Annotated in this window: 31 protein-coding genes and 4 pseudogenes (1 of these 35 only partly in view); 30 read left to right on the forward strand and 5 right to left on the reverse strand. The window is 41.8% G+C overall.

Annotation, left to right across the window (positions count from 1 at the left end):
* The 6 genes from AC787_RS24380 to AC787_RS24405 all read left to right on the forward strand — a co-directional run.
* Positions 1–174: the 3' end of a carbohydrate ABC transporter permease gene (locus tag AC787_RS24380; protein ID WP_054027567.1), read on the forward strand. The gene continues 717 nt to the left of window position 1, outside the view; 174 of the gene's 891 nt are visible here — the last part of the coding sequence; its start codon lies beyond the left edge, outside the window; its stop codon occupies positions 172–174.
* Positions 171–1,007: a carbohydrate ABC transporter permease gene (locus tag AC787_RS24385; RefSeq protein ID WP_063847668.1), complete on the forward strand. Its 837-nt coding sequence runs from the start codon at positions 171–173 to the stop codon at positions 1,005–1,007. The genes AC787_RS24380 and AC787_RS24385 overlap by 4 nt, the downstream gene beginning before the upstream one ends.
* Before the next feature lie 174 nt (positions 1,008–1,181).
* Positions 1,182–6,185, forward strand: a complete 5,004-nt coding sequence (locus AC787_RS24390) for a glycoside hydrolase family 2 (RefSeq protein WP_054027568.1) — start codon at positions 1,182–1,184, stop codon at positions 6,183–6,185.
* A gap of 293 nt (positions 6,186–6,478) precedes the next feature.
* Positions 6,479–11,233, forward strand: coding sequence for a discoidin domain-containing protein (locus AC787_RS24395; protein WP_054027569.1), 4,755 nt, complete (start codon positions 6,479–6,481; stop codon positions 11,231–11,233).
* Positions 11,234–11,350: 117 nt separating this feature from the next.
* Positions 11,351–17,269: an endo-alpha-N-acetylgalactosaminidase family protein gene (locus tag AC787_RS24400; RefSeq protein ID WP_054027570.1), complete on the forward strand. Its 5,919-nt coding sequence runs from the start codon at positions 11,351–11,353 to the stop codon at positions 17,267–17,269.
* A gap of 337 nt (positions 17,270–17,606) precedes the next feature.
* Entirely contained in the window at positions 17,607–19,361 is a 1,755-nt protein-coding gene (locus AC787_RS24405) for a glycoside hydrolase family 35 protein (protein WP_054027571.1), read from the forward strand.
* Here AC787_RS24405 and AC787_RS35435 read toward each other — a convergent pair whose 3' ends face one another.
* The 3 genes and pseudogenes from AC787_RS35435 to AC787_RS33390 form a co-directional block, all read right to left on the reverse strand.
* Complete coding sequence (locus tag AC787_RS35435) at positions 19,362–19,631, reverse strand: IS3 family transposase (protein ID WP_054027572.1); 270 nt, start codon at positions 19,629–19,631, stop codon at positions 19,362–19,364. It abuts the gene before it with no gap.
* A 179-nt stretch (positions 19,632–19,810) separates the two neighbouring features.
* Positions 19,811–20,359 carry a tyrosine-type recombinase/integrase gene (locus AC787_RS24415; RefSeq protein WP_235561107.1) on the reverse strand — a complete coding sequence of 183 codons (549 nt, stop codon included), beginning with the start codon at positions 20,357–20,359 and terminating at the stop codon, positions 19,811–19,813.
* Between the two features lie 88 nt (positions 20,360–20,447).
* A pseudogene (locus tag AC787_RS33390) lies at positions 20,448–21,167 on the reverse strand (Tn3 family transposase).
* On the opposite strand from AC787_RS33390, the pseudogene AC787_RS33845 reads away from it, so the two are divergent.
* From AC787_RS33845 to AC787_RS24465, 10 genes and pseudogenes are all read left to right on the forward strand, one after another.
* Positions 21,146–21,313 (forward strand): annotated as a pseudogene (locus tag AC787_RS33845) (peroxiredoxin); the annotation flags it as partial. The pseudogenes AC787_RS33390 and AC787_RS33845 overlap by 22 nt on opposite strands.
* 127 nt (positions 21,314–21,440) lie before the next feature.
* Positions 21,441–22,208, forward strand: coding sequence for an ABC transporter ATP-binding protein (locus AC787_RS24425; protein ID WP_054027574.1), 768 nt, complete (start codon positions 21,441–21,443; stop codon positions 22,206–22,208).
* The gene (locus AC787_RS24430) at positions 22,195–24,138 is read left to right on the forward strand and encodes an ABC transporter permease (protein ID WP_054027575.1); all 1,944 of its coding nucleotides are present in this window, start codon (positions 22,195–22,197) and stop codon (positions 24,136–24,138) included. Before AC787_RS24425 ends, AC787_RS24430 begins: the two co-directional genes overlap by 14 nt.
* A 31-nt stretch (positions 24,139–24,169) precedes the next feature.
* Entirely contained in the window at positions 24,170–24,538 is a 369-nt protein-coding gene (locus tag AC787_RS24435; protein WP_082361094.1) for a YxeA family protein, read from the forward strand.
* 70 nt (positions 24,539–24,608) lie between these two features.
* A complete protein-coding gene (locus AC787_RS24440; protein WP_054027577.1) occupies positions 24,609–25,319 on the forward strand; it encodes a response regulator transcription factor in 711 nt (236 codons plus the stop codon).
* Complete coding sequence (locus tag AC787_RS24445; RefSeq protein WP_054027578.1) at positions 25,319–26,740, forward strand: sensor histidine kinase; 1,422 nt, start codon at positions 25,319–25,321, stop codon at positions 26,738–26,740. Before AC787_RS24440 ends, AC787_RS24445 begins: the two co-directional genes overlap by 1 nt.
* Position 26,741: 1 nt before the next feature.
* A complete protein-coding gene (locus AC787_RS24450) occupies positions 26,742–27,755 on the forward strand; it encodes a DUF418 domain-containing protein (RefSeq protein WP_054027579.1) in 1,014 nt (337 codons plus the stop codon).
* A gap of 132 nt (positions 27,756–27,887) precedes the next feature.
* Positions 27,888–28,256: pseudogene (locus AC787_RS24455) on the forward strand (aldo/keto reductase); the annotation flags it as partial.
* Positions 28,257–28,592: 336 nt separating this feature from the next.
* A pseudogene (locus tag AC787_RS24460) lies at positions 28,593–28,979 on the forward strand (manganese catalase family protein); the annotation flags it as partial.
* Positions 28,980–29,056: 77 nt separating this feature from the next.
* Positions 29,057–29,422 carry a hypothetical protein gene (locus AC787_RS24465; protein ID WP_054027580.1) on the forward strand — a complete coding sequence of 122 codons (366 nt, stop codon included), beginning with the start codon at positions 29,057–29,059 and terminating at the stop codon, positions 29,420–29,422.
* A gap of 110 nt (positions 29,423–29,532) precedes the next feature.
* Here the strand turns inward: AC787_RS24465 and AC787_RS24470 are convergent, their stop codons facing one another.
* Entirely contained in the window at positions 29,533–30,288 is a 756-nt protein-coding gene (locus AC787_RS24470; protein WP_054027581.1) for a response regulator transcription factor, read from the reverse strand.
* Positions 30,285–32,012, reverse strand: coding sequence for a sensor histidine kinase (locus AC787_RS24475; protein ID WP_054027582.1), 1,728 nt, complete (start codon positions 32,010–32,012; stop codon positions 30,285–30,287). The genes AC787_RS24470 and AC787_RS24475 overlap by 4 nt, the downstream gene beginning before the upstream one ends.
* Positions 32,013–32,238: 226 nt before the next feature.
* On the opposite strand from AC787_RS24475, the gene AC787_RS24480 reads away from it, so the two are divergent.
* From AC787_RS24480 to AC787_RS24545, 14 genes are all read left to right on the forward strand, one after another.
* Positions 32,239–33,327, forward strand: coding sequence for a BMP family lipoprotein (locus AC787_RS24480; RefSeq protein ID WP_054027583.1), 1,089 nt, complete (start codon positions 32,239–32,241; stop codon positions 33,325–33,327).
* Positions 33,328–33,445: 118 nt separating this feature from the next.
* Positions 33,446–33,592 (forward strand): hypothetical protein, encoded by a 147-nt coding sequence (locus AC787_RS35440; RefSeq protein ID WP_414731004.1) that lies wholly within the window; start codon positions 33,446–33,448, stop codon positions 33,590–33,592.
* Positions 33,532–33,798, forward strand: coding sequence for a PfkB family carbohydrate kinase (locus tag AC787_RS24490; RefSeq protein WP_082361097.1), 267 nt, complete (start codon positions 33,532–33,534; stop codon positions 33,796–33,798). The genes AC787_RS35440 and AC787_RS24490 overlap by 61 nt, the downstream gene beginning before the upstream one ends.
* Positions 33,799–33,867: 69 nt before the next feature.
* Positions 33,868–34,317: a hypothetical protein gene (locus tag AC787_RS24495; protein WP_054027586.1), complete on the forward strand. Its 450-nt coding sequence runs from the start codon at positions 33,868–33,870 to the stop codon at positions 34,315–34,317.
* Positions 34,314–34,394: a helix-turn-helix transcriptional regulator gene (locus AC787_RS33850; RefSeq protein WP_152970775.1), complete on the forward strand. Its 81-nt coding sequence runs from the start codon at positions 34,314–34,316 to the stop codon at positions 34,392–34,394. The genes AC787_RS24495 and AC787_RS33850 overlap by 4 nt, the downstream gene beginning before the upstream one ends.
* A gap of 685 nt (positions 34,395–35,079) precedes the next feature.
* Positions 35,080–41,514, forward strand: coding sequence for an endo-beta-N-acetylglucosaminidase (locus tag AC787_RS24510; RefSeq protein ID WP_054027589.1), 6,435 nt, complete (start codon positions 35,080–35,082; stop codon positions 41,512–41,514).
* Between the two features lie 188 nt (positions 41,515–41,702).
* Positions 41,703–42,146: an ABC transporter substrate-binding protein gene (locus tag AC787_RS24515; protein WP_414731005.1), complete on the forward strand. Its 444-nt coding sequence runs from the start codon at positions 41,703–41,705 to the stop codon at positions 42,144–42,146.
* Between the two features lie 136 nt (positions 42,147–42,282).
* Positions 42,283–43,113 carry an ROK family protein gene (locus tag AC787_RS24520; protein WP_054027591.1) on the forward strand — a complete coding sequence of 277 codons (831 nt, stop codon included), beginning with the start codon at positions 42,283–42,285 and terminating at the stop codon, positions 43,111–43,113.
* Positions 43,114–43,472: 359 nt separating this feature from the next.
* The gene (locus AC787_RS24525; protein WP_054027592.1) at positions 43,473–45,251 is read left to right on the forward strand and encodes a sensor histidine kinase; all 1,779 of its coding nucleotides are present in this window, start codon (positions 43,473–43,475) and stop codon (positions 45,249–45,251) included.
* Positions 45,252–45,386: 135 nt separating this feature from the next.
* A complete protein-coding gene (locus tag AC787_RS24530) occupies positions 45,387–46,676 on the forward strand; it encodes an ABC transporter substrate-binding protein (RefSeq protein ID WP_152970741.1) in 1,290 nt (429 codons plus the stop codon).
* Between the two features lie 61 nt (positions 46,677–46,737).
* Positions 46,738–48,372 (forward strand): response regulator, encoded by a 1,635-nt coding sequence (locus AC787_RS24535; RefSeq protein WP_054027594.1) that lies wholly within the window; start codon positions 46,738–46,740, stop codon positions 48,370–48,372.
* Positions 48,373–48,464: 92 nt separating this feature from the next.
* Entirely contained in the window at positions 48,465–48,590 is a 126-nt protein-coding gene (locus AC787_RS35115; protein ID WP_268760205.1) for a hypothetical protein, read from the forward strand.
* Positions 48,591–48,795: 205 nt separating this feature from the next.
* Positions 48,796–53,748 carry a discoidin domain-containing protein gene (locus AC787_RS24540; RefSeq protein ID WP_054027595.1) on the forward strand — a complete coding sequence of 1,651 codons (4,953 nt, stop codon included), beginning with the start codon at positions 48,796–48,798 and terminating at the stop codon, positions 53,746–53,748.
* A gap of 481 nt (positions 53,749–54,229) precedes the next feature.
* The coding region (locus AC787_RS24545; protein WP_414730996.1) for a sugar-binding domain-containing protein at positions 54,230–54,900 on the forward strand (671 nt) is incomplete at its 3' end.

A 54,900-nucleotide genomic window follows, 5' to 3' on the forward strand; every position in this document is an offset into this window, starting at 1 on the left:
GGCGGCCCGGGTCATGCGAGTAGTACATTCACATTATATACCTTGGAGACAGCCTTTAAATTTAACAACTTCGGTATGGCTTCAGCGATGGGGATTACGATGTTAGTTCTCATTATTGTCCTGAATGGTGTACAGAAAAGGCTGTTCAACTTGAAGGGAGTTGATGAGGAATGACGCCTCGATTAGGAAGTATAGTGAAGAAGGTCCCTGTGTATCTCATGCTAATTGCGATTTGTCTGATAATCTTCATCCCCTTACTCATCACGTTATTCGCTTCCTTTAAAACTTCGATGGAGATAGGCTCTGAATTTTCGCTAAAGCCGCCTACAAGATTTGATTTTGATAACTTCCAAGTTGTATTGGAGAAAGGGAAGTTTCTACAGGGATTCGGTAATTCGATGTTCCTGGTTGCAGTCAGTGTTGTCATTAATTCTTTATTAGGAACAATGACAGCCTATGCGATAAATCGATTTGATTTTCGCTTGAAGAAGATCATTCTCGGTCTCTTTGTAGCCGGTATGATCATGCCCAGTATGATTACTGAAATTTCACGGTTTACAGTCATTAAAAATCTTGGACTTTATGATACGATTTGGGCTCCAATTGTGATTTATGCAGCAGCGAATTTGATTCAACTCTACATTTTCACACAGTTCATCAAGGGTATTCCCAAAGAATTGGATGAGAGTGCAATGCTGGATGGATGCTCATACTTTAAAGTTTTCTTTAAAATGATCTTCCCACTTCTGCTGCCGGCAACGGCAACACTAGCTATTATTAAAGCGGTTGATGTGATGAACGATATGTATGTTCCGTATTTGTACATGCCTTCAAGTAGTCTTAGAACGTTGACGACGACCTTGATGTATTTCAGCAGTTCCAAGTTTGGAAGTTGGGATTATCTCAGTTCTGCAATTATCTTGGTCATGCTGCCGACACTCTTGATTTACCTTGTATTTTCAAAGTATATTTTCAAAGGGATCGTTGCAGGTGCAGTGAAAAGTTAAGAAGGATAACAGTTGGGCAGCAAACAAAAACGGATACCGTCTCAAAGGATGGTATCCGTTTCTACTTAACACAGGGCAAAATGCATGGCTAATCACCCATCGAAAAAGCATTAACTTATCTGCAGCAGCATCTTCATTCCTGAAGCTTATATAATAATTTGACAGAGGTGTACGATGAAGAAAATAACTTTATGGCTTGTAATCTTCTCATTTATATTAGGAACGGAATATTCAAATCCAGTTGTATATGCACAGAGCGATAATACAGTTCAGACCACTGAGAACACCAATGGTAGAACAGTATTGAATTTTAATAGCGACTGGGGATTCTACAGAGGTGAATTAGCAGGTCCAGAGGCAATAGATTATGATGATCAAGCATTTGCCAATATTACGATTCCACACACCATGAGACTAGAGAAGAAGCATGCTAATGGTGGAAAAGCAGTATATCAAGGAATAGGTTGGTACAGACGTTATTTTACGGTTGACGAGATGTACAAAGGAAATACAATCAATATTGACTTTGAAGGTGTAATGACAGACAGTGAAATCTATTTAAATGGGGAAAAAATTTATACGCGTAATGGTGGTTATGTCGGATTCTCTGTAGATATTACAGATAAAGTGAAATTTGGTGAAACTAATGTTTTAGCCGTAAAGGTATCTAGCAATGATAGTCCAGATACACCGCCAGGAAAGCCAGTAGCCAATCTCGATTTCCATTACTACGGTGGGATCTACAGAGATGTAACCATGATAATTACAAACAATTTACATATCTCGGATACATTACAGGCTAATAAAACAGCTAGTGGTGGAGTTTTTGTGACTTATCCAGAAGTGAGAAAAACTTCTGCAAAGGTGAATGTAAAAACGCATGTCGTAAACAAGAATAATACATCAGCAGATACGAAGGTTGTAAGTAAGATTGTGGACAAGGGAGGAAATATCGTTGCTCAGGGTGAAGCTGATGCTGCAAGTATACCAGCAGATGGAGATAAGCAGTTTAATCAGGATGTAACGATAACTAATCCAAATTTATGGCATCCAGATACACCTTATCTTTATTCTTTAGTTAGTGAAGTATACAATGGGTCAACTTTAGTTGATTCTGTAACTACAAAGATAGGGATCAGAACAATAGAGTACAAGGCAGATGGTTTCTATATCAATGGGGAAAGATTATTTTTACGCGGAGCAAACCGTCATCAGGCATACCAGAATATTGGAGATGCAGCCCCTAACTCGATGCAGTATCGTGATGCAATGCAAATCAAGGAAAATGGATTTAATGCTGTTCGTGCTACGCATTATCCCAATGATCCGGCCTTTTTAGATGCAGCTGATGAATTAGGGTTATTAGTTATTGAATGTCAGCCTGGCTGGCAGAACTTCACAAAAAGTCAAAAATTCTATGATCTCACATTGAGAGATACACGGGAAATGATCCGACGTGACAGAAATAGACCGTCCGTCATCCTATGGGAAACATCACTTAATGAGACGGGCTATTCAGCAGCTTGGGCAAAAGAGGTTACTGAGATTGCTCATGCAGAATATCCTGGCAATCAGATGTATACAGCAGCAGACCATGGACTTCAGGGATCTTTTTATGATGTGAACTACAAAGTCGTGGATACGAATTGGGAAGAAGACCCAAGCAAATGGACTGATTTTGATCCCAACAAGCCATTTTTCACTCGTGAATGGGGTGATTTTGAAGAATCTAGCAAGGCGCTGAGAAAAGAAGGCGAAGACGCTATGATGACTCAGATTTTGACGCGTCAGAGATATTTAAATGGAGATGGTTACTCTGACTGGGGTGGCCTAGATGCAAATGACAGAATAGGTGGATACTTCTTATGGAGCTGGAATGACTACGCACGCGGATCAACAACGAAGACATTGGGAAGTGGAACAGTAGATATCGACAGATACGAAAAATATGACTACTACTGGTTCCAGTCCATGCAATCGGCTAGAAATTCTGTTCATGGACCAATGGTGTTTATAGCAAGCACATATTCTCCAACATCAAGCCTAAATATTAACGTATTCAGTAACTGCGATAGTGTGAAGCTCTATCAGAATAATGAATTGGTTAAAGAGATTACAAGGGAAGAGGCCCTGAAATCTGTTCCGAACATAGCTAAAAAAGGCGGCAGCCCAATATTTATATTTACTTTAGATCAGTTTGCAGCTGGAGAGCTTAGAGCAGAAGCTATTTTAGATGGAAATGTTGTGAAAACGCATACCGTTAATACACCAGGTCAAGCTGCTGGAATAGAAATTGAAGTACGTGACAGAGGAATCATGCCCGTAGCAGATGGTTCGGATTTAATCCCCGTATACTTCAAAGTCGTTGATGCAAATGGAACTGTCGTACCAAACTACGACGGTAAGATTAAAATTTCTGTATCAGGTGAAGGGGGACTCGTTGGAAAAAATATTGAAAGAATTAGTATTGAAGAACAAAGTGTTGAAGGTGGTATAGGTTTTGCATTTGTAAGAACTGCTGACGTCAGTGGAATTATAAACATTCATGCTGCAGCAGAAGGATTAAATGCAGGAGTAAAAACCGTTAGTACAGTACCCTATGAAGGTCAGTTTGTCCCTGACGGTCAGCATACACCATGGATTGGTGGCGTTGACAAGCTAGAAACCACAGAACAGACATATAAAAATATTGCAGTTGGTAAACCTGTTACAAGTTCTTCTGAACAATCAGGTAACTTTGCAAAGCATGCAGTAGATAATGACGAAGGTACAAGATGGTGTGCAAATGGATCATCCTTACCGCAGTGGATACAGGTTGATTTACAAAATAGCAGCACTTTGGCTGGTTTTCAGGTGATGTGGGAGAGTAGTACAAATGTTTATAAGTATTATATTGAAGTATCAGAAGATGGGACAAACTGGAAAAAAATTATTGATAATACATTAAACACGACGCCTAATGGATCTGAAGAAACAAAGCTTGTTGAAACAAAAGGAAGATATGTAAGATTAACTATTGTAGATCGTATAACAAATGGAGCTTGGGCATCTTTATTTGAGTTTAAGATCATACCTTCAGAAAATGAAGAACCAGGTGACATGATTACAGATGCGAAAATTGAATCCATTACATCATCTTCAGAAAGTGAAGCTGAGAGGGGGACGGATAAGCTTAGAGATGGTGTAACTACGATAGGAACAGGTTGGTTATCCAAGGAATTAACTCTTCCTCAGTCCGTGACAGTAAAATTCAATAAACCTCAATCCATCCTTGGAAGCCGTATTTTCTGGGAAAAGGACAGTAACTGGTACACGTATGATTTAGAAGTATCTACGGATGGTGAAACATGGCAAAAGGCACTCGATAATCGTTACGTAGGTGGACAGCATTTCACACCAGAAAGATTTGCTAAGCCGTATGACAACATGAATTATGTTCGCGTAACGATTAAGGACATCACTGCTGGCGGCGGGTTCAGAGTAGGTATGGCGGAAATGATATTATATGGACGGGATTATGAAGAACCAGAGTTGAAAGATTTTGACTATGCAAGTGATCTGGAATGGGCTTCAGCACACAGTGATTATAATGATGTTCTTAAGGATGAGCCACAGTATGGTGGTTCCTACCTAGAATTAAACACGGCAGCAGGAGTTCAGACCTTTACGAAAGGATTATCATCAGATACAAATTCAGAAGTTGTTTATCATGTAGATGGACGTGGGTATACAAGATTTCAAGCCTATGTAGGAATTGACAAGAAAGCTCCTAAAATGGGTGGGGAAGCTATATTTAAAGTATTTAAAGATGATGAGTTAATCTATACAAGCCCAGTAAAGATGAGAGATGACAACTGTGAATTTATTGATCTTGACATCACTGAAGCTAAGCAGATTAAGCTTGTTGCTGAATGGAATAATAATCCTGACAATCCTGAAGCAAGGTATAATACTCATGTTGACTGGGCAGATGCAAAATTCATCTATGACGTAACCGTACCAACGAAGGCAGGAACCATTGCAGGAACAGTGACAACTGGGCAAGACACTCCTGTAGAAGGTGCTAAAGTAAGTCTGACGGTAAGTGGATCTGTATACACTGCCACAACGTCATTAGAAGGAATCTATTTTATTGCGAATGTACCAGTTGGTACAGACTATACTGTAAAAGCTAGCAAGAATGGCTATACAGAGCAAAGTAAAAATGGTGATGTAATAGCAGATAAAACAACAACACTTGATTTTAACTTAGAAACAGCGGCAACAACAGATACAACTGCACCAACATGGTCAAAAGATGCTAAATTATCAGCTTCAAATGTTGGCAAAACGAGCCTTAAGCTTACATGGACAGCGGCTAGTGATGATACTGCTGTAACCGGCTACAAGGTTTACAAAGATGGTCATGTACTGGCTACATTAGCAGGAGATATGGTTAGCTACAACGTTACAGGTTTATTATCTGACAAGGCCTACACCTTTAAAGTCGAAGCAGGCGATGAAGCAAGAAACTGGAGTGTGGATGGTCCAAGCGTAAGGATAACGACAGAAGCTGACTCTTCGGGTGGTGGCTGGACGCCAACACCAGATCCAACACCAACGCCTAAGCCTATTGAACCAACAGAGCCGGTTGTGCCAATAGTAGAGTTTACGGACATTGTGGATCATTGGGCTAATGCTTCAATTAAAAAATCTGTAGAGCTAGGTTTTGTAAGAGGATATGATGATGGGACTTTCAGACCGAATCGCACTGTAACACGTGGTGAGTTTGCTGTGATGTTAGCTAGAGCACTGAAATTGGAGCCTAATGATACGGAGTTTAGTTTTGATGATAAAGATGAAACACCAGTATGGGCTCAGCCATTCATTCAAGCAATTGCTAAAGCAGGTTACATTTCAGGATACGAAGATGGTACATTCCATGCGAAAAATGAAATAACACGATCTGAATTCGTCGTTATTATTGTTCGTGCATTAGGTCTTGAAGTGGATTCTAATGCAGAACTGACATTTAATGATGCGGAGCAGGTTCCGGCATGGGCTAGACCCTATGTTGCAGCTGCTATGGAAGCAGGTCTGGTTAAAGGGAACGGGGATGGCAAATTCAATCCTAACGGTTCAACAACGAGAGCTGAGGCAATCACATTGATTTTAGGCATGTTAAACAAGCTTAAATAAGTTAGAGAAGAATCGCTATACTTATATTTCAGAAGAATAAATCCCCTTCAAGCACATACTCGAATGAAGCTTTTTGACTTCATGAGGTACGAGTGCGGTGGAGGGGGTTTTTCTTTTGCGCTTACCGTAAAATTTATCATGAAATCCAAATTATCGTCATTAACCTATCCATGGCGGTAGAGTAAGATGTAAACATAAATCATTCGATTTATTCATCGATCTTTATGAAAGCGGTTAAACGATATGTTAGATCATGGTATTCGAGATACTAAACCGAAGGAGGGAGTTTGAAAATGTTCAGTTCCAGACAAAAAGCAATGGTGCTGGTAATTCTAATTGCCATGTTTGTCAATTTTACACCTTATGCGAGGGCTGCAGACAATGGAAATGGTACATACACAAATCCAATAATGTGGGGAGATTATCCGGATAATGACGTAATCAGGGTGGGTGACACCTATTATATGTCATCAACGAGTATGCACCTATTTCCCGGAAGTCCAATCATGAGTTCCAAAGATTTAGTGAATTGGACATATGAGAGTTATGCTGTGAACAGAATGGAAGGAGACATGTACGACCTAAAGAATGGACTGACTGCTTACGACGAAGGTCCATGGGCAACCAGCTTAAGGTACCATAACGGTAAATTCTACTTGATGTACAACATTAATAGAGATGCAGCATACGTGAGTATTGCAAATAACGCAAAGGGTCCTTGGACGATTTACAAGTTAGAAGATGAGCTATACGATCCCGGACTATTTTTTGATGATAATGGAAAGGTATACGTTGTACATGGTCAAGGTCGACTATACCTAAGTGAGTTGAAGACTGTGAATGAAGAAACAGGTGAACTTTCTATTATTTCTAAGAGAGAGCCTGGAGCATCACGAAATGGAAAGATGATCTACGATTATAAGGGTGGTTATTATAATGAAGGATCACATGTATATAAAATTGGAGAATACTATTACATCCTAAGTACGCCGACCTGGGCTAAAGGTTCAAAGAAGGAAATAGCGATCAGAACAAAAGACTTGGCTAATGGTCCTTATGAAGTAAAGGATATCATGACAAGCTTTATGAATTTTACAGGCAATGGTATACACCAAGGTGGTATTGTAGATGTTCCTCAGGGTGAGGGAAAGGAATCAGAATGGTGGTCGGTCATATTCCAGGATCGAGGAAAGCTGGGACGTGTTCCAACATTGCAGCCAGTGTACTGGAAAGATGAATGGCCATATATAGGAGAACTGGATGGAGAAAAAGCGGTTGTTACTTTAAAGAAGCCTAATATACCAGGTTTGGGTACAACGGAGCCAAGGGCACCAGAAACATCAGATGATTTTAGTAGCAGTGAGTTAGGTCTACAATGGCAGTGGAATCACAATCCCGACAATGAAAAGTGGAGTCTTACTGAAAGACCAGGATATATAAGACTTAGAACATCTAGTGTAATAAATTCTTTAGCATATGCAAGAAATACACTTACGCAGAGAATCATTGGTCCGGACAGTATAGGAACTGTACAGATGGATATAAGCCATATGGCTGACGGTGATCAGGCAGGATTATCTGTCATACAAAAAGATTCGAACTTCATTGGAATCAAGAATGAAGATGGACAGAAGAGAATCGTTGTTCAGGACTTATGGACAGAAGAGGCATCTATTGATCTTCCAGAAGGTACAACGAATATCTGGTTTAGAGCTGAAACCCCGAGATTTGAATATCGAACGGAGTTCTCATACAGCCTCGACGGAGTCAACTTTACCAGATTAGGCGGAAGATATGAAATGCGTTATGGGACATACGTGGGTATGAGATTTGGTATTTTCAATTATGCAACAAAAGCCCTTGGCGGATATATTGATGTTGATTCATTTGAACTGACAACGACTGAAAATCAAGGGAATTTATTTCGTGTAGATAAGAAAATTGATGCTGAACGTTATGATGATCAAAACTATGTTACAGATAAAAATCTTACGATTAACGCTAAAACAGAGTGGACAAATGATGATGTAAACAGCGGATACGACCAAAGTATGGCTAATATCAAGAATGGCGATTGGCTGCGTTATGACCAAGTTGATTTTGGTAATGGAGAGGCAAAATGGTTTAACGCAAGAATAGCCAGCAACAAACCTAGCGGCACGATTGAGGTTAAACTGGCTGATGCAGAAGGCAATCCGGCCGAAACGATAGCCATACTACAAATTCCAAATACAAGTGAATTGAATGCGTATGTAAATGCTAAAGCAGAGCTTACAAAAGAAGTTACAGGTAAGCAAAAAATATTCTTAGTGTTTAACGGCGCTGATACGGAAATATGCAAGCTAAACTGGTTTATGTTTGGTTCTGGTGACTATCCGGAGATTGCAACAGCTCCAGCTCATGTTCAAGTGGATTCACCAAACAGCCCAACGATTGATATCGCATGGGATGCTGTATCCGGAGCATTACAGTATGATATCAAAATTGACAATAATATCATAAGCAATGCTACAAGCCCATTTTCAGAAACAGGGTTACTTGCTGGATCCACTCATACAGTACAGGTTAGATCCAAGAACTTTGCTGGTTCCAGTGAATGGAGTGAGGGTGTAAATATATCAATAGTAGCTGATCCTGAAATGATTCCTTTAAGTGGTATGACGGTAACTGCTTCAAGTGAAGAAACGGAAGACGAGGATAATAAAGCAGGAAATGTCATAGATGGAGACATAGATACGATCTGGCATACAAAGTGGAATGGTGGAAATACGCCTCCTCACACCTTGGATTTCAACTTAGGACAAATATATGATGTATATAAGCTTAAATATATTCCAAGACAGTCAGGTGGAGATAACGGTATCGTAACCAAGTACAACATCTACACAAGCATGGATGGTGTTAATTACACCTTGGTCAAGGAAACAGGAATATTTGTAAGCGATTCCACGCCAAATACAGTAACATTCAAACCCACTCCGGCTCATTACCTGAGATTTGAAGTATTGGCTGGTAAAAATGGATTCGGTTCCGCTGCAGAAATGAACATTTACCAAAATGCAGATTCAATACCGGTTGTATCTGACCACAAGATAGCAGCAGCAAACAGCGAACAAGCAGGCTTTGAGGCTTCAAAAGCTAACGATGGTGATATAGCTACTGCATGGAAGGCTGTATATGAAGATCCGATGAGGACTTGGACGGTAGACTTAGAAGACAAGTATGACCTGACAGAGATCGAGCTGGAATGGGCTGCAGAAAACGCAAGCAAATACAAGGTTGAAGTGTCAAGTGATCACAAGGTATGGACTTCTGCAGTTGATAGAACGGCGGATACAGAAACCAGCAAGGTTAAAACGGACAGAGTTTCAAATAAAGAAGTAAGGTATGTCAAGGTAACTTTTACTGAAGGAATTGCTTCGATTGATGAAATAAGAGTTCGCGGTATGAAAAGTGTAATTATACCGGAATCCAACGATGTCGTATTAAACAAACCTGCTACTTCAGATAGCCAGCAGAATAACAATCCAGCATCAGCAGGTAACGATGGGGATGAGTCAACTCGTTGGTGTGTGGCTGATGATAAGAATCCACACTACTGGCAGGTGAATCTGGGAGAAAAATATGATTTAACAGGTTCAAAAGTAATATTTGAAAAAGCCGGTAAGGCGATGATGTATAAGATCGAGGTTTCAAGTGACGCTGCAACTTGGACGACCGTGATTGACCATATGAATAACTCAACCAATACGGAACAAGTCAGAACAGATAACTGGACTGCTAAGGGTGCCCAATATATCAAGGTAACTGTCATGGGATACCCGGATCTATGGGGAGGTTTCCGTGAGTTTAAAGCTTACGGTGCTAAATCACCAGTCGTGGATACAACAGCGCTAGAAGCAGCGATTGCAGCAGCTCAGGTAAAAGTGGATCAAGCAGTAGTTGGTGATCAACCAGGACAATATCCACAAGCAGCAGTAGACGCATTCAAAGCAGCGATTGTAGCAGCACAAGGCATTGTAGAGACAACAACAACTCAAGAAGAAGTGAAAGCAGCGATCGAAGCGCTTCAAGCAGCGGTCAAAGCATTCGATGATGCCAAGGTTCCTGAGGAAGAACCACCAGCAGACGCAACTGCACCAACATGGACAATAGATAAAGTATTGAAGACTTCAAATGTTGGCAGAACTAGCCTTACACTTTCATGGAAAGCAGCAGTGGATGATACGGCTGTAACAAGTTATAAAGTTTACAAGAACGGAAGCGAACTAGTTACATTAGCAGGTGATATCACGAGCTATACAGTCAGCGGCCTTTCATCTGACACGACGTATACCTTTAAAATTGAAGCAGGTGATGCAGCAGAAAACTGGGGCGTAGATGGTCCGAGTGTAACGGTGACGACTGAAGCTAGCTCTCCGGGTGGTGGATGGACACCTTCACCAGATCCAAAGCCTACTCCTACGCCAAAACCAGGAGATGGTAATAAGCCAACGAGTCCTGAACCTCCAAAAGTAAAGCTTACTGATTTTGCGGAACATTGGGCAAAGGCTTCTATTGAAAAATCGGTTGAACTTGGTTTTGTAACTGGCTATGAAGATGGAACTTTCCGTCCGAATGGTACCGTAACACGTGGTGAGTTTTCTACGATGTTAGCAAGAGCGTTGAAATTGGAACTTGGCGATGCTGAGTTTAGTTTTGATGATCAAAAGCAAACACCAGTATGGGCTCAGCCATTCATTCAAGCAATTGCTAAAGCTGGTTACATTACGGGATATGAAGATGGTACATTCCGTGCAAATCATGAAATAACCAGAAGTGAATTAGTAGTTATTACTGTTCGTGCACTGGGTCTTGAAGTAAATCTTAAGGCAATACTGGCGTTTGATGATGCAGATCAGATTCCAGTGTGGGCAAAACCATATGTAGCAACAGCTGCAGAAGCCGGCTTAATTAAAGGGAATGGGGATGGCAAATTTAATCCGAATGCCTCTTCCACGAGAGCTGAAGCAGTCACTTTGATTCTAGCAATGCTAAATGCAAAGTAAGTTTTGTTTTAGATTTCATGGAACTCAAAGGAGGTGATGCTGACTTCATGGCAATTGTATTAAAGATTAATTATAAGAATTTGAAATTAATAGATTAAACCTGAAGGGGGTAAAAAAATGTCACTGTCAAAGGTAATGAAAAACGTAGCAATTGTGGTAGCCTCTGTACAGTTGGCTAGCATTACAATTCCTGTATTTTCAGGAATTGCAGATGCTGCAACTTACGATGGAATCATAGCAACAAATGAAATGAAAGTTGAAGTGGACCAGAATTTCCCAAGGGTAATAAAGTATGAGTTAAATAATAAAGTATTAAATGGTTCAGAAGATGTACTAAACACAATAAAAATTAACGGAATAGACTATGTACCGAAAGTAGATTATACGGAAAGCGAAAATAAAGCCGATTATACATTAACGATTGACGAACTAGATGTAGTAATAAAGTTGTCATTAACTGTTACTGACAATACACTTGACTTTGAGGTAACTGATGTGCAAGAAAATGGTACAGCAAGAATACACACTATTGATATTCCAAACCATAGCTTGGTATCGGTAAGAAGTACAGAAGCGGGTGCCAAATTTGCCGGTTCCAGAATGGAAAACGCTGTTTATAAAAAAGGTGATGTGTATCAAGATGTATCAAGTACTCCTATGGTAGATAGTACACCAAAAAACTATATGTACGCGTTCATTAACAATGATGAATTAGCAGCTGGTGTTTGGTCCAATGCATTTGGTGATACAAATAAAGATGGAGATAATGACAACCACCGTATTGTGAAGCAAACTACAGAGAAAACAGGTTACTCTCGTACAGCTTTGTGGAGTGCTTCATGGGTATATCGTGGAAATGAAATGCCAGAAAATTTAACTGAGCCATTACCACATACGAAGGTAGTTATTACAGAGGACGCAAATGGTGATCGTCAAATAGACTGGCAGGATGGAGCTGTTGCATTCCGTGATATTATGAACAATCCAATTGGCAGCGACAGAATGTCTGAGCTTGTTGTTCAACGTATACCGATGAACTTTGGCAGTCAGGCAACAAACCCATTTTTAAAGACACTAGATGAAACGAAGAAAATATATTTATCAACTGACGGGCTTGGACAGTGGGTGGAATTAAAGGGTTACCAAGCAGAAGGTCATGACTCCGCGCATCCAGATTATGGTGGACATATAGGTGTACGTCAGGGCGGACAGAAGGATATGGATACACTTGTAAGAGAAGCGCAGAAATATAATGCTTTCATGGGTGTACATATTAGTGGTACAGGTGCTCACCCAGAAGCAAAGGCTTTTGATGATAAATTAGTTAATATGAACAAATTTGGTTGGGATTGGCTTGATCCATCATATGACTTTGATGATCCTACATACCGAAGAGAAGTTTATACTGGCAACAGAATGAAACGTTTAGAGATGTTAAAGGAAGATGCACCAACACTTGATTTTATTTATGCAGATGCTTGGTATGAACAGGGCTTTAATGGAAGAAGATTTGCAAGAGAAGTGAATTCTTTTGGATGGACTCTTACTACGGAGTTTCCAAATGTATTAGAAGATGAAGCCGTTTGGAATCACTGGGCAGTTGACTATGATTACGGCGGAAAGAACATCAAGGGATATAGCAGTGATATCGCAAGGTTTGTAAGAAATCACCAGAAGGACGTTTGGATCGCTCGTCACCCAATCCTTGGCGGTACTGAGGCAAATGATGCAGAAGGATGGCAGGGAAGAGTAGATTATGATGAAATGATTGATATTGTATTTAAAAACAATTTACCTACGAAGTATCTGCAAAGCTTCCCTATGACGAAGTATGATGTAAAAGATAATGTGGGACGAGTTGAATTTGAAGGAAATGTTGTTGCCGAAAGGGCATCAGACGGAAAGAGAACATTCACAAAAGATGGTAAGAAACTTCTTGAAGAAGATGTAACCATTCAAAAAGGAACAAGTAACGGTAATGTTTATGATGTTGTAAAATACAACAACCTCAAATATTTGTTGCCATGGTCGCCAAATGCCGATAAGACAGGAAGCGAATTGGCTGGTCCTGAAGAAAAACTCTATCACTATAATGAAAACGGTGGAACAACGACTTGGGATCTGCCAAATAGCTGGAACAATGTATCGACAGTTAAGTTGTACACATTAACGGATACAGGTAAGAAAGATGAAAAAGTCATCAACGTAGTTGATGGCAAAATCACGATCGATGCAGAAGCAAAACAAGCATACGTTGTATACAAAGGTGATGTTTCTGTAACGGCTGAAGTTATGAATTGGGGATTTGGAATGCCTGCAAAGGATCCAAGCTTCAACAGCGGAACATTAGATCACTGGGATGTAAAGAGTGGTGCAGCAACTGTAGAACGTAACCATCGTGGACAGTATGAAGTAGTAATCAAAGAAAATATGGAAGAAACGGTATTAGAGACTCAATTATCGGGATTGCAGCCGGGAACATACTCAGCTTCCATTTATGTTCAGGTAGGGAATACACCAAACAGTACAAACGGTAGTGATTCCAACACGGCAGGATATGCAAATCGTAAAACGACGATTGGTGTTAAAGATTTTGGCGGAGCAGATATAACTAACTATACGGAAAGTTCACCACTTAAAAACTATATCTCAGCTGACTCCAAGCACAGCACCAATATGCAGAGAATGAGGGTCATATTTGATGTAGCAGCCGGACAGGAAACTGCAACATTGTACTTGAAGGTAGCTCCAGGAACAGCGACTGTAACATTTGACGATGTTCGCTCTGTACCTACCCAGAGAGTTGTACCACAATCTCCAGGGGTCGTAGTAGCTGAAGATTTTGAACATGTTGACCAAGGTTTGACTCCATTTGTTATAGCAGATGCTGATGGCGTAAGTGATCCACGTACTCACTTATCCGAATTACACGCTCCATACACTCAAAAAGGGTGGAATGGAAAAGAAGTTGATGATGTATTAAATGGTGAATGGTCTATTAAGTCACATAAGACAGGTGCTGGTCTCATCATGAGAACATTACCACAGACTTTAAGATTTGATAAAGGAATATCTTACGAAGTTTCATTTAAATATGAAAGTCAGTTTGATAAAAAGATAAACTTTGTTGTAGGTAACGGTACGAAGGAATTGATGAATATACCGATGCCACAGGCAACCGTTCCTACACCGTTTACTGTTAAATTTACAGCAAGTACAGAAGATTTTTGGATCGGAACAAGAAATACGGATGGAAGTTCAGCAGGAGACTTTATCCTTGACGATCTAGTGGTTCAGGAAGCAAAGGATGCTACCATTGAACCACCACAAATTAAACCTGTTGACTTAGCAGTAATACCTGTAGATGGTATCACTGCAAGTGCAACTGGCTATGAGCTAAGTGATGCTCCTGAAAATGTACTTGATGGAAACATAGGTTCATTGTGGCACACAGCTTGGGATGGAAGTGATACCTTACCACAATCCATCACGCTCGATTTAGGTAAAGCTTACAATGTAAACCGAGTAGATGTAATGCCAAGACAGGAGAAAAATAGTAAAGGAGAAGCAAGTGGTAATGGTTTTATTTCAAAATATGAATTATATCTTAAATATGAAAATCCAGCAGATAATGGAGACGCAAAATTAGATACTGAAGGGTTTGTAAAAGTTGTTTCAGATGGTGTATGGCAAAAGACAATTGATACAAAGCAAATAGCTATTGATAGTTCAAAGCCAATAACTCATGTTAAGTTAACGGCGTTAGAAGGTATTAATGGTTGGGCGAGTGTAGCTGAGATGAGAGTTGCTCAAGAAGCTCCATCAATAACTGGACCCGCTACCGTTGAAGTTGGCACGACAGTTGGCATGCATCCGGAAATGCCTGCAACCGTAAAGGCAATTATGAGCAACAACACAGAAATGGAATTGCCAATTCAATGGCCAGTAATTGCCCCTTCAAAATATGCTGAAGCAGGAACATTTGAAGTCGTAGGGCACATTAATGGAGTTCAGGATGCAGCTATTACAGCTACTGTAACCGTAACAGCTAGCGGTGAAGTAGATATCGTAGATGCAAAAGTGATGACTGTTTACACGACAGTAGGAACTGCACCTATCATGCCAGAATCGGCTAAGATGATCACTTCAAATGGTACAGTTATTCATCTACCTGCCGCTTGGGATTCAATAGCTGAAGATCGTTACATGAATGTTGGATCTTTTAATGTATTGGGTACCGTAGAAGGTACGAATATTAAAGCTCAGGCGATTGTTATCGTTACAAATTCTGCGGCTACAATCTTTGAAATTCCTAAAGTAAAAGTAAGTACAGTCATTGGCAAAGCACCAATACTTCCAAATATGCTTGAAGTAACATTAAGTGATAATACAAAGAGATTTGTATCTGTTACATGGGATCGTATTTCGGATGAACAACTAAGTATTGAAGGCCAGTTTACTGTAAATGGTACGTTAGAAGGTACGGATAAGAAAGCTGTTGCAGAAATTACAGTAAAAGAAGATCCAAACATTGCATTGAAGAAACCTGCAACTGCAAGCAGTGAACAATCAAGTAATACGGCAATGATGGGGAATGACGGTCTAACATCAACTCGTTGGAGTGTAAGTGATCCAAGTACTGCACATTGGTGGCAGGTTGACCTGGGAGCACAATACGATGTTACGGGTTCAAAGATTTTCTGGGAAACAGCTTCAACTACGATGAAGTATAAACTAGAAGTATCTCCTGATGGCGAGAACTGGACAACAACTGTCGATAAGTGGAACACTCCAGTTACTGAAAATTTTACAGAAGATTCGTGGTCAGCTGAAAATGTTAGATTTATAAAAGTGAATGTATTGGGTATTGACCCAACATGGGCAGGTTTCCGTGAGTTTGAAGCTTACGGTGCGAAATCAACTGTAGATCCAGGTCAAGAATATGCAGTTGAAGTAGTAAATGGTGATGGTAGCGGAAATTATGCTAAAGGAGCGACCGTTACAATTTCAGCATATGGGGCACCAGAAGGCCAAGGATTTGACAAATGGATTACGGATAACATTAACGTTGTATTTGAAGATGCAAGTGCAACAGTTACTACATTTGTAATGCCTGATGAAGCTGTTAAAGTAACAGCAATTTATAAGGACGAAACACCAGCAGACGCAACTGCTCCAACATGGACAGAAGATAAAGCATTGAAGACTTCAAATGTTGGCAGAACTAGCCTTACACTTTCATGGAAAGAAGCAGTGGATGATAAGGGTGTAACTAGCTATAAAGTTTACAAGGACGGAAGTGAACTCGTTACATTAGCAGGCAATATCACGAGCTATACAGTCAGCGGCCTGTCATCTGACACGACGTATTCCTTTAAAGTTGAAGCAGGCGATGCGGCAGGCAATTGGAGCGTGAATGGTCCGAGTGTAACGGTGATGACTGAAGCTAGCTCTTCGGGTGGTGGCTCGACGAAGCCTGAAACGTCACCTGAAACGCCAAAAGTGGTGCTTACGGATATTGCGAATCATTGGGCTAAAGCTGCTGTAGAAAAATCCGTTGAACTTGGTTTTGTTACTGGCTATGAAGACGGAACCTTCCACCCGAATGGTACTGTAACACGCGGTGAGTTTTCAACGATGTTAGCAAGAGCGCTGAAATTGGAGCATGGTGAGACGGAGCTTAGTTTTGCGGATCAAAAGCAAATACCAGCATGGGCTAAACCATTCATTCAAGCACTTGTTAAAGCTGGATTTATTACGGGATACGAAGATGGTACATTTCGTGCAGATAATAAAATATCCAGAAGTGAATTCGTCGTTATTATCGTTCGTGCACTAGGACTTGAAGTTAATCCAAAAGCATCAGTGGCGTTTGATGATGCAGATCAGATTCCAGTATGGGCAAAACCATATGTGGCAACAGCTGCAGAAGCAGGTTTAATAAAGGGTAATGGGGATGGTAAATTTAATCCTAATGCTTCTTGCACTAGAGCTGAAGCCGTCACTTTGATTTTGGCTATGTTAAACGCAAAATAATTTTTATATTAAATTACAGTAAATTTGTTTTGAACTACTTGGGTGAAAGGAAGTCTCTTCGAAGAGGATCGTCAGCTCTAGTGCTGATGATCTTCTTAACTCTATAACTCCAAAGAAGTTCTCAGATATAGGTGATATTTTCTAAAATAAGTATTTTAATAGAGTAATTTCGATAAGAGAGAGCATTGAATGATTTATCCAAGTATATCGAAAATTTCGTAGATGCATTAGATTCCCCAACAAGTTGTTTTTGTTACGTGGGAAGACATTTTCGGCGATAACTTGGATGGTGCTCATCGAGATTATATGAAAAAACAGATAATAGGAGGATTTACACATGTCTATTTTCGTTGTGGAAGGTAATCAATTTGTTATGGATGGCAAACCGATTCGGCTTATTTCTGGTGCAATCCATTATTTCCGTGTCGTTCCCGAATATTGGCGGGATCGTTTGATGAAACTGAAGGCCTGCGGCTTCAACACGGTGGAAACGTATGTACCATGGAACTTGCACGAACCAAAAGAAGGACAATTCAACTTCGAAGGCATCGCCGACATAGTCAATTTTATCAAGACGGCCGGCGAGCTAGGGCTGCATGTCATCGTTAGACCAAGTCCGTACATTTGCGCGGAATGGGAGTTTGGTGGATTACCCGCATGGTTGCTTGCCGATAATGGCATGAGACTGCGTTGTTCCCACCAACCATTCCTTGATAAAATCGACGCTTATTATGACATCCTCATGCCGAAACTTGTTCCACTGCTCTGTACGAACGGCGGGCCGATCATCGCGATGCAAATCGAAAACGAATACGGTAGCTACGGTAACGACACGCAATACCTCGAGTACTTGCGTCAAAGTACAATCAAACGCGGCATCGACGTGCTGTTGTTCACCTCCGACGGACCGGAAGACTTTATGCTGCAAGGCGGCATGGTACCGGGAGTGCTCGAAACCGTAAACTTCGGTTCCCGTCCGAAAGAAGCATTTGCCGAACTGCGCATTTACCAGCCGGAAGGACCAATCATGTGCATGGAATATTGGAACGGCTGGTTTGACCATTGGTTCGAACAGCATCATACTCGCGATGCGGCTGATGTAGCGAAGGTGTTCGATGAAATGCTAGACATGAACGCTTCGGTTAACTTCTACATGTTCCATGGCGGAACGAACTTCGGCTTCTGGAGCGGAGCGAATGATGATGGCACGTATATGCCAACGATTACAAGCTATGATTACGATGTACTGATCAGTGAGTCCGGCGATGTAACAGACAAGTTTTATGCAGTGCGTGAAGTTGTATCTAAGTATGTTGACTTAGGACCGCTGGAATTACCAGAACCTATCAAGAAAAAAGCTTACGGTCAAGTACAAATGACGCAGCAGGCGGTGCTGTTCGATTCCCTAGACAAGTTGTCGACCCCGGTGCAAAGAACGTGCCCGGATCCGATGGAGCTATTGGGACAAAACTACGGCTTCATTATGTACACTTCGCGAATTTCCGGTCCTCGCGGCGAAACGAAGCTGAACCTGCAGGATGTTCACGACCGTGCGCAGATTTTCTTAGACGGTGAGTATAAAGGCGTCGTTGAGCGTTGGAACAAAGATGCGGAGCCCATTGCTTTTAGTGTCCCTCCTGAAGGAGTAACTCTCACAGTGCTCGTCGAAAATATGGGACGATCCAACTATGGTTCATACTTGCGGGATGTGAAAGGGATTACGGAAGGCATCCGGTTCGGTCAACAGTTCCTGTACCACTGGACGATCCATACATTGCCTATGGAAGATTTATCGAACTTGGAGTATAAGTCGGCGTCAGTAAATTTCGACGGCAAACCTGCCTTCTACAAGGGAACGTTTCAGGTTGACGAAGCCGCTGATACCTTTTTGGAACTGAAAGGCTGGAACAAAGGTGTTGCATACATCAATGGCTTCAATCTGGGTCGTTATTGGGAGACGGTTGGTCCACAAAAGACGTTGTATATTCCGGGACCGCTGCTTTGCAAAGGAGAAAACGAACTCGTCTTGTTCGAGTTGCATGGTGTCGAGGAACTGGTCGTTACGCTCCGTGACATTGCGATTCTTGGCTAATCAATCCACTTTTTGAACACACAAGTTAAAAAGTCGGCCATTGTGGTCATAACTCTGGGCAAGTAGACACTTATAAGAAGACATCTTTATTCTACGGCCGTTTCTGGCTTCTATCCGGGAACGGTCGTTTAGATTCTTCTGAAAACGTTCATTGTTATAGAACGAATCATATTCTTGGATAGCCTGTTCCAAATCAGAGATCGATTGCAGGATGGTTAGATAAATCTGTTCCAGATTCGAAAAGAATGATTCGATTTCATGTATTGCCAAAGTAGTACCTACGTTGTGAATGGTTGCCAGCTACTCCAAGCTTCGTGAATTAGCGTTTAAACGGCTTTGAGGGGTAATACCAGCGTAGCTGACACCACCCGCAAACGTATGGATTAAATTGGAAATTTATTTATAACCTCGTTATATTCATTTTGAGCATCGGTAATTGCCAGCTTTGATTATCCTTCCAAAGATTTTCTGCTTTCATGGCCGGAGTAGGGTTGAATCAGCGCGTCATCAATGCCCTGCTTTTTTAGCCAGGTTAATAGAAAGTGACTTAGTTTATGAGGAGAAAGGTTTTGAGATAACTTGGCCTCCTCTGAATATTTAGCCAAAATCTTGCGTATTCCCCTGTCCGTGTACTTTTTCTTCCATGAGGACTCAAACAGATAGGTCGCTTGCTTCTTTTTCATCGAATCAGCGTGCATGCCCAGTAGCTCTTTGAAAGTCTGAGGAAATGGAACAATGCGGTCTTTGCTGCCCTTTCCTTTGTTGATCCGGATTTGACAGTAATGAAAATCGATGTCCGCCAGCTTAATGCTGATTAACTCACTGACCCGGACACCTGTATACATGAGGGTCTTCACGATCATCATGTCCTGAAAATTCTTGGCCTTCCAAACCACTTCATAGTAGCTTTTTAATTCTTCCTCTGTGGGTACGTAAGGCAGCTTTTTATTTGATTTAGGAACCTCAATTTCAAGCTCGCTTCTTAAATGCTGAAACAAACTCTTTAAGTAAGCATGTCCGGTCGTTCTGAGCGAATGTACTTCGCCAGCTCCCGGGCTTTCTTTTTTGCAGATACGCGTTTTTCAATCATGCAAGTTCACCTTCCAATGGAAGTCTTACCTTCATATCCAACCGGAATGTGCCATATGGATTAACGTGAGTATAGATCAAGGGTGTCACCGAATGTAAATCTTCCGGAGTCATTCGATCAAACCATTTCTTCTCCGATAAAACGTTCTGGAACATGATGGTATTAATGTAGACTAAACAATTTTGTAGTAGATGAAGCGACAAAACGGCCATTTCTTGATCTTCTATGCGATTCGTAGCAATTTCTCCACCCTTGCCAAAGAAGATAAACCCGTTGGCCGAGTTCCAGTTTTCCACGACATTTAAACCAGCATTAATCTCTCGGCGTAATTCTTCCGAATGCATATATTCACAGAGGAAGATGGTTTTAACTGCCTTACCCAACTCACCTAGCGCCTGATACGTTGGATGCTTCAAGTTGTTCCAGGTAAACCTTTTCAGAAGGCTTCCGTTTCAGCCGTACCAAGCCGTAAAGCTCTTGCATACTTCATCATTTGGTCATACAGCTGACGGATCAGTTCCCAATTAACGCGTGAGTACATGCTGCAAGTTCGCAAAAGCGTCAGTCATTCCTGGCTCCGGTCGGTATAACTTTTGTGTATGAATATCTTTTAATCGAGGCATGAGTTTGTAACCAAGCAAATAACAAAAGGCGAATGCAACCTCACTCTGTCCATGTGTTCCGTCTTTAGTTGGGCGTTTGGAAGCTGAAAGAATTGTATGGACGCGAGTACATGGGCGTTGAACGTCCTACTTTTGTAATTGATGAAGAAGGTAAGCTGGTTAAGGAATGGCGCAAAGTTAGGATAAAGGGCCATATTCAATCTAAACTTGATTCAGTCATGGCAATGGGCGCTCAATAGGGCGCTTATTTGTTTGATCGGGCTTAAATGTTTAAGGTTGCTGTAAGGTTGAGATTATAATGTTGTAAGGTTCGCCCTTTAGAATAGGTTTCATAGGCAACACGATCTAAAGGAGGCAGCACTGAACATGCAAACAATCTTGCAAGCCAACAACGTACAGAAAAGGTTCGGTACGAGGGATAACATTTATACGGCTTTAAAAGATATCAACTTGGAAATTAATGAGGGTGAATTCGTTGGTGTCATGGGTCCATCGGGTGCGGGGAAATCGACGCTGCTCAACATTTTCTCCACGATCGATACCCCTACTTCTGGAGAAGTGATCATTGCCGGTCAAAATATCGTGACGATGAAAGACGAGCAATTATCAGATTTTCGTCGGCAGAAGCTGGGCTTTATTTTTCAGGATTACAATTTGCTCGATACATTGACAGTGAAGGAAAATATTTTGCTGCCGCTCGCGCTTTCGAAAGTACCTGCGGCTGAGATCGAAAAAAGAGTTGATGAGATTGCGGATATATTCGGTATTCGCGATATATTGAACAAGTATCCATACCATATTTCCGGCGGTCAAAAGCAACGTACTGCAGCATCACGCGCCATTGTTACGAAACCAAGCTTGATCTTGGCGGACGAGCCGACGGGAGCGCTCGATTCCAAATCGGCATCCAGTTTGCTGGAGAGCATGCGCACGCTAAATGAAACTCACGCCTCCACCATTATGATAGTAACGCATGATGCTTATGCAGCGAGTTATTGCAAACGGGTCATTTTTATTAAAGACGGTGAGCTTTATAAGGAGTTGCATAAAAAAGGCCAGTCTCGCAAAGAGTTTTTCCAAAGTATTCTAGAGGTCCTCGGAGCATTAGGGGGTGGGTACCATGACGATCTTTAGTCTGGCCCGCAAGAATATGAAAAACAACTTCATCAACTATTTTCTTTACTTCGGTTCGATGATTTTCAGTATCTTGATTTACTTCGTTTTCGTATCACTCAAGTACGATCAAACGATTCAATCGGCTATGGCAGGTTCGTCTAAAGTTAACTCGGCATTTAGCGGGGCATCCGTCGTACTCATTATTTTCGTAGCCATATTTATCGGGTATTCGAATTCGTTCTTTACGCGAAAGCGAAAAAAAGAGGTTGGACTTTATGCGCTGCTCGGTTTACGAAATAAGCAAATTGGGCGCATGCTCTTTTATGAAAATTTCATTATGGGCTTTTTAGCTCTTGCTGTAGGGATTGGACTTGGTTCCTTGTTGACCAAATGGTTTGTTCAGCTCTTGATGAAGGTGATGGGCTATGATGTGATTGCGAATTTCTCCATTTCGTCGTCAGCGATCATCAATACAGCCATTGTTTTCTTGATTATCGCTTTATTCAATTCCATTCAAGGCTACCTGTTAATTTATCGGTTCAAGCTGATCGAATTGTTCCGTGCTGAAGCAGAAGGGGAGAAGGAACCGAAGACTTCGATACTGATTACCCTACTTTCGATTATTTTGATTGGTTTTGGTTACTGGATTGCGCTGCAAGACATTGGGAAGTCTGAGATTTGGAAAAATCTTGGAATGGGGACAACGGCGCTTGTCATTATGATGACGGTTGTTATTGGCACTTATTTCTTGTTTAGCACGTTAACTGTAACTTTATTGAAATTATCTACGAAAAATAAGAAGCGTTATTGGAAAGGCATTCGCTTAATCGGAACGTCACAATTGCTCTATCGGATCAAAGCAAATGCTCGAACGCTTACGATTATCGCGGTGCTTAGCGCAACAACATTAACAGCTGTTGGCACGGTATATAGCTTGTATTACAACGCACAGAACATGGCCGAACAAATGAATCCCAACAGTTATATGTTTATCGCTGAAAATCCAAATCAAGCCCAAAAAGTACAGGATGTCATTTCGGCTAATCCAAATCATAAGGTGAACTACCACCTCACGGTTCCAGCGATTCAAATCGATGCGGACACGACCAATCTTAAGAGCAATAGCAGAAGCAATCAAAGGACGTATACGTTGATCTCAAGCCAAGATTTCAACAATCTGGCAGCTATCCACAAGAAGAAGGATGTCCTTTCATTGAAAGGTAACGAAACCGTTTCATTAGATCCTTTCTACTCGGAAGGCCAATCTCCTAATTACACGGGTAAGACAATCAAACTGTTGACAGGTCATAAGGGTGAGACTATTACTTTCTCAGGATTCAAACCATACACCCTAATGAACGTTGGAATAACTTATTCGACGCTTGTAGTCAGTGATGAGCTATTTGCAAGTCTTGCCAAAGAAAATAAACCTCTCCAATTAGAGACTTATGGCATAACGAATGCGAAGAAGGCTGGGAAATTGACGACGGATATTCAAAATCTGTTGCCGAATGGCAAGGAGATGCCGAGCTTATCGAGCTTTTATCAAGACTATTCCGAGGGGCTTGAAATGTATGGATTGTTGATTTATATGGCCGGATTCCTTGGTCTTGTTTTCTTGGCGGCAACGGGCAGTATTATTTACTTCAAACAGATAACGGAAGCGAACGCAGACAAAGGGCGTTACCAGATTTTGCACAAAATTGGTGTGAAAAAGAAAGAGATAAGACGTTCAATCGCGAAACAGGTTGCCTTTATATTCGCACTTCCGCTAGTTGCGGGGATTGCACATTGCTCTATTGCTTTAACGGCACTATCGAGCATTCTGCAAAGGAACTTAACAGTTCCTGTCTTGATCTGCATGGGCTTGTATTCGCTAATTTACTTTGCTTACTATATGTTCACCGTACAGTCTTATTACAAGATTGTCGTAACACAATCCAAATAAAAAATAACTTATAATTAAAGGAGAATTTATCATGAAAAAATCAATTGCTGTATTTACTATTATTGCTGTGCTTGTTGTTGGGTCCATTGTCTTCCTTAGAAACGGTAACATTAACCGGATCGGTGCCGATCAATACTATGTTCAAGTTCAAGAAGGCAAACAAGTGGAAGGAAAAACTGCCGACGGACAGAAGTTTATTTCCTACGAATATACTTCAAAAGCGTATGACAAAGACGGAACTGAAAAGAAGCTTGATTACACTGCTAACAAATCGCTACGAAAAGACGCTTATCTTCGTGTGTATGTGAAAGATAGTGGTGTAAGTTCCTATCAAGAAGTGAAACAAGATGAAATTCCAAGTAAAGCATTGGAGAAGCTTAATGGAAAGAGTGGATCATAGGCTTTGCATGAAGTAAGACTTTTATGGTAAATATTTTGTAGACGGTTTAACTTCCTAGGAGGGCGCACATATGTCGCTTAATAAAAAAATATTAATTGTCGAAGATGAAGAGGATATTTCGCGGCTGTTGAAAACGGTCCTCCTGAAGGAAGGGATTTCAGAAGTGTTTACAGCTGCTACGGCGGCAGAAGGGCTGGATCAATTTCATGCTGTAGAGCCAGATCTCGTTCTACTTGATATTATGCTACCAGATGGGGAAGGGTATGAAGTGTGTAAAAGCATTCGTGAAACTTCGCACGTACCTATTCTGTTCCTATCTGCCAAAACAGAGGAAGTCGATAAACTATTAGGCCTTGCGATCGGCGGCGATGACTATATTACGAAGCCCTTTAGTCCGAAGGAAGTCGCCTATCGAATTAAAGCGCAATTTCGTCGAGCCAATTATCAGCAGATCGAAGAAAAAGTGAAGCCTGTCATCAAAGCAGGCTCTTTCGAATTCGATGAACAGCGGCTGGAGCTTACCAAGAACGGTCATGTCATTGAGCTTAAGCCCAAGGAGCTTGGGATTATGATGCTTCTGTTGAAACACCCGAATCAGATCATTAGCAAAGAAAAGCTATATGATCGCGTTTGGGGAGAAGAGTTTTACGGCTCGGATAATACGGTTATGGTTCATATTCGTAGATTGCGGGAGAAAATTGAAGATGATCCTTCAAATCCACAGTATCTGCTGACCGTGAAAGGGTTGGGGTATAAACTTGCAGTAAAGGGCGGATCGTAATGAAGTGGCGATTAACGGGGAGTTTTCTGGTATCTGTTGTAGCCATTGTCATTTTAGTGGTAGTCATGAATATTATTCTCTTCATCGGTGTGTATATCTTGCAAGGTACGTGGAAAGGTCCTTTTTTTCGAAATCCGAATTCACCCGAAACGATAACGAGACATTTTCATGAACAAATTAATATTTCTGACAATCAAGTTAAACTAACCGATCAAGGAAAAGAAAGCCTCGTCAATCTTCAGGCATGGATTCAGGTGCTCGATGAGAACGGCAAGCAAATCTTTAGCTATCTAACACCTGAAGGGGCTAAAGACAAGTATACACCCTTGGATGTTATTAATTATTACAAATATAGAGAATTCGATGGGAACACTACTATTTATATTGGTGAAAAGGGATCAGGAGACCGGCGATTTAGTTATTTGATGGGCTTTGATAATTCCTATTATAAACGAATCGTATTGTCGTTTGATTCACGTGATATTGCCAAGTTCTTTCAAGTTGGAAGTGTTCTTATTCTTATCTTTGATGCCTTGATTGCGCTTTTTATTGGTTATTTGTTTAGCAAAAAATTGACGAAACCGCTCTTTGCGATCATTGAGGGCATTCGAAAGTTGGCCAACCATGATTACAAAATTCATTTGGAGCCAAAAGGGATCTATAAAGGCGTTTTAGCCAATGTCAATAACCTTTCATTCGTGCTGGAAAAAAGTGAGATGGAGCGTAAGAAGCACGATCGGATGAAGGAAGAGTGGATCGCTAACATTTCGCATGATTTGAAGACACCGCTGGCATCCATTCAAGGCTATGCAGAAATGATGGAAAATACCGAGTATCAGTTTTCCATGGAAGAAATGAGGGAATACGCGGGGATCATTGAGCGTAAGTCTGTTTATTTAAAAGATGTGATCGACGATTTGAATTTATCAACACGACTTAAGAACAAGGAGCTTACCTTGAACAAAAAGCGTGTAAATGTCATTGCGCTTCTTCGAGATATTGTAATCGATATTCTGAATGATACGCGCTATGCGGATCGAAACCTCGAATTTTATTGTAGCGATGAAGTGATTCATTTGGAAGTGGACGCATTATTATTTCGCAGAACAATCAGTAATTTGATTTATAATGCGATCGTTCATAATGATCCGAATGTCTGCATCCAGGTAAGTGTGGAAAAAGATCTGTACACGCGTATACGTATCGAAGATACAGGCAAGGGCATTGCCAAAGAGGAGCTTGAGCGGATATTCGACCGCTATTATCGCGGAACGAATACAGGCGAACTGCATAAAGGCTCTGGCCTAGGCATGGCGATTGCTCGTGATGTTGTCATCGCGCATGGGGGCAAGATCCGCGTGCAAAGTCAACTTGGGCAAGGTATGCAAATCGAAATACAACTTAGGAGTATAGAAAATTAATATGAAAACGGAAATAAGTGACAAGAGGATCGATGTAATAGATTATTTAAGAGGATTTGCTTTATTAGGGATTTTGCTAGTGAATATTCCTTTTTTTCTTATAAGAGTGCAACCTCCATTGCCAAACTCTTTTGACGAATCCTATCATCATTTCCTTTATTTATTTGTAGAAGGACGATTTTTTACCATTTTCTCATTTTTATTTGGCTATGGATTTTATATTTTTATGTCACGTGCTAAAGCAAAAAATGAGAATGCATTATTCCTTTTTTTAAGAAGACTGGCTGCATTATTCGTAATGGGTTGTATCCATGTTACGTTTGTTCATGATCTTGATATATTAATGGCGTATGCAATGGTCGGATTTTTTCTGATCCCTTTTTATCTAGTGAATAAACATATCAATTTGATAGTAGCTCTAATAGGAATCATATACTCGTGTTATCAAGGTGATAAAGTTGTACTAATACTCCCTTTACTTTTACTGGGACTTGCGGCAGGACAATTTCGTATCTTTGAGAATATATCGGAAAAAATTTGGAAATATCGGATTTTTACATTCATTGCTTTCATTTTAAGTATCATTGGATTATGGATTCAATACTCCTATGTTCCAACAACGAGCGTCGATATGCCCATGAATGAAGCAATGGATCCAAAAAAATTCATAGAATGGGGGATCACTGTCGGTCCTATTGTTTCCGCATTTTATGTAGGGATATTCATCTTATTATTGCAATATTCGTGGGTGCAGAAGCTATTGAGTCCTTTAAAAAATTATGGTCGAATGTCATTAACTAACTATCTTTCTCAATCTGCGTTAGTGTTGACAGTGAACTATTGTTTACAACTATCGGGAAATGTCACTTATATACATTTAATTTTTCTCTGTATGGGCATTTATGTAATTCAATTGCTATTCAGTACGGTATGGCTTCGATTCTTTAGAATGGGACCCTTAGAATGGCTTTGGAGAATATGCACGTATTGGAAATTAGTCCCCATTAAAAAATAAGTTTTTCCTGTAGCGATGAAGGCCGTTTGAGTCATTAGAAGTTTCAATGACTTATGAAACGGTCTTTTTTCGTTGTACATTCACGATCGAATAAGAAGGACGCAACTTGTGCAAAGTAACATTATCACATTGATCTGCAAAGATGAGGGAGTTGGCGTCACCCCATACCTGCCTTTGGCTGCAGGTCGGTTAACCCGGTATTGGAATGAGCGAACCTCGCGATCCGAGAATGATCAGGTAGCAAAGGGATTATTTATTAAAACTGAAGAGGCTGATCGTAAAGTTGCGGAAAGAGTTGCGGAAGTTTCCTCTGACCGGGGAATTCCGCATGCACAAATTGCACTTGCATGGTTGCTGCAAAAGGAAGAGGTCACAGCTCCAATTATCGGCTCAACTAAGATCAGTCATCTCGAAGACGCGGTTTCGGCATTGTCGGTTAAATTGACACCCGAAGAAATTACGAGTTTAGAAGAACTTTATATACCGCATCCATTAGTATAAATTGGACACATACACACAACGACTCTTTGGGCGAACACTTCTACGGTGTTCGCACTCTTATATGGTTGTTCATGAGAGTGCCGGGTCTACCTGTTTACCTAGCGGTGGAAGACATCCGGAGTAGAATGGTTGATTGTTTTCAGGAATGTTATTGCTGTAGAGGTAAGCATCTTTTAACGGCTTTTAAAGATTTGAATTGATAAGTTGTAACAGCAGCGTGAGATGCAATTTTGGTTATCGAGTTGGCGCTTCATAGTCAAAAGGCATTATATCCAAAAAATGAAAACCTAAAAGCCTTGCTGTGTATGGGAAAACCATCACCTACAAATATGATGTACCAACGAATTTGCTCACTTGGAAATGATCGCTACAATGATCTATAAATTGACAAAAGATGCTACGCCGGATCAATTGAAAGCGGCGGGACTCGGTGCTCATTATGTGGCTCATGACAGTGCTTTATTTTATGAGAATGCTGGGGGCGTGCCGTTTACAGCTGCTTACATTCAAGCCAAAGGTGATCCGATTGCGGATCTGTATGAGGATATTGCGGCGGAAGAGAAGGCGAGGGCGACGTATCAGTGGCTGATTGACATGACGGATGACGTCGATCTGCAGGACAGTTTGAAGTTTCTGCGGGAGCGGGAGATTATACATTCGCTGCGGTTTCGTGAAGCGGTAGAGATACTTAAGGAAAAGCGGGATGAGAAGATATTTTATTAGAGGGAACCTCCCTGCAGGGTGCTGCGGGGAGGTTTTTTGTTTTTATTGGGGAAATGAGGTGAGTAGTGAGATAACAGGTGGAACTTGTAATAAACCATTTCATCATCTGGAATCACATGAAAGAGTACAGCGCCATATGGAGTATTAGGAATATCACATGTTTACCATCTGGATTCCATATAGGAGCTACGCCAGTAGAAAAACAAAAAACCCCATGTTTTGAAGAACATGATTATACTCGATCTTTCAATTATTTGAATGAGCTACAACTTGTAGCGAATTTAGAATATGTAAAGAAAAAGGGGTTTAGTAAAACCGAGGGATATAAAATCGTTGAACTGTCTGAAAAGATCGGTTATATGAATGCGGAGCACTTCAGCCGAGTGTTTAAGAAAGTTATCGGTGTATTATGGTTGTCTCTAACAGATAAGGTCAACCAGTGATAGCTGGCTGGCCTTCTCGCTGTATATTTGTTCAGATGTTGAAAGAGGTGACTGCAGAAGTATTTCAATTTTCATAACTAACAAATGAACAGGTGTGAATGCATCTTGGATCACATTTTCTGCCGGTATTCGTTCGGGGTCATGCCGAATTGCTTCTGAAACACCTTGGAAAAATATTTTGGGTCCACATAGCCGACTTTCTCGCATATTTCATATATTTTCAGTCCGGAATGCTTCAGCAGCTCGCATGCTTTCTCCATTCGGACCTGGGTCAAATACGAGTTGAAGAGCTGGCCACTCTCACTTTTAAAAATTTGTCCGAAGTAGTGCGCCGTCAAATGGGCGGTTTTCGCCACTTCGGAAAGGGATAGCGGAGTATGCAGATAGTCTTGGATATACTGAATCGCTTTGTGAACGATTTCTTTATGATAGGTCTGAGGGACCACGGTTTGAATCGTTTCCGCATTTGCTTCTGCTCCGGTTTCCAGATTACGCTGTCCTAAGAGACGATCGACCGTCGCAAGCAGCTCATCGGTATCGATGGGTTTTAGGATATATCCTTTAGCCCCGTATTTCAGCGCGATTCTGGCATAATCGAATTCTTCATAACCGCTGATCATAATGACCTGTGTATTCGGCATTTCTTCGTAAATAAATTGAAGCAGCTGCAGTCCGTCCATATCCGGCATACGGATATCGGAGATAACGAGCTCGATCGGCTCAGCCTCCAAATAACGGATGGCTTCGTAACCGTTGTGGGCGATCCCGGCAACCTCAATACACCGTTCTTCCCATTCCTCCATTGAACTTAAACTGTCCGCAATGATCCACTCGTCTTCGACGATCAATAGCCTCGTTTTCGTCATGTCGGCTCCTTTTTCGGCAGTTTTAACGTCACGGTCATGCCTTGACCCTTGATGCTCTCCACGTATATGCCATAATTCATCCCAAAATAAAGATTAATGCGCGATTGCACATTGAATAAGCCCACCTTGCCATGATGCTTGGACAACTCGATCGCCCGGTGCTCCAGATCATCGTTTAGCTGGCGCACAGCCTCTGCCCCCATACCGACTCCTTGGTCGCTGATACGGATGTACACGTCATCGCCGTCAAGCCAGCCTTTCAACACGATATGACCTGCCCGCTCCTTTGGATCGATTCCGTGAATGACGGCATTCTCAATGACGGGCTGCAATATCCATTTGATCGTATGCAAGTTTAACAGTTTCGGATCAAGCTGGATGTCGTATTGTAAGCCGTTCTTCATCCTCAGCTTATGTATTTCCAAATAATGACGAACATAAGTGACCTCTTTTTCGATTGGAATCATATCCTCGAAGGTGCCGATGCTCATGCGCAGCAGTTTGCCGAGCAGAACGATCATCCGGCTAATTTCATGCTCTTTCGTTTTGCGGGCCAGCGAATTTATAGATTCGAGCGTGTTGTACAGAAAATGCGGATTGATCTGTGACTGCAGAGCGGTTACCTCGGCGCGGCGTTTCTGATCCTGCTCTTCGTACACTTGCCGGACTAAATCCTGAATACGGCTCACCATCGTATTGAAGCCGTGGCCAAGAACGCCGATCTCGTCCCGCGCCCCATCTTGGTAATAGACGTCGAAGTCGCCCCGGCCGACCTTCTTCATCAGGTTGCGGAGCTGCAGAATAGGCTTAGAAATCCGTCTGGATATGATGAGCGAAACGATCACGCAGATAATGATGGTGCCGATCGTAATCGTGAGCGCGACCTGCCGGACGCCATAAATCGGCTTGTAGAGCTCGCTTTTTAAAAAATAAGCGGTAAAATTCCAGTCTATCGATTTGTCATGGCGTTGAATCAGAAAGTAGTGCTGCGCCATGCGTTTATAATCTTCGTCAACAAAAAGTCCGGCGGGATATGGGTATAAGATTTGTCCGTCCCGGTCAGTAATAATGACCCCGGAAGCGTAATCGGTGTATATGTCGCCCATTAGGAAAATGTTTTTCAGCAAATCCCGCAGTACGTCGATTTTAAAATCGATGATCAGCTCGCCGCGAGCTCCGGAGCTAGAGTCTTCGATATACCGGACGAATGAAAAAACAGGCTGAGACGCATTCTGTGTACTATAGGAACGGTCATGCATCTGGGAAATTCTATACAAGTCCGCCTTGTCCTCGTTTGCGGAAAGCCAAGGAAAGTCACCTTGCCGGGAGGCGCCAGGACGCAACTCATAGCCGTAAGCATGAATCAGGCCGCGGTCGCTAACTAGCGTGATTCCGATATTTTCAGGACGGATTGCCTGGGTGGCTGATGACAATCGATTCAGTTCGGGTATAAGGGCATGTCCGGCATTAGCGTCTTGGGCGTTAAGAAAAGCCATGACATTCGGGTCTGGGGCAATCGTTTCTCCCATGCGGCGCATGTCGGCAATAAATAAAGAGAGCGATTTCAACTTTTGATCGAGTATATTGATCGTTTCCCTTTGAAGCTTCTCATTTAGCGTACGTTCGGAGTTCTTTAGCAAAAACCAACTCGACAGCGTAAGCGGTATCGTCGTGAGCAGCAGAAACGCCAGAAGGAGCTTGGTGAAAATCGAGTTACGTAACATTTGGCGAGCCCCTTTCCTCATGCCTTATGCTGTAATGTAAGTATACCTTAGCAAAGCTCGTGCAATTCAGGCAACTCGAAAAAAGTGCACGATTTTTACACCCTGGTTCCACGGTTTATCTCCTTTTTCGCCACGGGGAAGCGTGATAAATTTGTATTGTAACCGCTTGCGAAGCGCAAAATGATGAGGTGAACCAGACGGGGCACAACTAAGGAGGGATGCGGGAATGAGACGAAAACAAGGACTACCGTTCTTAATGGCCGCTCTTTTCTTATGTGGGCTGGCCGGGTGCGGCGGCATCGCTTCGACGCCTGTAAAGCTGCATGATTCGGCAAAAGCCGATACTTCGGTTAAGACGCCCGCTCATGGGGAAAACATCAAAGTCGCACATTTTGTCAACGGCAAGCTGGGAGATAAGGCTTTTTTTGACTCGGTCGAACGAGGACTGAAAAAAGCCCAGGACGTATATGGTTTCGAAACGACGAGCATGGAAGGCGGCATGGATCCGGCTGCATGGTCGTCCGGACTTGAGAAACTTACGGCCTCAGGCCAATACGACATCATCGTAGTCGGCACGACGCAGATGAGGGAGATCGTTCGAAAGCTGGCGGGCCGTTATCCGCAGCAGCGGTTTGTGTTTTACGACGATACTATTCAAGGAATTCCGAATGTGTACGCAATGATCTTTACGCAAAGAGAAGGCTCCTTTCTTGCGGGTGCATTCGCTGCAATGGTCACAACAGCCCCGGAGCTAAAGGGGGCCAATCCTGAGAAGAGGATTGGCTTCATCGGAGGTATCGACGACAGAATCAATCATGAGTTCAAGTCCGGATACGAGCAGGGAGCTGCGTATATCGATCCGGAAGTGCAAGTGGTAACGTCCTACGTCGGCGATTTTGTGAACCAAAAAAAGGCAAAAGATTTGGCGAAGACGCAGTACTTAACGCAGAAGGTCGACATTATTTACAATGTAGCCGGCAGCGCGGGATTCGGGCTGCTAAAAGCAGGAGACGAAGCAGGGAAGTACACCATCGGGGTCGACAGTAATCAAAATCCGTTATATCCGGGCAGCGTACTTACCTCCATGCTTAAAAATATAGACGAATCAATATTCCGCGCATTAAGCATATACCGCGGCGGTTCGCTGCCTTTTGGTACGATGGAAGTGCTGGGCGTAGAGGAGAGCGGAATCGGGATTGCCAGGGACGAGCTGTATGAGAAGTACGTTCCCCATGAAATCAAGGAAAAGATGAAAGATCTTGAGAGCAAGCTGGCCAGCGGGGAGATTAAGGTGGAGTCCTCCTTGAAAAAGTAAAGAGAGCGAAAGTAGGAGTACGGAATAAAGCACTATAACAGAGATTCAAATGGGGGGGAGTAACCAGCTTTTAACCCATCTGCAGCAAGTCGGGGTTGATGTATCGGGTATCGAAAAAATGCCGCAGCATTCAACCGGTATCGCACAAATATCGGTCGATCAAGAAGGTGAAAACAGCATCATTGTCGCTCCCGGTGCCAATCAATGGATAACGCCGGAGATATACGAAAGCATGAAGATGTTATCAAACAAGCGAAGCTGTTGATGGTTCAACTGGAAATACCGATAGAAACCGTAATGGAAGCGGCAGCCATCGCCAAGCGCCATAACATACCCGTCCTGAACGATCACGCACCTGCTCAGCAGTTGTCCGATGAATTGTTAAGCATGGTGGATTACATCGTTCCTAACGAAAGTGAAATTGCCGAGTTAACCGGAGTAAAAGTTCAGACTGTTGGTCGATTACCATAAGCGAAAGAAAAAGGAGATCCAGACAGAGATATCGCCCGGCTTCTCACTTTAGATATCCAATCTAATGGTATGGAGTATTCCGGAATCGTTTCTGAAGTGTGCGATTGGCTGGGCGAGATCAATCAAGTAGTCGTTGCCTTGTCGATTTCAAGCTCAGTGGAGATGATTTCGAAGAAGGCGATTAAGCAGACGATTAAAACAGAGATGGACTCGGCGTTATTGAAGCATATCGTATATTGTGAGGACGATAACGAAATATTCATCCTGTTAACGGTTCCAAAGCTCAGAAGTGAATCAGCGATTCGTGAACGTATTCACACTACGCTCTCCTTGACCAAAACCAGATTTGAGCAGTATATATATGTCCATGCAGCAATGGGAATTAGCGATATCGTTGATGGGAGAAAACATTGGAAAAGGTTAATGAATCAGGCGCGAAGCCTCGTTACTTTGTGCTTTTTTGAAAGGTTCAATGTGTTCCTTGAGTCAAAATCAGTCAAGTTGAATTTGCTAATATGAATGGTGTATCCCAAGGTATATTAAGTGAGTTGGAGCAGGATAAATATAAGCCTTCACTTGATACAATTATAGCTTAGAGGAGTCTTCTTTTTCTTTAGTTTGGACATGGATTATTTACTTTGTCGCCTATTTGAAAGTGCTTTCATGAGATACTATAAATATATCCCCATCGCCAATCTCGGCGAGAATACCCGCGGCGTAGACCTTGTCTATGCCGGGAACGGAGAGAAGGCACTTGGAGCCGGCGATGCGTCTAGAATGCGCGTGATGGCCTTGTCCAAATTTTTGAGCTGAGCTTGAATGTTGCAGATCATCTGGATGGATGTGCCCAGTACAAGGTAGATGGTCGTCGTCAGTCTGCCGAAGCGGAGACGGTCCGATTACCCAGGCGTCGAGACTATTGTCTTGTCCAAGTCGGGAAGCGCTTCCAACTTGCTGATGAGCTTTGGATTGATGGTGAACACTTTGGCCTTCCGTTCTTAGAGTGCCGGATCCTTGTGCATGTATATGGCAGGATGCATTCAGGGAATAGACTCTCCGGGATGCCTCCAGCGGGTAAGCAGTTCGAGCGAGTACCGGAGAAACAGACTTTAAAAGTAGACTGTGCTACAGGAGAAGAAGAATTTCCCCGAACGGATCCTAAGTTCCATTGTCCGGAGACATTCCGGAAAGATGGAAAATTAAATGGTGTCTTTCAACCAGCGAGGGGCTGGAAACTGACCCAAAAAAGCTTACAAAGTAGATTAACCAGGAGAGATGACAATGAAAAAAAATGTTATTAAGAAGGCAATGTATGGTGTGCTTTTTGGCGTAAGTGTGTTTTCCACTGTTATGTTTAATGACCAACCAGTACATGCTAACTTAGGATATTGGCCTGAACCATTGCCAATATCAAATGAGTACTATTATGAAAATGAAACATTGCAACCATATGGGGCATGTTTCCAAATTGATGAATTAAAAAACTGGAATCCAGACAATGACCCAGATGCACGTTATAACAGGAGTGCAGTTCCACTACAAAAAAGATGGATGGGTCCATCTGTAAATCCAAATGCATCACGTGATGCAACAATAATACCTCTCGGTGGTACAAGTGCGCGTTCTAGCCAGGGACCATCGCAAGGCGGGGATGGTTCATATGCTTATACATTCACAAATTTCCAATACGTTGATAATTATAATTATTGGGGTGGTTCATCAGCTGAAGGACCGATTGCTATACCAACACCAGAGCATATAGACTCTGCTCATAGAAATGGTGTAAAGGCAACCGGTTCTATTCATATCCCTTGGGGTGACAATCAATTTGGCAGTAGATTTATTGATGAACTCGTTGAACAAGATGCTAACGGTAATTTTATTGCAGCAGATAAATTAATTGAAATTGCTCAATACTATGGTTTTGATGGTTATGTTATTAACCAAGAGTCAAGTTCAAGTGTGGCAAGCATGGCAAAACTTAAAGATATGCTTGTGTATATTGAGAAAAAAAAGCCGCAGAATTTCACAATGACTTGGTATAATGGTAAAGGTTACCTAGGTGATTCTGATGTAAAATCTTGGCTGCAAGATGGAGAAAAAAGAATAAATGACGACTGGTGGCTTGACATGAGTTGGCACGACATTGATGATTCAATTAAGTCAACCATAAATGCTGGCAGAAGTCCTTTTGACATCCATGCTACATGGGAAAATTTCCCTTACACTGACAAAGGGGACGACGTTTCTTTTGCACTTGGAGCAGATAAGAAATTAAAAACATCTCTTGGTATTTTAGGCCCTGGTTCAACACTTATAAGCTCTAAGAGTATAGATGATTTTATGAATAATGAAGACCCGCGCTTATGGACAGGTCCAACATCTGACCCAAGAACTCCACGTGCTAAAGGTGCTTTCCCTGGTTTTTCAAGTCTTATTGCAGACCAGACACCCATTATAGGTGATGAATTTGCAACAAACTTCACAGTTGGTAATGGTAAGAAATTCTACGAAGACGGTGTTGTTACCGGTAAAGAAATCGGTTGGTTTAACCGTTCACTAACAGATATCATGCCAACATGGCGTTGGATTGTTGATAGTGAGGGTTCTAAGTTAACTCCAAAATTTGATTATGAGGATGCTTGGTGGGGTGGTTCATCACTAAAGCTATCAGGTAATCTAGATGCAAATAAAGCAAACCACATAAAATTATACAGCTCACAACTAGAAATTAAAGATAACAGTAAGATAAGAATAACGTATAAAACACCTAATGCTGGAGTCGATATGTCTGTTGGTTTAGCCTTTGGTGATACGTATAACGATAATAATTTTGAATTCTTTAATGTTCCTGCTGGTACAGAGAAGAATGGTTGGACAACTTCTACGATCAATTTATCCAAACACGATAAAAAAGCAATTGCAATATCATTGAAACTAAATTCAACGACGGATGTTAAGGATTATTCTATAAATATTGGAAGCCTTGCAATTACAACCAATGAAGTTGCTCCAGCAGCAATATTTGCAATTACACTTGATGAGTCATTATATGTAAATGACACAACAGCAGAAGCAAGAGTTTATTGGGAGAAATCTGCTAATGCATCTTTATATACCATTCATCGTCTACATGCCGATGGCAAAAAAGAATTCATAGGTGCAACACCAAGTGATGCTTTCTATTTAGGAAGATTCTTAAAAGATGGTGATGAACAACAGACTAGTTTTGAAATTACATCATACAATGCAAATGGAACAGTAGGCGGAGCAACAACATTCAATTTTAAATGGGCAGCTGTTACGAATGGTTTCGAAGAACCAGGTGTAGAAGGTAAAAATATTGCACTGAACGTTCCGGCGGTTGATGATGGCGCTTTTGACCCGGGTGGTAGAATTAACAAAATTAACGATGGTGTTATTCCAAGCAGTAAATGGGCTTCAACGAAAACAGATGCATCAGCTTACTTAGACTTAGGTAAAGATATGGATATAAGCCGTTGGGTTGTTAAGCACGCTAATGTTTCTGGAGCAGGTGAAGGTGTAGATTTTAATACGGATACGTTTGATTTGCAATATGCAGCAGATGACGGTCAGCCTATTTTAAAGCCTGAAGAATCTGCTAGTGCGAGTAGAATTAAAAATTTAAAATATACAAAAGTTGACGAGGTAGTGGGAAATCGCCAAGACGTTACAGACCGTGTTCTTAATACACCTATTAAAGCACGATATATTAAGCTTCACGTTACGAAAAGTGATAACTGCCCTTGGCACGCAATTCGTATCTATGAATTTGAATTGTATGAGAATGCTTATACTCCTCATGGTGTACCATTGCTAGATCGTAATGTAACCGTAAAAAATAATGTTGGAGCCAAAGATTCTGTCGTATTTAACAATGTTGCAATGCCAATAGCTGGCGATGGTAAACTTGCTGAAAATACAGGTTTAGTTAAAATATATGACAGCTTAACAGCACAAACTCCAATTGCTCAAGTAAAAGCAGTACAGCCAGATGGAAGATACAAACAACGTCATCGTGGTGTAGCTTCTATTGAAAACTTAGAGTTAAAAGCTGAAGGCGGCAGATTATACTACACAACACAAGAAAACGAAATGGTAAGTTTACGTTATAGTGTTGAATATGCTCCTGAAACAGGTACGGCAATTACAGCACCAACATCTATTAAGTTGGAACATTCTTTGAAAGGCAATCAAACACGCAGTAAATACGGTGTACTTACTTTGGAAGGATTAGATGTTGGAACTTATATGGAGATTTATGAATCAGCAGATTCAAAATCACCAATTTTACATTCCCATCCAGTACAAGAAGGAGAAGATTTCATAAGGCAGGAAGGAATTCCACTAACCAAAGACGGTGGTACAATTTATTATGAACTAAAACAATCTGGAAAACCTGATTCAGGAAGATTTGAGTATTCTTATGGTGCAGCCGATGAGCTTAATGTTGACCAAACTTCATTAAAAGATTTAGTCAATCGTTATAGCAATTTAAATGAAACCGATTATATTTCTACTACATGGGAACCATTTTCAAAAGCTTTAAATGATGTTAAAGCATTAATTTCAACAGAAGTTAAAGCAAGTGATGCAGAAGTAAAGAGAGTCGCTCTAGAAGAGTCAGCTTTATCACTTCGTAGTATTGAAAATATTCAAAGACTTAAAGAAGTAATTAACGAATATGAAACAAAATATACTCAAAATCGGTATTCAGTTAATAGCTTTACACGTTTTAGTAATGTTTTAGAACAAACAAAAAAGGTTGTCAGTGATGCAGAGTCAGCTACAAAGATTTTTACAAATATTGAACTTGAGAAATCAAGGTTTGACCTTGATTATGCAGCAAGTCATTTGGTAGAGAAAGGAGACCAAAAAGTTGATTCTGTATCCATTATAGCTAACGATGTAGATGGAAAAATTGGAACTTCACTAACATTAAAAGCTGAAGTTGCAGGTAATGCAGATGATACAGTTACTTGGGAAGTGAATGGTAATACAAGTACGAATACTACTATTAGTAATGGCGTACTAAATATTGCTGCTGACGAAACAGTCAATGGTATATTAACAGTTAAAGCAATTTCAACTATTGATACAACAAAATCAGGAACAGCACAAGTGTTAGTGGTAAGTGAACTGCTTCCAAAAATAGTTAGCGTTACAATTCCGGACCCAATTGAATCAGTTAAAAGCGGTAGTATCAAACAATTTACCTCTAATGTAAAAGTGAAAAATGATGCAGCAACAACAGTGACATGGACTGTTGAAGGTGCTGAAAATGCAGATACTAAAATTAACAACGGGTTGTTAATGATTAACGAAAAGGAAGCAGCAGAGCAAATTATAATTAAAGCAACATCTGTAGTTGATCCAACAAAGTTTGCTACTAAAACGATTATAGTAGTAAAAACTTTAACAGTTACTATAGACAGTAATATAGTTAACGGAACAGTTAAAAGCGAACAAGCTTCTTATACAGAAGGTGAGACGGTAAAGCTGACAGTAACACCTGCAGAAGGTTATGGCTTTGTAAGAGGTTCACTTAAATATAATGATGGAACTAGTGATGTTCCTATTAATGAAGAACAATTTGTAATGCCAGCAAAAAATGTTACTGTAACAGCAACATTTGGAAAAATCCATAAAATAATTATTGATCCTAATATTAAAAATGGAAGAATTGAACCTTACTTCGGAACTGAATTTGTAAAAGGGGATGTGTTCCTTGTAGGATTTCTTCCATCTGAAGGTTATCAGGTTAAAGAAGGAACACTAAAATATTCATATGACGATAAAGTTATTAGCTTAGATGAAGCTGTAGCTACTTATCCCCAATACAATCCATATGTTCCACTTTTTAATACTCCTGATTCTGATATAGTAATCACAGCTGAATTTGAGTTGATACCTGTAGCTGAAACAACTTACGCTGTGACAATTGGTACTATAGATAATGGTAAAATAACAGCTGATAAATCAACCGCAAAAGAAGGTGATACTGTAACACTGACAGTAACACCTAATGAGGGTTATCAACTAAAAACAGGTTCTTTGAGAATAAATGGTGATGTAATCATTGGAACCACAATTATAATGCCGGCACAAATTGCAACAATTACAGCTGAATTTGAGTTGATTCCTGTAAAAGCACTTGTAAGCATAACCACACCAACAGCAATAACCGGGTTGCCAAACGGAACAGCAAAGACAGCAGATGCTCTTGAATTGCCTGCTACCGTTGAAGTAGTAACTGATAGCGGAAATACGAATGCAGATGTGGAATGGGATGTAGCTTCAGCAAGTTACGATCCTGCAGTAAAGACAGAACAGATATTTATAGTAAATGGAACAGTAATATTGCCTGAAGGAGTAGTAAATACAAATAGTATTCCGTTGACCACAAGTATTGAAGTGATAGTAGCAGCGGCGACACCAGTTACACCTCCATCAGGTTCAGGAAGCGGTACGGGTACGACAGAACCAGTTTATGAATCAACTGTTTATGGAGGTCAGGTAACAACTGCTACTTCTGTCAAAGCTGCAATTAGATCAAACGGAACAGCTGTTTCTAAAATACTTGAAACTCAGATAACTGGAGCTATAACAAAGGCAGTAACCGAAGCTGCTAAACAGGGTGCAAATACAGCCATAGCAATCAAACTAGATGTAACTGCTCCAGCAGATGCTAAAGCAGTTGAGGTTGCTTTATCAAGTGAATCCTTAACAAAGTTCATAGATAGTAAAGCGGATTTTCTGATAATATCTACGCCAATCGGAACAATGACCTTTGATGAAAAAACAGCATCAAGCATCTCCAAACAGGCAACAGGAACTATTACAATAACTGCAGCGAAGGTTGAAACATCAACATTGCCGGCAGAAGTTCAAAACAAGGTTGGAGACAGACCTGTTGTGAATTTTGATATTAACAGCGGAGACAAGACTATATCACAGTTTGGCGGAAATGTAACAGTAACAATACCTTATACACTTAAGGTCGGCGAAAATCCAAATGCAATAGTAGCATACTATATCAATACTGCAGATAAGTATGAAATACTTAGAAGTTGCAAGTATGACCCGGCGAGCAAGACTATAACCTTCAAGACACCTCATTTCTCAAAGTATGCTGTAGGATACAACAAGGTGGACTTTAACGATGTAGCAATCAGTGCATGGTACAACGATGCAGTAAGCTTTGCAGCAGCAAGAGGCATAACAAGCGGAGTAAGCAATGGAAACTTTGGTGTCGAAAACAAAGTAACCAGAGCACAATGTCTGGTTATGATAATGAAAGCTTTTGGTATCAATCCTGATGAAAACGCTGAAAACAATTTCAGTGACGCAGGAAACACATACTATACTGGCTATCTAGCAGCAGCAAAGAGGTTGGGATTAACAAGCGGTGTAGGCAGCAACATGTTTGCACCTAAAAAAGAGGTTACAAGGCAGGAAATGTTTGTATTGACGTACAATACGCTTAAGAGCATTAATGAATTGCCAACCGGAACTATTGCAAAAGAATTGAAAGACTTTAAAGATGCAGGAACGGTTGCTGCTTATGCAAATGATGCAATGACATTGTTTGTAAAGACCGGAGTTATATCCGGATCAAACGGTAACATCTTACCGGTAGATAAAGCAACCAGAGCGGAATTTGTTCAGATCCTATATTATATTATGATCAAGTAAAGTGTAAAGAAGTTACAGAATACAACAATCAAGTACCCCTGAGTTTACAGGGGTACTTGTTCGTTGATTATAAAGTTACCTACGGTAGGAAGTCGAATTGATCAAACTGCAACCTGTCTTTGCAGATGGGTTTAAACCGATCATACGAGGTATAATTCCGTACGCGATAGTTAAAAATCTGACGGTAAATTAATGACTATTGTAGAAAATCCACCTCCAACCGTGTTGGATTACTTACTGTTCGAAACTCGAAAGGATTAGCGACGGCGGATCCATCCCTTTTTAATACTTCTTTGTATAATCCGGAGAAAGCTATGCAACTGTTGAAGGAAGCAGGATATGCTAACGGGTTAACGATTACTTTGTTAGCAACTATTGTAGTTTATACGAAGGATAAAGAAGTTGCTGAGATGATCCAAGCTATGCTGGGTAAAGTTGGCATTAAAGTGAACTTAGAGCTTATGGAACGTTCGAAGTTTAGTGAAATGCGTAATGCTGGAAGGAATAAAGAGTTGTTTCTTCTGTCTTATGGTAACTCCTTATTCGATGCCGATAACGCACTTGACTTCTATCGTTCAGAGAAAGCCAAAACGGAACTTGATTATAGAAGCAAAGAGGTAGACGATTGTTGAAATCGATCAGCTTCCTGTCAGGGCTGCACTGATAGCGGGGCTACTTCGCAACCTATGATCTATACATGAAACATGCAAGAGCCGAGAGTGACTGGTGAACTAGTCTATTAGCTTAAGAAAGGAGGGCGGAGGCTGTATGAACATAGCGCTCGACTTTGGGGTGACGAACATCAAAATCGGTTTGGTCCACAATGGGACAGTTATCTCAAGAACGAGAATACCAGCCTTGTCGCAAGGTGGGCTGTTAGGGCGTCTATCGGGCGTAATAGGATCCATCTACAAATTACTTTCCGATAACCAGTTTTCCCTTTCCGAATGTATGGGGATCGGGATAGCAATGTCGGGAGTGGTAGATGCAGCAAGCCGTACCAAATTATCGATCAACGATAAATATTCGGATGCTGTAGGGTTTCCTATTCAAGAGTGGTTTGAAGGAGCATTGGCATTGCCTTGTATTCTAGAAAATGACGCCCGCGCCGCGCTGATCGTTGAAGCCTCCTTTGGCGTGGCGAATGGTGAAACGGATGCCGTCCTGATGACTTTCGGAACCAGTATCGGTACGGCAGCCATGATGAACGGTCAAATTTTGCGCGGCCGCCAGCTTCAAACCGGTATATTGGGGGGCTATTTTGGGACCGACCTAGAAGCGGTCAAGAAAAGTGATGGAGCAGGCATCGATACATTTAAAAGCTTATTTCCGCATTGGAACACCGGCATTGTGAATCTTATCCATGCTTACGAACCGGAAATCGTCATATTAAGCGGAGAGTTTATGAAATCTCAGGCAGACATTGTACCATTGATCCAGGAACAAGTTCTTAAGTGTGCGTGGACGCCTTGGGGAAATGTCCGGTTTGTCGTTGCGGAGGATCCAGATACTTCGGTACTGCTAGGAGTTTCAAAATTGCTTGAAATGGAGCAAGAGAAACAAGCAGAAACCGTTACACAAAATAAAGGGATAGTGTAAAAACAAATGTCAATATCAAACGTTGCCAGCACCTGCCCTGCATCACTATTGCCGTCGTGGTACACGTTAAACAGTCGAGAAAGACTGTTTCGCACGTTGCATCGAAGATTGGCGTTTTCAAAGGTTTCGGGAAATTTTTTGTCATTTTTTAGTGAAATCTGAATTTATAGTGAGTGATTTATATAAAATTTAGAGATTTCTAAACTTTTTGTAGTTCATTCTGTAAGGACGAAGATGTAGGATAGAGATACATCGGCCTTTATATAGAAATAGGGTTTGTGGAATCTGGCGGGGGCCGTCTGATTGCATCGTGCACCTAGCTTTGCTTTAAGAATTTGAATAGGACGAGGTTTAAGCAGATGAGCATTTTGAGAAAACCATGGAAAATCTCGACAATCCTTAATCTTCTTCTTATTGTCATGGTGGTCGGACCTTTGACAACGTTATCCACTATCATTCTAGATGTGTATAAGCATGATTTGTTAGCGCAAACCTCTAATCGAACCTTGCAAACTTTACATTCTATCACCAACACAGCTGAACAGGAAATTAAGAAAGTGATGTATATCACGGCCAACATTAGCTCGGATCAAGAAATTTTGAATAACGCTACACAGATGCGGCAAGCAGATAGCGCCAATAGTCAAATACACATTGATTTTTTGAATTCAGCATTGAATCGGTATAATGCTTCGATCAATAACTACATCCTTTCGGTAAGCTTCTTTTTCAAGAAAGGAGAGGTCTTCTCTTATAATCGAAACTTGATAGATGAACCACATGCAATCCATCAAACGGAGTGGTATGCAAAGACGCTTTCAGGCTCTAATAAGGTTCAATTTATTGGCTTGCAAAAAAATGTATTATTCGATAGCGGGAAGCCTTATGTCATTACCGCAGCTGTTTCACCCGAGTTCATACCAGGACTACAAACCGTCGAGTTGATCTACTGTGCTTTCAATCGCAGCTCATTTGAAAACTTATTACGAGGAACCAGCAATCATACCGCTGATTCTGATTTTCTAATCGTAGATAACAATAGACAAGTCATTGCTTCAAGCTATGGATTATCCCATATCGACCGTGTGGATGAGTCTTTATTTGAGAAAGTGAACAACGATCTGGAAGGGGATTTTATTTCCGAAGTAGACAATAAGAAGGTGCTGGTCACTTATGCAACCGTTCGGAATACAGGGTGGAAGGTGATTCACCAAATTCCTTACAGCCAGCTTACGCAAACCTACGATCAAATTTTCAGAGCGGTTATCATTTTCACGATTGTCTGTACCTGTGTGTTTTTGATGATCTCATTTTTTATGGTACGCAGTCTGACGAAGCCTATTTATCTGATGGTCAGTAAAATGACAAGAGTTGTGGGAGGGAACTTGAATACCAGGATTGCCGCATTGGGGAGCGCCGAGATGGTGATGCTTGGAAATACTTTTAACTATATGCTGGATCATATTCATCTATTAATTTTGCGAAATAAGGAAGAAGAAAGAGCCAAACGAATCGCAGAATTCGACGCGCTGCAGTCACAGATTAATCCTCATTTTCTAATTAATACACTAAATGTAATCAAGCTTATTGCGCTTGTTAATAAGGTAGACAATATACGTAATATTACCGTCGCGTTAATGAAGCTGGTTTCTTCTTCTTTTAATCGGGGGAGTACCCTTAATCAGCTCTCGGAGGAAATTGAGAATTTAAAGCATTATCTTTACATTATGGAAAACAGGTTTGGAAAGAAAATATGTGTCGTGTGGAATGTAGCGGAAGAAACGTCTTCTCTTTACATACTGAAGCTGCTGCTGCAGCCAATCGTGGAAAACTGTATTGTGCATGGGTTGGATGAGAAGGATGTAGACGGACAGATCTGGGTGAATACATCCATTATCGAGGGGAGGTTGCAAATCGAAATCGCAGACAATGGAGTAGGAATGGAGAATGAACAACTCCAGAATTGGAATCAAGAGAACAAGTTCAGCGGCATGGGGATCTCCAATGTGAATCGTCGTATCCAATTGCAATATGGTATGCACTTTGGTTTAACGATACAACCGAATGAACCGGAAGGTACTAAATTTGTGATTCGTGTGCCACTCCTAACAACGAGATCACAGGATTATGATCTTTAAACCATGGGGTTTGAAAGGTGTAGAAAATATCATGTTTGTGTTAGATTCTATCATGTTTTTGCGTTTTCAATGATTGTATGCTGATAACAGGTTAAACACAACCTTGCAATTATCTAATGTGATGAGGGGCTTCAATTGAGTAAGAGAAAATGGTTGGCTTCACTAGGGTTAGTTTCGTTAGTCATTGCAAGCGTGATGTCGGGCTGCGGAACAAAAAAAACATCTACACCAGAACCAGCTCCGACAGCTAGACAGATTTTGCAAGAACCAGTCAAGCTAAAATTTGCCATGTGGGAAGCGCAAGGGGATATCGATTTCTGGACTGAGAAGGTCAAAGAGTATAAGCAGTTGAAACCGAATGTAGATGTTGAGGTACTCAAAGTACCGGATAATAAAGGGCAATATTTGAAGGTTAATCTTGCGGCAAATGATTTGCCGGATGTGTTCTATATGAAACCGGCTGCGTTACAAGTGTATAAACAAGATTTAGAGCCGTTGGATGATTTGCAAGTAACGAAGGACAATAAATTCATAACGAAAATTGACGGTAAAACGCTGGGCCTTCCTTTGATTTCTTTTTACGAAGTGGTCTATTACCACCCAAGTATTTTTAAAGAGCTAGGTTTGGAGATTCCTAAAACAATGCCTGAATTCATAGCTTTATGTGAAAAAATCAAGGCAGACGGGAAATACATTCCGCTTTCCCTTGGTATGAAAGATAGCTGGACATCTTATCCGTTCATGGAATTCGGACCGCATGTGCTGTCCGGAGACGAAAGCTTCTTGACGAATCTTCCGAATAACGAAGCGCCTTTCAAGGCTGACTCGTCCTTTGACAAGGCTGCAAAGTTTCTTCAGGAAATTTCAGCCAAAAAACTAGCAGGTCCGGATCCGTTGTCCATTTCTTTCGATCAGCAAACACAAGCATTTGAAGCTAAGAAAGCTGCAATGACTGCTCTCGGTCAATGGTACTATCACGGATATATGGATAAAGTGAAATCGGAAGATGATCTTGGTGCGTTTGTTATGCCTTGGAGAAGCAGTGAAAGCGAACCGCTAACATCGATGACGCTATCGGATATGCATGTTGGCATTAGTAAAAACTCGGAAAACCTTGAAGAAGCAAAAGCATTCTTGCAATGGATTTTCAGTCAGCCGGTTTATGGAGCTTATATTAATAATAGTAAGCAAATATCTACCATGAGCACCGTAGAAAGCGATAATTCTTTCTTTGCAAAAGAAGCAGAGAAGTCACCTTTCGAACTGTTTGTGTATAATGCGAGCGATGAAATGTATAACAAGGTTAAAGCTGCCGCTCAATATGACCCTACAATTGTAGCTCAAGAAATATTTTCCGGTAAGTCTATAGACAAGATAGAAGCTAATTTGAACAATAAATGGAAAAAGGCCATCGAATCCAGCTAATATGGCGCGATTAAAGGGTAATTAGACTAGGTTGAAATCTTCCATTGGAGATGAAGGATGCTTGTATAAAGTTATGATTGTAGACGATGAGCCTCTTGTGCGACTGGCTATGCACCAAATGATTTTATGGGAAGAACTGGATATGGAGATTGCAGCTGAAGCTAATGATGGAGCGGAAGCTTTGGCTATATTGCAAGAGCGTAAGGATATCGATATTTTGATCGTTGATATTCAGATGCCTAAAATGAAGGGAATTGAACTGTTACGTTCGATTCAAACCATAGATTCAATGAAAAAGCCAATTCCAATTATCCTAAGCGCATACAGTGATTATAGGTATGTTCGTGAAGCCTTTTTACTTGGAGCCTTTGATTATATTGTAAAGGTAGATATGGACGAGGAGAACTTTCTGCCTGTTCTGCAAAAAGCCGTGCAAAAGTTAAAAAAGCTTGGTGCCTCGCATGATTTGCAAAATCAAGCGAAAGAAAAAGGAGGTCCAGACAGAGATATCGCCCGGCTTCTCACTTTAGATATCCAATCTAATGTTAAGGAGTATTCCGGAATCGTTTATGAAGTGTGCAATTGGCTAGGTGAGATCAATCAAGTAGCCGTTGCGGTGTCGATTTCAAGCTCTGCTGAGATGATTTCGAAGAAGGCGATAAAGCAGACGATTAAAACAGAGATGGACTCAGCGTTATTGAAGCATATCATTTATTGTGAGGAAGCGAATGAAATTCTCATCCTGTTAACGGTTCCGCAGCTCCGAAGTGAAACAGCGATTCGTGAACGCATTCACATTACGCTCACCTTGATCAAAACAAGACTTGAGCATTATATGAATGTCCGTGTAGCAATAGGAATTAGTGAAACCGTTGATGGAAGAATGCATTGGCAAAAGCTAATGAATCAGGCGCGAAGCCTCGTTTCTTTGTGTTTTTTTGAAGGCTATGACAGGTTCTTTTATCCAGAGAGCGAAAAAAAATTATTCCAGGAAACTAGCGTTAGTCTGTGGATTATGCTAAAAGCTAAAGGGATTGAAATTGTACGTTTGCTTGAGCAGGAGAATGAACCGTTGTGGGAGCCTGAATTTGACCAATATGCGAATCTGTTGAAAAAAAAAGCAAGATTTGAAGTTCATGAAACCAGGCTGATCCTAACCGATTTCCTCTGGGAGCTGGGCTCATTACTGTACACTCAAGAGGTTCGATGGGGGAGAGTGTTTGACCAAAGTCATCCCTTTGAACAGTTGAAAGAATTTTATACTCTTGACGATACCTTACAATGGATCAAGCAGGTTTGTTCGGATATTTACCGTTTTATTCATGAGCAAAGCCAAAAAGCAAATACGCCCTATCATATAGTTGAGAAGGCGATAGAATTCATTCATCAGCATTATTGTGAAGAATTGAGTCTAGGTATGGTTAGCAAATGGGTTGGGGTAAGCGAAAATTATTTAAGCAGGATATTTATGAAGTTTGTCGGAGAGAGCTTCATTCAATATGTAACGAATTTGCGTATCGAAGAGTCTAAACGGTTATTAAAAAAGGGCTATAAAATCAACGAACTGTCTGAAAAGATCGGTTATATGAGTTCGGAGCACTTCAGCCGAGTATTTAAGAAGGCCACGGGTGTAAGCCCGAAGGTGTATAGGGAAAGTATCGGTTTAGGTGCAGAAATGAAAACAAATCAAAGATAGTCTCCAGATGGAAGTTCCTAACAGAAAAGGCCAACCAGCGATTGCTGGCTGGCCTTTTTTTAGTCAAGAATTGTATGTCTTAGGGGATTTGGTTGATCGTATATGTAAGCATGGACGGAACAAACTTCACGAAAGTGTCGGATGGAACATGGGCTAACGACAATACGGAGAAGAAATCGGAGTTCCCTGCTAGATTGAGAGAATTGGATAGAAAATGAGGGGTAAATTACAAAATAGATCATTCATTTAGACCTGAATTCCTTATAGAATCATTTTGGAAGCGCTTAAAAATTCGAAGACATGATTGTGCCATCATGTCCGACCAAAATTGAACAAGATTCAGTGTATACCGAGCAGCTACCAACAAAGCGGGATCAAATTTCAAGTAGTTCAGAACTGCATCATGACTTAGGAGTGGGTAAAGTGTTTAGAAAAGTAATCACGTTAGCAAGTATAATTTGTATGTTATTTGGCTCTATGTCGCTAACTTCCAATGTACTGGTTGAATCGGCTCATGCTGCTGATCTAGTAACGAATGTGAGTTCAAAGGGTGAAAGAAAACAAAGTTTCGATTCCGACTGGAAATTTAATCTTGGTAATGATGCTAATGCGCATGCCGTCGATTTCACTGATTCATCGTGGAGAACATTGGACGTTCCTCATGATTGGAGTATTGAATTTGATTTTAATAAAGATTCCGCTGCCGGCAGGGACGCAGCGTTTTTGGATGGCGGAACCGGGTGGTACCGGAAATCATTCACGATGCCGGAAGAAGCGGCTGGAAAAAAAGTAACCATTACATTCGACGGCGTCTTTATGGACAGTACGGTGTATATAAACGGTCAAGTTCTTGGAAATCGCCCGAATGGATACATTTCGTTCGAATACGATTTGACCCCTTACTTAAAATTCGATGGGGAGAAGAACGTTATTGCCGTCAAAGTCGTCAACCAACAGCCGAGCAGCCGTTGGTACTCGGGCAGCGGGATTTACCGTCATGTTTGGCTTTCGATGATGGATCAGGTTCATGTCGGGCAATGGGGCACATCTGTCACAACCCCGCAGGTTAGCGATGCTTCGGCAGATGTAAACGTGAAAACGACGGTCATGAACGATACCTCTGAAAGCAAGCAGGTAACATTAACGACTACGATACGGGATGATCAAGGTGATCAGAAGGCCGTACTTGCATCTGAAGCAGCAATCGCCGCCAACGGGCATAACGAATTTGATCAGGCACTAACGGTCGACAATCCGAAGATATGGTCCGTCGATGCACCTGATCTTTATACGGCAGATACGGAAGTGAAAGTAGACGGGGTCATCGTCGACACGTATCAAACGTCTTTTGGGGTCAGAACGTTCAGGTTTGATGCGAACGAAGGATTTTTCCTGAACGGGAAGCATCTGAAATTACAGGGCGTTTCCATGCATCACGATTTGGGAGCGTTAGGGGCTGCCGTTAATACCAGGGCAATGGAAAGACAGCTGGAGATATTGAAAGACATGGGCGTAAACGCGGTTCGAACCACCCATAATCCGGCGGCTCCCGAACTGCTCGATTTGTACGATCGGATGGGATTCATCGTCTTTGAAGAAGCATTCGACGTCTGGAAAGAATCGAAGAAGCAGTACGATTATGCTCGTTTCTTTGATAAGTGGGCTGAAACCGACATCAAGGATATGGTACGTCGTGACCGGAATCATCCTTCTCTTGTCGCATGGAGCCTTGGCAACGAGATCTGGGATACTAAAAATAGAACAGACGCTGTTACAACTGTGCGAAACCTAAAGAAATGGATTAAAGAATTCGATACGACAAGACCGATTACGATGGGCATTGCGCTGATGTTTGACGAGAAAACGGAACAATTTGCGAACGAGTTAGATATTGTCGGCTACAATTACACGGAATATCTTTACGATGAGCATCACAAGGAACATCCTGAATGGAAGATTTATGGAAGTGAAACGGCCTCAGCGGTCAGATCGCGCGGAGTCTATCATCTGCCGATTGATACGAATGTACTGACACATCCGGATCTTCAAACTTCTTCTTACGATAATAGTTGGGTCGGGTGGGGACTCAGCGCGAAAGAATCGTACAAGCTGGATGCTGATCGCGATTTTGTAGCAGGTCAATTTATTTGGACCGGCTTTGACTATCTCGGCGAACCGACTCCGTATTACGACGATGGGCCTGCAAAGAGTTCGTACTTTGGAATCGTGGATACGGCGGGATTCCCGAAAGATATCTATTATTTCTATCAAAGCCGCTGGACAAGCAAGCCGATGGTGCATGTGCTGCCTCACTGGAATTGGAAAGCGGGCGACACCATGCCGGTAATTGCTTATAGCAACGCGGACAGCGTAGAACTGTTCTTGAACGATCAATCTCTCGGCGAGAAAACATTTGCCGCTGGAGATCTGCAATTGCAATGGAATGTTCCGTTTACACCGGGTACCTTGAAGGCCGTTGCCAAGAAAGATGGCGTCGTTGTCGCAACCGATGAAGTGAAGACAGCGGACGAGCCTGCTAAGGTGGTGCTGAAGCCGGATCGAGCGGTCATCAAGGCAGATGGCAAAGACCTTGTCTTTATTGAAGCCGATGTTGTAGATGCAAATGGMACACTGGTTCCTAAYGCGGACAAYTTGATYAAYTTTARCGTRACTGGCGGAACCATCGTYGGYGTGGACAAYGGMAATKCCATMAGCTKGGAACGCTATAAAGCATCAAGYCGYAAAGCGTTTAGCGGCAAGGCGTTRGTCATCGTTCAGCCGTTCAAAACCGCCGGAGAAATTGTAGTCAMTGCGACGGGRTACTCCTTGACACCGGATAGCGYTAAAGTATTTGCAGTGGACGAAATCGATCCACTCAGTACGGAYATTATTGGCATTCAACCGRTAACTGTTGAATCCAAACCAGGCATTGCTCCAAAGCTGCCTTCGAGCGTAACCGTGATCCAGAAAAAYGGGACACAAAGACAGGTTCAAGTAGCTTGGAAATCGATTGATCCGGCACAATACGCGAAGACAGGSACCTTTACAGTCAGCGGCACGGTACAAGACACGTCCATCGAGGCGTCTGCCACCGTATCGATCATAGGCATTACAAAGGTTGTAGGCTCTGTAAATGTCAAAACGGGTGTTGGTATAGCGCCTGWACTTCCAAGCAAGGTTGACGCGGAATACACGGACGGATCACTTCGCTTGACCAAAGTAACCTGGGATGCGATTGATCCATCGAAGTATGCGTCTGAAGGAGAGTTTACGGTATTAGGACGTATAGAAGGGACAGACCTGACCGCGGTTGCGTCTGTTAAGGTGASGCCRGCTGYTCAWRKRAATRTCTCTTTGAATAMGGGAGGAGAGTATCCGAARGCAAGYGCRTCGTATACCMATYYTTCTGATCCTGWGAGMGCTTTGAACGATGGTATTATTTCCTATACGGCTTCACCGAAAAACCGGTGGACTAACTGGGTTCCTGAGTCTAGAGCGTCAGATTGGGTACAAATCGATTTTGGCCAAATCAAGACGATCAATCAAGTCAATATGTATGTATACACCGATGCAGGTGCGGCTCCTCCGACATCCATGAATGTACAGGTTTGGGATGGGGAGAAATGGGTCGACGTGACCAATGGAACGAATGTACCGGCAACACCTGTAGAAAAGAAGAATACGATCACTTTTGACCCTGTTCCTACATCGAAAGTGAGAGTGAACATGAATAGCGCCCCTGGCATGTGTTTGGGGATTACGGAAATGGAAGTCATGGGCGTAAGCATTGCATTGGGGAATGACGCAACGTTGAGCGGAATTGAAATTAATGGACAGCCTCTTGCCGGATTCCAAGCTGACGTGCCTACCTATGAGATGCAATGGTCTTCCGCAGTGCTTCCGTCCGTCAAAGCTACATCGTCCGATGTCTTCACCCAGGTTGAGGTCACTAACCCGAGTGAAATTCCGGGCAAGGCCACAATCGTCGTGACTTCGGAGGATGGTGCCAAAACGCAAACTTACACGATTCATTTTATTGTGCAGGATACGACATCGCCTGTGATGACCGCCGTCATACCTCAGTCGCAGATGACGGCATCGGCAACAAGTGAGGAATTGACGAGTGCGAATAACAGAGCTTCCATGGTGCTCGATGGAAATTCAAAAACCATATGGCATACGAAGTGGAATTTGTCTGATAAGCTGCCGCAATCGATCACATTGAATCTTGGCGGTTCGTACGACGTGAATAAAATCAAGGTTCTCCCTAGACAAGCACAAGGCGAGGCAACGAACGGTATGATTACAGCCTACAATGTCTATGTGAGTACGGATGGCGTCGAGTTTACCAAAGTCGCCGACGGAACCTGGGCTAATGACACCAAGGAGAAAACAGCGGCGTTCCCGGTAACGAAAGCGTCCTTCATCAAACTGGAAGCAACCGAAGGGATAAGCGGCTGGGCATCTGCAGCTGAAATGAATGTTTATCGCATTATCGAGGTGCCCGTAACCGGCGTGCAGCTGGATAAACCGCAAGTCTCGCTAAAAGAAGGGCAAACTGCAGAATTGGTTGCAGCAGTGCTTCCTGAGAACGCAACGAATAAGAATGTAATATGGTCGAGCAGTGACGAAACCGTCGCCAAAGTGGAGGTCAAGGACGGCAAAACAGTGGTAACCGCCTTGAAAGCGGGAGTGGCGGACATTACGGTCACCACTGTAAACGGCAATTTTACAGCGGTAAGCAAAATTACGGTACAGAAAGACGATGTCACGCCAAACGCTTTAACGACGTTAACCGCAGCAAGCACCGTTCAAACCGGCGAGGAATTCACGGTACAGATGGGTCTGAGCAGCGTCACGCAAAGCGTATACGCAAATGATATTAAGATGGACTACGATTCGAACGTATTTGAATTCGTCTCGGCCCGATCCGTGAAAGACGGGGTTCTGCTTGTAGAAACGGAGAAGGACAAGCTTGGCAAACTTCGGTTTATTCTCGCAAGCGAAGGGGACGGCAAGGCTGTGACAGGCGATGCCGAGATTCTTGAGCTGAAGTTTAAAGCCAAAGCTRTTTCGCAGCCGGMGACRGGAACGATTGCTGTAACCGACGCAACGCTGAGCGATGCGCAGGGAGTGGAAGTGAAGGCGCAAGCTTCTACGGTCAACGTGAGCATTGCAACGCTGCCTCCGGTAGTTCCAGGCGATATCAACCACGACAATAAAATAAGCATCGGTGATCTTGGCATCGTTGCAGCAAATTACGGTAAAACAACTTCCAGCGAGGATTGGGAGAAAGTCAAACAAGCAGACGTAAACGGCGATGGCAAAATCGATATTGTCGATCTTGCGTTCGTGGCCAGAAAAATAATGGAGTAAATCATTCAGGAACGAATGGCGATGCTAGGTGCATGGTGCGATGATTGTTGCATCGTGCACCTTGCTTTGCTTTGGGAATTTTGAATGGGACATGTTAGCAGTCTGGAACAACGTAAAAGTGTTCTGGACTGCTGTTTTTTATTTTATTTATTTCAATCCCGCTTTTAATCACTTAATCACGACTACTCATTTCAGCTCTGCTGGCGTGCTCTTGCGGAGTCTGTAAAACTCATATCATCTACTGGATAAAAAATGAGGGATGAATTGTAGAATATATCATTCTTTTAGAGCTGAATCCCTTTTATAATCGGTTTGAAAGCGCTTAAATGTTTTTTTATTCCAAATTCAAAGAAGCTGCCGATAAAGGAGGATGAAATATATGTTTCGTACATAAACGGAGGCGGAGGTAAGATCAAGCGTTCCGGGAGACATGAATGAGATGGTAAGTTAAGAACTTCATTATGACTTAGGAGTGGGTAGAGTGATTAGAAAAGTATTAACGATAGCAACTGTATGTTCCTTGTTAATTGGACCTTTTGCGGTAACTCCCGATAGACTGGTTGAATCGGCTCATGCTGCAGATCTAATAACAAATGTGAATTTAAACGATAATGAAAGAAAACAAAGCTTCGATTCCGACTGGAAATTTAATCTGGGTAATGTGGCTGGTGCGCAAGCCTCCGATTTTGATGATTCATCCTGGAGAACATTGGACGTTCCTCATGATTGGAGTATTGAACTGGATTTTAATAGAGAATCAGCTGCTGGCGGGAACGCAGCGTTCTTGGATGGCGGAACCGGATGGTACCGGAAATCATTCACGATGCCGGAAGAAGCGGCTGATAAAAAAGTAACCATAACTTTCGACGGCGTCTATATGGACAGTACGGTGTATATAAACGGACAAGTTCTTGGCAATCGCCCGAATGGATACATTTCGTTCGAATACGATTTGACCCCTTACTTGAAATTTAACGGGGAAGAGAACGTCATTGCTGTCAAAGCCGTCAACAAGCAACCGAGCAGCCGTTGGTACTCGGGCAGCGGGATTTACCGGCATGTTTGGCTTTCGATGATGGATCAGGTTCATGTCGGGCAATGGGGCACATCTGTCACAACCCCGCAGGTTAGCGATGCTTCGGCAGATGTAAA

It is taken from the genome of Bacillus sp. FJAT-28004 (assembly GCF_001280845.1).
Classification (GTDB): Bacteria; Bacillota; Bacilli; order Paenibacillales; family Paenibacillaceae; genus Pristimantibacillus.

What these genes read in the sequence shown, in the direction of transcription:
- AC787_RS24385 (WP_063847668.1), top strand. Translation starts at nt 171, where the DNA reads ATGACGCCTCGATTAGGAAGTATAGTGAAGAAGGTCCCTGTGTATCTC.
- AC787_RS24390 (WP_054027568.1), top strand. Translation starts at nt 1,182, where the DNA reads ATGAAGAAAATAACTTTATGGCTTGTAATCTTCTCATTTATATTAGGA.
- AC787_RS24395 (WP_054027569.1), top strand. Translation starts at nt 6,479, where the DNA reads ATGTTCAGTTCCAGACAAAAAGCAATGGTGCTGGTAATTCTAATTGCC.
- AC787_RS24400 (WP_054027570.1), top strand. Translation starts at nt 11,351, where the DNA reads ATGTCACTGTCAAAGGTAATGAAAAACGTAGCAATTGTGGTAGCCTCT.
- AC787_RS24405 (WP_054027571.1), top strand. Translation starts at nt 17,607, where the DNA reads ATGTCTATTTTCGTTGTGGAAGGTAATCAATTTGTTATGGATGGCAAA.
- AC787_RS24425 (WP_054027574.1), top strand. Translation starts at nt 21,441, where the DNA reads ATGCAAACAATCTTGCAAGCCAACAACGTACAGAAAAGGTTCGGTACG.
- AC787_RS24430 (WP_054027575.1), top strand. Translation starts at nt 22,195, where the DNA reads ATGACGATCTTTAGTCTGGCCCGCAAGAATATGAAAAACAACTTCATC.
- AC787_RS24435 (WP_082361094.1), top strand. Translation starts at nt 24,170, where the DNA reads ATGAAAAAATCAATTGCTGTATTTACTATTATTGCTGTGCTTGTTGTT.
- AC787_RS24440 (WP_054027577.1), top strand. Translation starts at nt 24,609, where the DNA reads ATGTCGCTTAATAAAAAAATATTAATTGTCGAAGATGAAGAGGATATT.
- AC787_RS24445 (WP_054027578.1), top strand. Translation starts at nt 25,319, where the DNA reads ATGAAGTGGCGATTAACGGGGAGTTTTCTGGTATCTGTTGTAGCCATT.
- AC787_RS24450 (WP_054027579.1), top strand. Translation starts at nt 26,742, where the DNA reads ATGAAAACGGAAATAAGTGACAAGAGGATCGATGTAATAGATTATTTA.
- AC787_RS24470 (WP_054027581.1), bottom strand. Translation starts at nt 30,288, where the DNA reads ATGACGAAAACGAGGCTATTGATCGTCGAAGACGAGTGGATCATTGCG.
- AC787_RS24475 (WP_054027582.1), bottom strand. Translation starts at nt 32,012, where the DNA reads ATGTTACGTAACTCGATTTTCACCAAGCTCCTTCTGGCGTTTCTGCTG.
- AC787_RS24480 (WP_054027583.1), top strand. Translation starts at nt 32,239, where the DNA reads ATGAGACGAAAACAAGGACTACCGTTCTTAATGGCCGCTCTTTTCTTA.
- AC787_RS35440 (WP_414731004.1), top strand. Translation starts at nt 33,446, where the DNA reads ATGCCGCAGCATTCAACCGGTATCGCACAAATATCGGTCGATCAAGAA.
- AC787_RS24490 (WP_082361097.1), top strand. Translation starts at nt 33,532, where the DNA reads ATGGATAACGCCGGAGATATACGAAAGCATGAAGATGTTATCAAACAA.
- AC787_RS24495 (WP_054027586.1), top strand. Translation starts at nt 33,868, where the DNA reads ATGGAGTATTCCGGAATCGTTTCTGAAGTGTGCGATTGGCTGGGCGAG.
- AC787_RS33850 (WP_152970775.1), top strand. Translation starts at nt 34,314, where the DNA reads ATGAATGGTGTATCCCAAGGTATATTAAGTGAGTTGGAGCAGGATAAA.
- AC787_RS24510 (WP_054027589.1), top strand. Translation starts at nt 35,080, where the DNA reads ATGAAAAAAAATGTTATTAAGAAGGCAATGTATGGTGTGCTTTTTGGC.
- AC787_RS24520 (WP_054027591.1), top strand. Translation starts at nt 42,283, where the DNA reads ATGAACATAGCGCTCGACTTTGGGGTGACGAACATCAAAATCGGTTTG.
- AC787_RS24525 (WP_054027592.1), top strand. Translation starts at nt 43,473, where the DNA reads ATGAGCATTTTGAGAAAACCATGGAAAATCTCGACAATCCTTAATCTT.